The sequence below is a fragment of the Salmonella sp. 32100201201700099SM genome (assembly GCF_017572645.1).
In the GTDB taxonomy this organism is placed as follows: Bacteria; Pseudomonadota; Gammaproteobacteria; order Enterobacterales; family Enterobacteriaceae; genus Salmonella; species Salmonella enterica.
The window spans coordinates 173014-229335 of record NZ_JAGERQ010000002.1; the positions used below are offsets into that span (position 1 = coordinate 173014).

A 56322-nucleotide genomic window follows, 5' to 3' on the forward strand; every position below is an offset into this window, starting at 1 on the left:
CGCTATCTGGATGTCAGTACGCTCAAGGAACTGGCGCGCCGCTGGAAGCCGGAGATTCTGGCCGGCTTTACCAAGCAGGGCACGCACCAGGCGATGGATGATATTCGCGAGTCGGTGGCGGAGCTGGCTTACTACCGCGAGCATTTCATTAAGCTGTGAGGCGTAACATGCCGGATGGCAACGCCAGAGCGTCTCATCCGGCAGCTCTCCCGCCACTGAATTACTGCGTAAACCATTTCTCCTGCATTTGTGCATATTCCGGCGATGCTTTCACCTTGTCGAGCGCGGCATTAATTTCTTGCAATAGCGCGTCGTTGCCTTTGCGTACCGCAATGCCTAACCCTTTTCCGTAGTAGTCAGGATCGCTGGCGCGTTCATCCATGATGGCGTAATCCGGATTGTTTTTTAGCCACTTACCAATCGCGGCGACATCGCCAAACACGCCCTCAAGACGGTTGTTTTTCAGATCGGTAAAGGCGTTTAGATAGCTGTCATAGGCGACAGGCGTGATGGCTTGTTGTTTATCCTGCAAATAGCGCTGATGCGTTGTACCGTTTTCCAGACCGACTTTTTTGCCTTTCAGATCGGCAAAAGTGTGATAAGCCCCTTTACGCGTGACGACTACCGCCGATAGACCTTCGTAATAGGGTTGGCTAAAGGAGACCTGCTGCTCACGTTTGGGCGTCATATCCATACCGGCGATCACCGCATCAAACTTTTTGAAGCGTAGGCCGGGGATCAGACTATCAAAGCTCTGGTTAGTGAATGTGCACTCCGCTTGCATCTCTTTGCAGACTGCGTTGGCGACATCAATATCGAAACCAACAATTTTATTATCGGCATCGACAAACTCATAGGGCGCATAGGTGGCGGAGGTGCCAAAATGTAATGTTCTGGCGGAAACGGAAGCAGCGTGAACGGAGAGGCTGGCTAACAGCATGACAATAAGTTTTTTTTTCATCTTGATCCCTGATATCAATTGGATGTTGTGGTCACCGTGCTATTCTTTTTTTGGCGCAGGGTGCTATTCTGATTCTGTGCCTTTAGGCGTGGCGTGAAAAGTTTTTTGTTGCATAGCGCACGCTTTGCTCGTTTTTTGTCTTGTTTGGTGATTTAATCAGCATTCAAACAAAAATCGCGAAAAAATGCGTTCAGGGGCTTGCAGCTAAATGGATTTCTCGTATAATGCGCCTCCCGTAACGACGCAGAAATGCGAATTACGACAGCAACAAATTTGCGGGAATAGCTCAGTTGGTAGAGCACGACCTTGCCAAGGTCGGGGGCGCGAGTTCGAGTCTCGTTTCCCGCTCCAAAATTTGAAAGTACTTGTTAAGTACAGACCACCAATCGCAGGATTTCGAATTGCGACAAGGCGGCAACTGAATGAGTCCTCAGGAGCTTACTGAAGTAAGTGACTGAGGCGAGTGAAGGCAGCCAACGCAGTAGCGGTTCGAAAGACGAAGATTATGCGGGAATAGCTCAGTTGGTAGAGCACGACCTTGCCAAGGTCGGGGTCGCGAGTTCGAGTCTCGTTTCCCGCTCCAAAATTTGAAAGTGCTTGTTAAGCACAGACCACCAATCGCAGGATTTCGAATTGCGACAAGGCGGCAACTGAATGAGTCCTCAGGAGCTTACTGAAGTAAGTGACTCAGGCGAGTGAAGGCAGCCAACGCAGTAGCGGTTCGAAAGACGAAGATTATGCGGGAATAGCTCAGTTGGTAGAGCACGACCTTGCCAAGGTCGGGGTCGCGAGTTCGAGTCTCGTTTCCCGCTCCAATTCTTATCTACAGTAAAATTATCCACAACGAATATCGCGTTGGGGCACGTTTTGTTCCGCTTTCGTCAGATCCTTGTAAACAGACTTATCCACAGGGCGGCCCATTACTCCTGGAATGCAAAAAATTATACCTGACGCGTAGAATTTCTATAATTTACTGAAAAATATAGAAAAAATAAGATTTCAAAACGTTAGCGTTATTGACTGTTCCTTTTTTCCCTCTTGAATCGCAATGTGTTTTTATTTTTATACACAGCCTGTGAATAATTCAGGCATCGCGCACCAGCCCTTTTTCAATCACCCTGACCAGACGCTGTTTTTTCGGTAGCTGCACTTCAATGATGCAGGCGTTGCGCTTTTCAATTTGTTGCGCAATCGCCCATTCGATATGCTCATCAAGAAGTGGATGCTCACCCTTGCGGCTTTCCAACGCCGTAATGACGGCATTACTCCACGGCGCATTCCCCAGCGCGACGGCAACATTGCGCAGCCAACGTAAATGGCCAATGCGCCGAATCGCAGAACCTTCAGTGACTTTCAGAAACTGCGCTTCGCTCCAGCTAAACAACTCAAGCAAATCTGGGTTATGCAGCGCCTTGCGTGGGCTAAAATCTGCTTCGTCGGTCAACTGAGAGTAACGATTCCACGGACAGATAAGCTGGCAGTCATCGCAGCCGTAAATACGGTTACCTATCAGTGGGCGAAATGCTTCCGGAATAGCGCCTTCCAGCTCAATGGTGAGATAAGAAATACAGCGCCGCGCGTCCACCGTATACGGTTCGACGATCGCCCCGGTCGGGCAAATGGTCATACAGGCGACGCATTTACCGCAACCTTCCTCGACCGGCTGGTCGACCGGCAGCGGTAAATCAATCAGCAGTTCCCCCAGGAAAAAGAATGAGCCCGCCTCCCGATTAAGGATAAGTGAGTGTTTACCCGTCCAGCCAAGTCCTGCTTTTTCCGCTAATGGGCGTTCAAGAATAGGCGCAGAGTCGACAAACGGTCTAAAATTCAGCGAACCGCAGTACTGCTGGATCTGCTCGCCCAGTTTTTTAAGGCGGCTGCGTAATAGCTTGTGATAATCACGCCCCAGCGCATATCGGCTAACGTAGCCCAGCGTGGGATCCTTCAACGTACTGGCAAACGCGGCGTTGGCGGGCAGATAGTTCATGCGCACGCTGATGACACGTAGCGTACCGGGTAAGAGTTCATGAGGCCGGGCGCGCATCATACCGTGGCGCGCCATCCATGCCATCTCGCCGTGGTATTGTTTGTCCAGCCACGCCTGCAGCGCAGGTTCGGATGCGCGCAGATCGGTATCAGTAATACCGACCTGCTGAAAGCCCAGCTCCAGCCCCCACTGCTTAATATTTTGCGCTAACTGATTGAGATCGAGGGGCTTTGACATGATGGACCATAACATGAAGAAAAACCCTGTAAGTATACCACACTCCATTTGGCTCGCCGATGACATCAAACGGCTGGAACGCGATGCGGCGGATGCCTTCGGACTCACACTCTATGAATTGATGCTGCGCGCTGGCGACGCGGCATTTCGGGTAGCCCGTGACAGTTATCCTGACACCCGACACTGGCTGGTGTTGTGTGGTCATGGCAACAACGGCGGCGATGGTTACGTCGTGGCGCGACTAGCGCAAGCGGCGGGCATTAGCGTAACGTTGCTGGCGCAGGAGAGCGACAAACCGTTACCTGAAGAAGCGGCGCAGGCGCGCGATGCCTGGCTGAATGCCGGCGGCATTATCCATGCTGCCGATATTATCTGGCCGGAAGCGACGGATCTAATTATCGACACGCTGCTTGGCACCGGTATAGCCCAGGCGCCGCGCGACCCGGTAGCCGGTCTGATTGAACAGGCGAACGCCCATCCTGCGCCGGTTGTCGCCGTCGATATCCCGTCAGGCCTGCTGGCGCAAACGGGCGCCACGCCTGGCGCGGTGATAAGCGCCGCGCATACGGTCACGTTTATCGCCCTGAAACCGGGCCTGCTGACCGGCAAAGCACGTGACGTTACTGGCATACTGCATTATGACGCGTTGGGGCTGGAAGGCTGGCTGGCGAGCCAGACGCCGCCGCTCCGGCGCTTTGACGCGACGCAGTTGGGGCAATGGCTAACGCCGCGTCGACCGACCTCGCATAAGGGCGATCATGGTCGTCTGGCGATTATCGGCGGCGATCAGGGAACAGCGGGCGCAATTCGGATGGCTGGCGAGGCGGCGCTGCGTACGGGGGCTGGGTTGGTCAGAGTACTGACTCGCGGTGAAAACATCGCGCCGTTGCTGACGGCCCGCCCGGAACTGATAGTACATGAACTCACGCCTCAGTCGCTGGAAGAGAGCCTGACCTGGGCTGACGTTGTGGTGATCGGCCCGGGGCTTGGACAGCAGGAATGGGGCAAAAAAGCCTTACAGAAAGTAGAAAACGTCCGTAAACCTATGCTGTGGGATGCGGATGCGTTGAACCTACTGGCAATCAATCCTGATAAACGTCACAATCGCGTGATTACGCCGCATCCGGGAGAGGCTGCCCGCCTGTTAGGATGTTCTGTGGCAGAAATTGAAAGTGATCGCTTACTTTCAGCACAGCGTCTGGTAAAACGGTATGGAGGCGTGGTCGTGTTAAAAGGCGCAGGAACGATTATCGCCGCTGAACACCACCCTCTGGCTATCATTGACGCTGGTAATGCGGGGATGGCGAGCGGCGGGATGGGCGATGTCCTGTCCGGCATCATCGGCGCATTGCTCGGACAGAAGTTTACCCCGTATGATGCGGCATGTGTGGGATGTGTGGCTCACGGCGCGGCGGCGGACTTACTGGCAGCGCGTTATGGCGCTCGCGGCATGTTGGCGACCGATCTTTTTACTACGCTGCGGCGTATTGTTAACCCTGATGTGATTGACGTAAACCATGATGAATCGAGTAATTCCGCTACCTGACGAACAGGCGACGCTAGACCTGGGGCAACGGGTAGCCAACGCCTGTGATGGCGCGACCGTTATTTATCTGTATGGCGATTTAGGTGCCGGTAAAACGACGTTTAGCCGGGGATTTTTACAGGCGTTAGGCCATAACGGTAATGTAAAAAGCCCCACCTATACGCTGGTAGAGCCTTATGCGCTTGATAACATGATGGTATATCACTTCGACTTATACCGTCTTGCGGACCCGGAGGAGCTGGAGTTTATGGGCATTCGCGATTATTTCGCCAACGACGCCATTTGTCTGGTGGAGTGGCCGCAACAGGGTAAAGGCGTTCTCCCCGACCCGGACGTCGAAATCCATATTGATTACCAGACGCAGGGGCGTGAGGCTCGCGTAAGCGCGGTATCCTCATCGGGTCATTCGTTACTGGCGCGTTTAGCCGATTAGCTATAAAGGTGGCGGGATGATTTATCGCATCAAAAATGCCGTAATAGCAGCCTTAATCCTGCTGTGCGCGCACGCGGGCGCCGCCAGTCTCTCTGATATTCAGGTTTCCAACGGCGAGCAGCAGGCGCGCATTACGCTGAGTTTTATCGGCGAGCCGGAATATGCTTACTCACAGGACGGTAAACGTACCGTGGCGCTGGATATCAGGCAGACCGGCGTGATTCAGGGGCTGCCGCTTCAGTTTAGCGGTAACAATCTGGTAAAAACGATCCGTGCCGGAACGCCGAAAGATGCGCAATCTTTACGGTTGCTTGTCGATCTGACGGAAAATGGTAAAACCGAGGCGGTGAAGCGGCAAAACGGCGGCAACTATACGGTCATTTTCACCATTAATGCCGATGTTCCGCCACCGCCACCACCGCCTGTCGTCGCGAAACGGGTTGAAAGCGCGCCCCGCCCGACGGAGCCTGCCCGTAATCCGTTTAAATCTTCTGATGATCGCCTGACCGGCGTAACCAGCAGCAATACCGTTACGCGGCCTGCGGCGCGCGCGTCGGCAGGCGCTGGCGATAAAGTGGTGATTGCTATTGATGCCGGACATGGAGGCCAGGACCCCGGCGCGATAGGCCCGGGCGGTACGCGCGAGAAAAATGTCACCATCGCTATCGCGCGTAAGTTACGCACATTGCTGAATAACGATCCGATGTTTAAAGGCGTGCTGACGCGTGACGGCGACTATTTTATTTCGGTGATGGGGCGGTCTGACGTGGCGCGTAAGCAAAACGCCAACTTCCTTGTCTCTATTCATGCGGATGCCGCGCCAAATCGCGACGCCACCGGCGCCTCCGTCTGGGTATTGTCCAATCGTCGCGCGAACAGCGAAATGGCAAACTGGCTTGAGCAGCATGAGAAGCAATCCGAACTGTTAGGCGGCGCTGGCGATGTGCTGGCGAACAGTCAGTCAGACCCTTACCTGAGCCAGGCGGTACTGGATTTGCAATTCGGTCATTCGCAGCGGGTAGGGTATGATGTGGCGACGAACGTACTAAGCCAACTCGACGGCGTGGGGGCGCTGCATAAACGTCGCCCGGAACACGCGAGCCTGGGCGTGCTGCGTTCGCCGGATATCCCGTCCATTTTGGTGGAGACGGGCTTTATCAGTAATCACGGCGAAGAGCGATTGCTGGCGAGCGACCGCTATCAGCAGCAGATTGCTGACGCTATATACCGGGGGTTGCGTAAGTACTTTGCAGCGCATCCGATCCAGTCTGCGCCGCAGGGCGGCCCAGGCCAGACGGCCAGTACCAACCAGCCTGGCGCCATAACCGCCGCGAATTAAGGAGATTTCATGCCGATTCAGGTTCTGCCGCCGCAGCTTGCGAACCAAATCGCCGCTGGCGAAGTGGTGGAACGCCCTGCGTCGGTTGTTAAAGAGCTGGTAGAGAATAGTCTGGATGCAGGCGCCACCCGCGTTGATATCGACATCGAGCGTGGCGGCGCGAAGCTTATTCGTATTCGCGACAATGGCTGCGGCATTAAAAAAGAGGAGCTGGCGCTGGCGCTGGCCCGTCATGCCACCAGTAAAATCGCCTCGCTTGACGATCTGGAAGCGATTATCAGTCTGGGATTTCGCGGCGAAGCGCTGGCGAGTATCAGTTCGGTCTCGCGTTTGACGCTAACGTCGCGCACGGCGGAGCAGGCGGAAGCCTGGCAGGCGTATGCGGAAGGGCGTGACATGGACGTGACGGTAAAACCCGCCGCGCACCCGGTCGGCACCACCCTGGAAGTTCTGGATCTCTTTTATAATACGCCCGCCCGGCGCAAATTCATGCGTACCGAAAAAACGGAATTTAATCATATCGATGAGATCATCCGTCGTATTGCATTGGCCCGTTTTGACGTCACGCTTAACCTGTCGCACAACGGCAAATTGGTACGGCAGTATCGCGCTGTCGCAAAGGACGGGCAAAAAGAGCGCCGATTAGGCGCCATCTGCGGCACGCCGTTTCTCGAACAGGCACTGGCGATCGAGTGGCAGCATGGCGATCTGACCCTGCGCGGCTGGGTCGCCGATCCGAATCACACCACCACGGCGTTAACGGAGATCCAGTACTGCTATGTGAATGGCCGCATGATGCGCGACCGCTTGATCAACCATGCCATTCGCCAGGCCTGTGAAGATAAACTGGGCGCGGACCAACAGCCTGCGTTTGTGTTGTATCTGGAGATTGACCCGCATCAGGTGGATGTCAATGTTCATCCCGCCAAGCACGAAGTGCGTTTTCATCAATCCCGGCTGGTGCACGACTTCATCTATCAAGGGGTGCTGAGCGTTCTACAACAGCAGACGGAAACGACGCTGCCGCTGGAGGAGATTGCGCCAGCGCCGCGGCATGTCCCGGAAAACCGTATCGCCGCCGGGCGCAACCATTTTGCTGTACCCGCCGAGCCAACTACGGCGCGCGAGCCCGCGACACCGCGTTATTCCGGCGGCGCATCGGGCGGTAACGGCGGGCGTCAGACCGCTGGTGGTTGGCCGCACGCGCAGCCAGGTTATCAGAAGCAGCAGGGCGAGGTTTATCGCGCGCTTTTACAGACGCCGACGACGAGCCCCGCGCCGGAGGCGGTTGCGCCTGCGCTTGACGGACATAGCCAGAGTTTCGGTCGCGTACTGACGATAGTCTGCGGTGACTGCGCGTTGCTGGAACACGCGGGGACTATCCAGCTCTTGTCGCTGCCGGTTGCGGAGCGTTGGCTGCGTCAGGCGCAGCTTACACCGGGTCAAAGTCCGGTTTGCGCGCAGCCGTTGCTGATTCCGCTGCGTTTAAAAGTGAGCGCCGATGAAAAAGCCGCACTGCAAAAAGCCCAATCTTTGTTGGGAGAATTGGGTATTGAATTTCAGTCAGATGCGCAGCATGTGACCATTCGGGCGGTGCCTTTACCCTTACGACAACAAAATTTACAAATCTTGATTCCTGAACTGATAGGCTACCTGGCGCAACAGACCACATTTGCAACGGTCAATATTGCACAATGGATAGCGCGTAATGTGCAGAGCGAACATCCGCAGTGGTCGATGGCGCAGGCCATATCGCTGCTGGCGGATGTTGAGCGGCTATGTCCGCAGCTGGTAAAAGCGCCGCCGGGTGGCCTGTTACAACCTGTTGATTTACATTCGGCGATGAACGCCCTGAAGCATGAATGATGTAAGCAAGGCGAGCCTGCCTAAGGCGATATTTTTGATGGGGCCGACGGCCTCCGGCAAAACGGCGCTGGCGATAGAACTGCGTAAAGTTTTGCCAGTAGAGTTGATAAGCGTTGATTCCGCCCTCATTTATCGGGGAATGGATATTGGCACGGCTAAGCCGAATGCCGATGAGCTGAAAGCGGCGCCGCATCGACTGCTGGATATACGCGACCCGTCGCAGGCGTATTCGGCGGCGGATTTTCGCCGCGACGCGTTAGCGCAAATGGCGGAGATCACCTCTGCGGGGCGTATCCCGCTGTTAGTGGGCGGTACCATGCTGTATTTTAAGGCATTGCTGGAAGGGTTATCGCCGCTGCCTTCAGCAGATCCGGAAGTCAGATCCCGGATAGAGCAGCAAGCAGCGGAGCTTGGATGGGAGGCGTTGCATCAGCAACTTCAGGAGATAGATCCGGTTGCCGCCGCGCGAATTCATCCAAATGATCCGCAAAGACTTTCTCGGGCACTGGAAGTTTTTTTCATTTCGGGTAAAACTTTAACGGAGCTAACGCAAACGTCAGGAGACGCGCTACCGTACCAGGTGCATCAGTTCGCTATCGCCCCGGCGAGCCGTGAACTGCTCCATCAGCGCATTGAACTGCGTTTTCATCAGATGTTGGCTTCAGGTTTTGAAGCAGAAGTCCGGGCGCTTTTTGCCCGAGGAGATTTGCATACGGACTTGCCTTCCATCCGTTGTGTGGGATACCGCCAGATGTGGTCATACATTGAGGGCGAAATCTCATATGATGAAATGGTTTATAGAGGTGTTTGCGCCACAAGACAGTTGGCGAAGCGCCAGATGACCTGGTTGCGCGGTTGGGAAGGGGGGCGCTGGCTTGACAGTGAGAATCCCGATCGGGCGCGAAAAGAAGTATTACAGGTTGTTGGTGCTATCGCAGACTGAATGTGTACAATTGAGACGTATCGTGCGCAATTTTTCAGAATCGAAAGGTTCAAAGTACAAATAAGCATATAAGGAAAAGAGAATGGCTAAGGGGCAATCTTTACAAGATCCGTTCCTGAACGCATTGCGTCGGGAACGTGTTCCAGTTTCTATTTATTTGGTGAATGGTATTAAGCTGCAAGGTCAAATCGAGTCCTTTGATCAGTTCGTGATCCTGTTGAAAAACACGGTCAGCCAGATGGTTTATAAGCACGCGATTTCTACTGTTGTCCCGTCTCGCCCGGTTTCCCATCACAGCAACAATGCCGGTGGCGGCGCCAGCAATAACTACCATCACGGTAGCAACGCGCAGGGTTCTACTGCGCAACAGGACAGCGAAGAGACTGAATAAGTTCACGCGCTGTTTATCCATGTCGGGGGCGTCGGATAATCGCCCCCGCTGGTTATTAAGAGGGTTTACGCTTGTTTGACCGTTATGATGCCGGTGAGCAGGCGGTACTGGTACACATCTATTTTTCGCAAGACAAAGATATGGAAGACCTCCAGGAGTTTGAATCTCTGGTCTCTTCCGCCGGTGTCGAAGCAATGCAGGTGATTACCGGTAGCCGTAAAGCACCGCACCCGAAGTACTTTGTAGGTGAAGGTAAGGCAGTTGAAATTGCGGAAGCCGTGAAAGCGACTGGCGCAGCGGTCGTATTGTTTGATCATGCATTGAGTCCAGCCCAGGAGCGGAACCTGGAGCGTTTGTGCGAGTGCCGGGTTATCGATCGCACCGGTCTTATCTTAGATATTTTTGCCCAACGTGCGCGTACCCATGAAGGTAAGTTGCAGGTTGAGCTGGCGCAGCTACGCCATCTGGCTACGCGTCTGGTGCGTGGCTGGACCCACCTTGAACGTCAGAAAGGCGGGATTGGTTTGCGCGGTCCGGGTGAAACCCAGCTCGAAACCGACCGTCGTTTACTGCGTAATCGCATTGTGCAGATTCAGTCGCGCCTGGAGAAAGTTGAGAAGCAACGTGAGCAGGGGCGGCAGTCGCGCATCAAGGCCGACGTTCCGACGGTATCGCTGGTGGGCTATACCAACGCCGGAAAATCCACCCTTTTTAATCAGATCACTGAAGCGCGGGTCTATGCGGCAGATCAGCTATTTGCGACGCTGGACCCCACGTTACGTCGTATTGATGTAGCGGATGTCGGTGAAACCGTTCTGGCGGATACGGTAGGCTTTATCCGCCATTTACCGCACGATCTGGTGGCTGCCTTTAAAGCTACCCTGCAGGAGACGCGTCAGGCGACGCTGCTGCTGCATGTGGTCGATGCGGCGGATGTTCGTGTGCAGGAAAACATCGAGGCGGTAAACACCGTTCTCGAAGAGATTGACGCTCACGAAATCCCCACCTTAATGGTGATGAACAAAATCGATATGCTGGACGACTTTGAACCGCGTATCGACAGAGATGAAGAGAATAAACCCATCCGCGTTTGGCTTTCAGCGCAAAGCGGCGTGGGGATACCACAGCTTTTTCAGGCTTTGACGGAGCGTCTTTCCGGCGAGGTGGCGCAGCATACGCTGCGTTTGCCGCCGCAGGAAGGGCGTCTGAGAAGCCGGTTTTATCAGCTTCAGGCAATAGAAAAAGAGTGGATGGAGGAAGACGGTAGCGTCAGTCTGCAGGTACGAATGCCGATTGTCGACTGGCGTCGCCTCTGTAAACAAGAACCGGCGTTGATCGAATACGTGATCTAGACGCGAAGTCATTCAGGTCGTATTGAGGCGGTAGCTGAGAGAATCTCAGGAGCTCACAACTAAGTGACCTGGGGTAAAAAAGCCGCCACTCAAGACGCAGCCTGAAAGATGATGTCTGTAACGGCGGTTCGTCTGAAGCATGGAGTAATTTCGCTTTATCCTCTGAGGTCGAAAGACAACGGGGATCACCGCATAACAAATATGGAGCACAAACATGGCGTGGAATCAGCCCGGTAATAACGGACAGGACCGCGACCCGTGGGGAAGCAGCAAACCTGGCAGCAACTCTGGGGGAAATGGAAACAAAGGTGGCCGCGATCAGGGACCTCCCGATCTGGATGATATCTTCCGTAAGCTGAGTAAAAAACTCGGTGGTTTTGGGGGCGGTAAAGGCACCGGTTCCGGCGGCGGTAGCTCATCGCAAGGCCCGCGTCCGCAACTGGGAGGCCGTATTGTCGCCATCGCCGCGGCGGCAGTAGTCATTATCTGGGCGGCCAGCGGTTTTTATACCATTAAAGAAGCCGAGCGTGGCGTTGTGACGCGTTTTGGTAAATTCAGCCATCTGGTAGAGCCAGGTCTGAACTGGAAGCCGACATTTATTGACGACGTCACGCCGGTGAACGTCGAAGCGGTGCGCGAACTGGCGGCGTCAGGCGTGATGCTGACGTCTGATGAAAACGTCGTGCGCGTTGAAATGAACGTGCAATACCGCGTCACCGATCCGCAGAAATATCTGTTTAGCGTGACCAGCCCGGACGATAGCCTGCGTCAGGCCACCGACAGCGCGCTGCGTGGCGTCATTGGTAAATACACGATGGATCGCATCCTGACCGAAGGCCGTACCGTTATTCGTAGCGATACCCAACGCGAGCTGGAAGAGACTATCAAACCGTACAACATGGGGATTACCCTGCTGGACGTGAACTTCCAGGCTGCGCGCCCGCCGGAAGAGGTGAAAGCCGCCTTTGACGACGCGATTGCCGCACGTGAAAACGAGCAGCAGTACATTCGTGAAGCGGAAGCGTATACCAACGAAGTTCAGCCGCGCGCCAACGGTCAGGCGCAGCGTATTCTGGAAGAGGCACGCGCCTATAAAACCCAGACTATCCTGGAAGCGCAGGGTGAAGTCGCCCGGTTTGCGAAGATTTTGCCGGAATATAAAGCCGCGCCGCAGATTACGCGCGAGCGTCTGTATATTGAAACGATGGAAAAAGTGCTGAGCCATACCCGTAAAGTACTGGTTAACGACAAGAGCGGTAATTTAATGGTGCTGCCGTTAGATCAGATGCTGAAAGGCGGGAATGCGCCGGCGGCAAAGAGCGACAATAGCGCCAGCAACCTGCTGCGCCTGCCGCCGTCCACAAAGTCTAACGCCAGCGGAGCAAGCAACACGTCGTCCTCAAATCAGGGCGATATTATGGACCAACGCCGCGCGAATGCGCAGCGTAACGACTACCAGCGTCAGGGGGAATAACGATGCGTAAGTCAGTTATTGCGATTATCATCATCGTGCTGGTAGTGCTCTACATGTCCGTCTTTGTGGTCAAAGAGGGCGAGCGCGGCATTACGCTGCGTTTTGGTAAAGTTCTGCGTGACGATGAGAACAAACCGCTGGTTTACGCGCCGGGTCTGCACTTTAAGATCCCGTTTATTGAATCAGTGAAAATGCTTGATGCGCGTATCCAGACGATGGATAACCAGGCCGATCGCTTTGTGACTAAAGAGAAGAAAGACCTGATTGTCGACTCCTACATCAAATGGCGTATCAGCGACTTTAGCCGTTACTATCTGGCGACCGGCGGCGGCGATATTTCGCAAGCCGAAGTGCTGTTAAAACGTAAATTCTCGGACCGTTTGCGTTCTGAGATTGGTCGCCTGGACGTAAAAGACATCGTGACCGATTCTCGTGGTCGTCTGACTCTGGAAGTGCGCGACGCGCTGAACTCCGGTTCAGCCGGTACCGATGATGAAGTAGCGACCCCGGCGGCGGATGACGCGATTGCCGAAGCGGCGGAACGCGTCACGGCGGAAACCAAAGGTAAAGTGCCGGTCATCAACCCGAACAGTATGGCGGCGTTGGGTATCGAAGTGGTCGATGTGCGTATTAAGCAGATCAACCTGCCGACCGAGGTTTCTGAGGCGATTTACAACCGTATGCGCGCCGAGCGTGAAGCGGTCGCGCGTCGTCATCGCTCACAAGGTCAGGAAGAAGCGGAAAAACTGCGTGCGGCTGCTGACTATGAGGTGACGAAAACTCTGGCGGAAGCCGAGCGCCAGGGGCGTATCATGCGTGGTGAAGGTGATGCTGAAGCCGCGAAGCTGTTTGCCGACGCGTTCAGTCAGGACCCTGATTTCTACGCGTTCATTCGTAGTCTGCGCGCTTACGAGAAGAGCTTCGAAGGTAATCAGGACGTGATGGTACTGAGCCCGGACAGCGATTTCTTCCGCTACATGAAGACACCGAGTTCGACGACACGCTAAAATAGCGTCAGCGGTTTTAGACCAGCAAAACCACCGCATCCAAAGGATGCCGGTGGTTTTCTTTTATAAGGGCGATAAATGAATTCAACAATCTGGTTGGCGCTTGCTCTGGTATTAGTCCTCGAAGGGCTGGGACCGATGCTGTATCCCGGCGCATGGAAAAAAATGGTTTCGGCACTGGCGCAACTGCCGGAAAATGTTTTACGTCGTTTTGGCGGCGGACTTGTGGTCGCGGGAGTTGTGGTCTACTACATGTTGAGGAAAACGATTGGCTGAGCAAAAAGTGGTCGGATTTGCCGCAGATTGAGTGCAAAAAGTGCTGTATATCTGAAAAAGCGATGGTAGAATCCATTTTTAAGCAAACGGTGATTTTGAAAAATGGGTAACAACGTCGTCGTACTGGGCACCCAATGGGGTGACGAAGGTAAAGGAAAGATCGTCGATCTTCTGACTGAACGGGCTAAATATGTTGTACGCTACCAGGGCGGTCACAACGCAGGCCATACTCTCGTAATCAACGGTGAAAAAACCGTTCTCCATCTTATTCCATCAGGTATTCTTCGCGAGAATGTAACCAGCATCATCGGTAACGGTGTTGTGCTGTCTCCGAGCGCGCTGATGAAAGAGATGAAAGAACTGGAAGACCGTGGCATCCCCGTTCGTGAGCGTCTGCTGCTGTCTGAAGCCTGTCCGCTGATCCTTGATTATCACGTTGCGCTGGATAACGCGCGTGAGAAAGCGCGTGGCGCGAAAGCGATCGGCACCACCGGGCGTGGAATCGGGCCTGCTTATGAAGATAAAGTGGCACGTCGCGGTCTGCGTGTTGGTGACCTTTTCGACAAAGAAACCTTCGCTGAAAAACTGAAAGAAGTGATGGAATATCACAACTTCCAGTTGGTTAACTACTACAAAGTTGAAGCGGTTGATTACCAGAAAGTTCTGGATGATACGATGGCTGTTGCCGACATCCTGACTTCTATGGTTGTTGACGTTTCGGACCTGCTCGACCAGGCGCGTCAGCGTGGCGATTTCGTCATGTTTGAAGGTGCGCAGGGTACCCTGCTGGATATCGACCACGGTACTTATCCGTACGTAACTTCTTCTAACACCACAGCAGGTGGCGTGGCGACCGGTTCCGGCCTGGGCCCGCGTTATGTTGATTACGTTCTGGGTATCCTCAAAGCTTACTCCACTCGTGTAGGTGCAGGTCCGTTCCCGACTGAACTGTTTGATGAAACCGGCGAGTTCCTCTGCAAGCAGGGTAACGAATACGGCGCCACTACCGGCCGTCGTCGTCGTACCGGCTGGCTGGACACCGTTGCCGTTCGTCGTGCGGTACAGCTGAACTCCCTGTCTGGCTTCTGCCTGACCAAACTGGACGTGCTGGATGGCCTGAAAGAGGTGAAACTCTGCGTGGCTTATCGTATGCCGGATGGCCGCGAAGTGACTACCACTCCGCTGGCAGCTGACGACTGGAAAGGTGTAGAGCCGATTTACGAAACCATGCCGGGCTGGTCTGAATCCACCTTCGGCGTGAAAGATCGTAGCGGTCTGCCGCAGGCGGCACTGAACTACATCAAGCGTATTGAAGAACTGACCGGCGTGCCGATTGATATTATTTCTACCGGCCCCGATCGTACTGAGACGATGATTCTGCGCGACCCGTTCGACGCGTAAATCTGGTACGCCTGGCAGATATTTTGCTTGCCGGGCTAACAGTGTGATACATTGCTGTGTCGGGTAAGCCATTACGCTATCCGACACAGTGTTAAATCCTCGCTTTTTTCCTTCCCCGAACTGAAATAAATTAGCGACACAGCTTGTGGCTGGTTTATCATCAATATAAATGTATTTTTCCCGTTTTCCCTTTTCCTGAGGTTGATGTGCAGTTAACGAGTTTCACCGATTACGGCTTACGTGCGCTAATCTATATGGCGTCGTTACCAGATGGACGAATGACCAGCATTTCTGAGGTGACAGAAGTCTACGGCGTGTCCCGTAATCATATGGTCAAAATTATCAATCAGCTTAGCCGGGCGGGCTTTGTCACCGCCGTTCGGGGAAAAAATGGCGGTATCCGCCTGGGTAAACCGGCTAATACTATTTGTATTGGCGATGTGGTGCGTGAGCTGGAACCCTTATCACTGGTCAACTGTAGCAGCGAATTTTGCCACATCACCCCTGCCTGTCGTCTGAAACAGGCGCTTTCTAAGGCCGTGCAGAGTTTTCTCAAGGAGCTGGATAACTACACGCTTGCCGATTTGGTTGAAGAGAATCAACCGCTTTATAAATTATTACTGGTGGAGTGAAGTAAACTTCATTAGAGATGACAATGGAGGAACCTCAATGTCACAAGATCCTTTCCAGGAACGCGAAGCAGAAAAATACGCGAATCCTATCCCGAGCCGGGAATTTATCCTCGAACATTTAACGAAACGTGAAAAACCGGCCAGTCGCGAAGAACTGGCCGTAGAACTGAATATTGAAGGCGAAGAGCAGCTTGAAGCCTTGCGTCGCCGCCTGCGCGCGATGGAGCGCGACGGACAACTGGTCTTTACCCGCCGCCAGTGCTATGCGCTGCCGGAACGCCTCGACCTGCTGAAAGGCACCGTGATCGGTCATCGTGACGGTTACGGTTTCTTACGTGTCGAAGGCCGCAAAGACGATCTGTATCTTTCCAGCGAGCAGATGAAAACCTGTATTCATGGCGATCAGGTGCTGGCGCAGCCGCTGGGCGCCGATCGTAAAGGTCGCCGCGAAGCGCGTATCGTCCGTGTACTGGTACCGAAAACCAGTCAGATAGTCGGGCGTTATTTCACCGATGCGGGCGTCGGCTTTGTGGTGCCGGACGACAGCCGTCTCAGCTTCGACATTCTTATCCCGCCAGAAGACGTCATGGGCGCGCGGATGGGGTTCGTGGTCGTGGTTGAACTGACCCAACGTCCAACTCGCCGTACTAAAGCGGTAGGGAAAATCGTCGAAGTGCTGGGCGACAATATGGGCACCGGTATGGCGGTTGATATGGCGCTGCGTACCCATGAAATACCTTACATCTGGCCGCAGGCGGTAGAGCAGCAGGTCGCCGGGCTGAAAGAAGAGGTGCCGGAAGAGGCGAAAGTCGGTCGTGTCGATCTGCGCGATTTGCCGCTGGTCACTATTGATGGCGAAGATGCCCGTGACTTTGACGACGCGGTTTACTGTGAGAAAAAACGCGGCGGCGGCTGGCGTTTGTGGGTCGCTATTGCTGATGTGAGCTATTATGTACGGCCGCCAACGCCGCTGGATCGCGAGGCGCGCAATCGCGGCACGTCGGTTTACTTCCCGTCACAGGTTGTCCCAATGTTGCCGGAGGTGCTCTCCAACGGTCTGTGTTCGCTAAACCCGCAGGTTGACAGGCTGTGTATGGTCTGTGAAATGACCATCTCGGCGAAAGGTCGGCTGACCGGCTACAAATTCTATGAAGCGGTGATGAGCTCCCATGCGCGTCTGACCTATACCAAAGTCTGGCATATGCTGCAGGGCGATCAGGATCTGCGTGAACAATATGCGCCGCTGGTGAAGCATATTGAAGAGCTGCACAACCTCTACAAAGTGCTGGATAAAGCGCGTGAAGAGCGCGGGGGGATCTCGTTTGAGAGCGAAGAGGCGAAGTTTATCTTTAACGCCGAACGTCGCATTGAGCGTATCGAACAGACCCAGCGTAATGACGCGCATAAGCTTATCGAAGAGTGCATGATCATGGCGAATATCTCGGCGGCGCGCTTTGTCGAAAAAGCTAAAGAGCCGGCGCTATTCCGTATTCATGATAAGCCCACCACCGAAGCGATCACCTCATTCCGCTCCGTACTGGCGGAGCTGGGGTTGGAGCTGCCGGGCGGAAATAAACCGGAACCGCGCGATTATGCCGAACTGCTTGAATCGATTGCCGACAGGCCGGACGCCGAAATGCTGCAAACTATGCTGCTGCGTTCAATGAAGCAGGCGATTTACGATCCGGAAAACCGCGGGCACTTTGGCCTGGCGTTGCAGTCTTATGCGCACTTTACCTCGCCGATTCGCCGCTATCCGGATCTTTCTTTGCACCGCGCCATTAAGTACCTGCTGGCTAAAGAGCAAGGGAACAAGGGCAACACCACAGAAACGGGCGGTTATCACTACTCGATGGAAGAGATGTTGCAGCTCGGCCAGCACTGTTCGATGGCGGAACGCCGCGCTGATGAAGCGACGCGTGATGTCTCCGACTGGCTGAAATGTGACTTTATGCTGGATCAGGTAGGCAACGTCTTTAAGGGCGTGATTGCCAGCGTCACCGGTTTCGGCTTCTTTGTCCGTCTTGATGAACTGTTTATCGATGGGCTGGTACACGTTTCCTCACTGGATAATGATTACTATCGCTTCGATCAGGTAGGGCAACGTCTGATTGGCGAATCCGGCGGGCAGACATATCGCCTGGGCGACCGGGTCGAGGTACGCGTCGAAGCGGTGAATATGGACGAACGGAAAATTGACTTTAGCTTGATTTCCAGCGAGCGCGCACCGCGTAACGTCGGCAAAACGGCGCGTGAAAAAGCGAAAAAAGGTGAAAGTAAAAACGCCGGTAAACGTCGTCAGGTAGGTAAAAAAGTTAACTTCGAGCCTGATAGCGCCTTCCGCGGCGAGAAAAAAGCGAAGCCGAAAGCAGCGAAAAAAGACGCGAGAAAAGCAAAAAAGCCATCGGCTAAAACGCAGAAAATAGCCGCAGCGACCAAAGCGAAGCGTGCGGCGAAGAAAAAAGCGGCAGAGTGAGCAATACCCTCTTCAAACAGAAGAGGGTGAATTATCTGTAGGCCGGGCAAGCGTAGCGCCCCCGGCAAAACGTAAACAATGAGTACATTAATGAGCGAAATGATTTACGGCATCCACGCAGTGCAGGCCCTGCTGGAGCGCGCCCCTGAACGTTTTCAGGAAGTCTTTATTTTAAAAGGCCGTGAAGATAAACGTCTGTTGCCGCTGATTCACGCCCTTGAGTCCCAGGGCGTGGTTATCCAGCTGGCAAACCGCCAATATCTCGACGAGAAAAGCGACGGTGCCGTGCATCAGGGCATTATCGCTCGTGTGAAACCAGGCCGGCAGTATCAGGAAAACGATCTGCCGGATCTGATCGCATTACACGATCGCCCCTTTTTGTTGATCCTCGATGGCGTCACCGATCCGCATAATCTTGGCGCCTGTCTGCGCAGCGCCGATGCCGCAGGCGTACATGCGGTAATCGTGCCGAAAGACCGCTCCGCGCAACTTAACGCGACGGCGAAGAAAGTCGCCTGCGGCGCAGCAGAAAGCGTGCCATTGATCCGTGTCACCAACCTGGCGCGCACGATGCGCATGTTGCAGGAAGAGAATATCTGGATTGTCGGAACGGCGGGCGAGGCTGACCATACGCTGTATCAGAGCAAAATGCCTGGCCGCATGGCGCTGGTCATGGGCGCAGAAGGTGAAGGTATGCGTCGTCTGACCCGTGAGCACTGCGATGAGCTGATCAGCATTCCTATGGCCGGTAGCGTGTCGTCGCTGAATGTCTCTGTTGCGACCGGGATTTGTCTGTTTGAAGCCGTTCGCCAGCGAACCTGACGCTAATAGTATTTTTTAAGAAAAAACCATCCATAATCGGATGGTTTTTTTTTATCTCTGGCTGGTAATATAAAAAGAAAAACCTACCCTGTAATTTCTTTTATTTATAAAAATGAGATAGAGATAAAAATATGGCATGGACTCCACGGACGCTGGCGGATGCATTAAACAACATCGCCGAATTAGATATTGATATAGAAAATAATGAATCTTCATTAATAATAAAAATGAATGATTATGGCGATTTACCACTGGCGGTTTTATTTACCTCGCAACAAATAGTTATCGAGACTTATATCTGTCCGGTAAATACGATTAGAGATACCGCGGAATTTAATCTTTTCTTACTGAGAAATCAGAAGGTTTTACCGCTGTCTTCGGTCTGTATTACCCAGGTAAAACAGGAGGAATATTATGTCGCTTTTGGCGCGTTGTCGTTAAATTCGTCGCTTGCCGACGTGACGCTGGAAATCACCACGCTTGTAGAAAATGCGTTGGATATCGCTGAAATAACACAAGTCTATTCACAGGAATAATACAGGCGGCTTACATGGGAATTTTAAAAAGTTTGTTCACGTTAGGTAAATCATTCGTTGCTCAGGCAGAAGAGGCCATTGATGAAGCACAGGGTGTACGTATGCTGGAGCAGCATATTCGCGACGCAAAAGCCGAGCTGGATAAAGCGGGTAAATCCAGAGTGGATTTATTGGCGCGGGTGAAGCTAAGCCATGACAAGCTGAATGATTTACGTGCGCGTAAAGTCAGCCTTGAAACGCGGGCGTTGGCGGCAATGAGTAAGAATGTCGACGCCGCTTTACTCAACGAAGTGGCGGAAGAAATAGCCCGTCTGGAAAATGCCATTCTTGCCGAAGAACAGGTGCTGACTAATCTGGAAGCCTCTCGTGATGCGGTGGAGAAGGCCGTAACGGCGACAGGCCAGCGGATTGCGCAGTTTGAGCAGCAACTTGAAGTGGTTAAGGCGACAGAAGCCATGCAGCGCGCGCAGCAGGCGGTGACGACTTCGACCGTCGGAGCCGCGTCGAATGTGTCTACGGCGGCGGAGTCGCTTAAACGTTTACAAACGCGTCAGGCTGAACGCCAGGCCCGGCTGGATGCCGCCGCGCAGCTGGAAAAAGTCGCCGATGGACGCGACCTGGATGAAAAACTGGCGCAGGCGGGTATTGGCGCAACTAATAAAAGCAATGCTCAGGATGTGTTGGCGCGTTTACAGCGTCAACAAGGCGAATAATGCTCTTTACGTGGATGGTCAAAACCTGCCAGCGTCATTTGTCCAGACTGACCTGGCCCGCTTTGCTGGGCCTGTTTATCGGGCAGTATCTGCTTTGTTATCGGTAGCGCGAAAGCGCTCTACCGTGCTGAGCTTCGTCGCTTTCATACGAGACGGCACATGAATGCGCGATCTCAAATGGCATTATGCCCAACGACAATCGCATTCTGGCTGAAGAGGTCGCATGGCAAGAGATAGAGGTTCCCCTATGATGCAATTTTTTCAGCGTTTGCTCGGTAAAACAAGCGCGCCAGCGCCGATTCGCGGACCATTAGAATTACATCTTAACGCCGGTTTCACGCTGGATACGCTGGCATTTCGGCTACTGGAGTCGTCGTTGCTGGTGGCGCTACCGGGTGAAAAATACACTGTCGCGGCAGCGAGTCGCATAGATTTAGGCGGCGGCAGTCAGATTTTTCGCTACTACACCTCTGGCGATGAGTTTCTACAAATTAACACCACTGGCGGCACGGATGTTGACGACATTGATGACATCAAACTTTTTGTATATGAGGAAAGTTTCGGTATTAACGAGGAACGTCACTGGCGTTCAGCCATTGCGCCAGCGGCAATAGGGCCGATGACGCTCAACTGGCAAGAACGGCGCTGGCAGCGCTTTTTTAACCATGAAGAGCCGGGCAATATTGAACCTGTCTACATGCTGGAAAAGGTTGAAAATCAGCAGGCAGAGAAATGGGACGTTCACAATTTTACGATGGGCTTCCAGCGCCAGGTGACGGATGACGCCTGGGAGTATCTTCTATTGAACGGGGAAGAATCATTTAATGAGCGCGGTGAGCCTGAATGGGTGTTTTCACGCGCCCTCGGCGTGGATATCCCGCTCACTTCACTGACGGTTATTGGTTAAGCACATACAGGGAAATTATGCATATACTGGACGCATTACTGGCTTTCTGCGCCTATTTTTTTATTGGCGCGGCAATGGTCATTGTATTTCTTTTTATTTACTCAAAGATAACGCCGCATAATGAATGGCAGTTGATAAAAAATAACAATACTGCGGCATCGCTGGCCTTTAGTGGTACGTTGCTGGGTTATGTCATCCCCTTATCCAGCGCGGCGATAAACTCGGTCAGTATCCCGGACTATTTTGCCTGGGGCGGCATTGCGCTGGTGATTCAACTGCTGATTTATGGTTGCGTAAGGTTATACATGCCTACGCTGAGCGAAAAAATTATTCATCACAACGTGGCGGCGGGGCTATTTATGGGAACCGCAGCGCTGGCTGGCGGTATTTTTAACGCTGCCTGTATGACATGGTAACGGAAGATCATGGCAAAAAAACGAAAATCCAGAAGCACATCCGGCGTAGGCCATTCGGCAATAAGACGGATAGCCGAACCGGTCAATCCCTTTGAGCGGCAACGAAATCGCTACACGCCAAAATACCTGACGCTGGCGATTATGGGCGGAGCGGCCTTTTTTCTCCTGAAAGGGTACGGTGACGGCAGCAATAGTGACAACGACGGCGATGGGACGTTTTACGCCACGGTGAACGACTGTATTGACGATGGCAATAGCGCCAGCGTTTGCGCTGACGGCTGGAATAATGCGAAAACAGAATTTTACGCTAATGTGCCTAAGCAATTGACGCAGGAGCGCTGTCAGTCGCAGTTTGGCGATTGCTACTTTGATATCACCGAGCGGAGCTGGGTTCCGGTATTAAGCGGCTTTTTACTCAGCCGCGCGATTCGTCAGAACCGTGATGAACAATACATCTATAGCAGCGGCGGTTCATCTTACGTCTCCCGTCCCGTCTGGCGCACCACATCCGGCGACTATGCGTGGCGCAGCGGCACAGGGAAAAGCGATACCGTGACCAGCCCTGGTTATATCACACGGAAAGCGTCCACCGTCTCCCGCGGCGGCTATGGCCGTTCTTCCAGCGCCCGCGGGCACTGGGGAGGCTAACCATGCTACGACACAACGTACCGATACGTCGGGATCTGGATAAGATCGCCTGCGATCACGGTTTTGACTTTCATGTTATCGATAACGAAATTTACTGGGATGAAAGCCGGGCCTACCGTTTTACATTACGGCAAATTGAAGAACAGATCGAAAAACCGACCGCAGAGCTTCATCAGATGTGTCTGGAGATTGTCGAGCGGGCCGTCCGGGATGAGCAGATCATGCAGCAGCTGGCGATCCCGCCATTGTACTGGGATGTCATCGCCGAAAGTTGGCGCAGCCGCGATCCTTCGCTTTACGGGCGGATGGATTTCGTCTGGTGCGGCAAAGATCCGGTTAAATTGCTGGAATACAATGCGGATACGCCGACGTCGCTCTATGAGTCCTCCTACTTTCAATGGCTATGGCTGGAGGATGCCCGTCGTAGCGGCGCCATCCCGCGTGATGCCGATCAATACAACGCGATACAGGAGCGGCTGATCGCCCGCTTCAGCGAGCTGTACAGTCGGGAACCGCTCTACTTTTGCTGTTGTGAAGATACCGACGAAGATCGCACGACGGTGCTGTACTTTCAGGATTGCGCGCAGCAGGCGGGGCAGGAAACGCGATTTATCTATATTGAAGAACTGGGGCTTGGCGTAGGCGGCGTGCTGACCGATCTGGACGATAACGTGATTCGCCGCGCCTTTAAGCTCTACCCGCTGGAATGGATGATGCGCGATGACAACGGCCCGCTGTTGCGAAAACGTCGTGAGCAATGGATTGAGCCATTGTGGAAAAGTATTCTGAGTAACAAAGGGCTGTTGCCGTTATTGTGGCGCTTTTTCCCTGGCCATCCGAATCTTCTGCCGGCCTGGTTTGAGGGCGAAAAATCGCTCGCAGCGCCAGGCGAAAGCAGCGTGCGGAAGCCTATTTATTCACGTGAAGGCGGCAACGTCACGATTTTCGACGAGCGGCAAAATGTTATCGATCATGCCGACGGCGACTACGCTGACGAGCCGATGATTTACCAGGCGTTTCAGCCTTTGCCGCGCTTTGGCGATAGCTATACGCTGATTGGCAGTTGGATCATTGACGATGAAGCCTCCGGGATGGGGATTCGCGAGGACAATACGCTAATTACCAAAGACACTTCCCGTTTCGTCCCACATTATATTGCCGGTTAATCATACTTTTGTGATCTTGCTCCGGCGTCAATGGCGCAGTCATGACCATACTTGACTTCAGCGCTATTGAAGGAGGGAGACACCATGTCCTGGCAAACACATACCGTCTTTAATCAACCTGCTCCGCTCAATAACAGTAACTTATTCCTGTCTGATGGCGCGCTGTGTGAAGCGGTTTCCCGGGAAGGCGCGGGATGGGATAGCGATCTTCTCGCCAGCATTGGCCAACAACTGGGAACGGCGGAATCACTGGAGCTGGGTCGTCTGGCGAACGCGCATCCTCCTGAGTTGCTGCGTTACGATCCCCAGGGACAGCGTCTGGATGACGTTCGCTTTCATCCCGCCTGGCACCTGTTGATGCAGGGACTTTGCGCTAATCGGGTACATAACCTGGCCTGGGAGGAAGAGGCAAGGGCGGGAAGTTTTGTCGTCCGGGCGGCGCGTTTTGTATTACATGCTCAGGTAGAAGCGGGAACACTCTGTCCTGTCACGATGACCTTTGCCGCGACACCGTTGCTATTGCAGATGCTTCCCACCACTTTCCATGACTGGCTGGCGCCGCTGCGCAGCGATCGCTACGATTCGCATTTGCTGCCGGGCGGGCAAAAACGGGGCCTGCTCATCGGCATGGGAATGACGGAAAAGCAGGGCGGATCTGACGTACTCAGTAATACGACCCACGCGGAGCGGCTGGCGGCTGGGAGAAGAGGGCGAAGGGATTCGGCATATCTTAAAGATGGGCGGTATGACGCGTCTTGACTGCGCGCTCGGGAGTCATGGCTTAATGCGGCGCGCATTTTCAGTCGCCATTTACCATGCTCATCAGCGTCAGGCTTTTGGTAAGCCGCTGATCGATCAACCGTTGATGCGACAAACCTTAAGTCGTATGGCGCTATGCCTGGAGGGGCAGACGGCGCTTTTGTTTCGGCTGGCGCGCGCCTGGGAGCAACGTCGCGAGGCGAAAGAGGCATTATGGGCGCGATTATTCACGCCAGCGGCGAAATTCGCCATCTGTAAGCAGGGAATCCCTTTTGTGGCTGAGGCGATGGAGGTTCTCGGCGGGATGGGGTATTGCGAAGAGAGCGAACTCCCGCGCCTGTACCGTGAAATGCCGGTGAACAGTATCTGGGAAGGTTCCGGCAATATCATGTGTCTGGATGTACTTCGGGTGCTGACAAAACAACACGGCGTCTATGACGTATTGAGTGAGGTTTTTACGGAAGTCAAAGGCCAGGATCGCCATTACGACCGCGCGGTACGTCAGCTACAGCAACGTTTACGCAAACCGGACGAAGCAATGGGCAGAGAGATTACGCAGCAGCTTTTCTTGCTGGGATGCGGAGCGGAAATGCTGCGTCATGCCTCGCCGCCGCTGGCGCAAGCGTGGTGTCAGATGATGCTGGATACACGCGGCGAAATGCCGCTGCCTGCCCAGGTGCAAAATGATTTACTGTTAAGGGCGACCGGGGGACTGCGGTAACGTTTGGCCTGTAGTACATGCCATCCTTCAGGCCGGATAAGACGCTGGCGTCGCCATGCGGCATCAGGCATAGAGTATCGCCTGTACGCGCCAGTTATCCGACTGTTGTTCTTCATACATTTGAATAATTCTGTACCAGGACGCACCCTGTTCATCGGCTTTGAGGGCGATAATCCGCTCTACATCCTGTGGGTTTCCTGCAACATTACTGACCGAGATCAGGCCGATTTCATTCAGACCCGTTACGCAGTCAGCACTGGCGAATTCGGCAGACTGTGCCGTCGTACTCACCAGTCCGGCAGAAAGCAGCAGTGAGGATAAGGCAAGTTCTTGTTTCATCGTCAGCTCCTTATTACATACCCCGCATTTAACAGGACGCTCCATCACGGTAAACCTGTTTGTTTATTGTGCACAGGTAAACGCATAGGGACGCAAAGCAATGTAAAACTGACTAAAAATCAATCTACTGTTATTGACGATACAAAATGGCTTGTGAATACCACTGGCCGGTTACAACCGTTTCATCAACCATTAAGATAACGTAATAATCGGCTTTCGCAGCGGCGGCTTTCGCTCTGATTTCATCTATTGCATCATCCGGGGAGCCCCGAACCAGCGCGCTTACGGTCCCCATCCGCTGTAGTCCTTGCGTTTGATCGCGACGGATTTCCTGCGGGTGATCGGCGACAGGCGGCGCAGGTTGCGGCGTACCCTGCAGCACGCTACACGCGCTTAATAACAGCGCTGCTATCAATGAAGCAAACCGACGCATAACTCTATCTCGTTTCCTGATAATCATAGTGTAATGCCTTATTGATTTCCCTTTAGGGGGAATGTTCCCGAAGTGTTACCTGTCACGCGATTTTCGAATGAAAACGTTGCGAAAGCGTAACCCAGTTCTCAAACATTATGAATTATTGCGCTATCCATAAACTTGCGTTAAGTATTTCTCCGTGGCATACCGGATAAAAAGGAGAGAATAATGATAGCGATTGAAACACGACAATTAGCCGGAGGCGTCGTACTACATGCCTTCCCGGAAGGGAAACGCGCCGTGCCGCTTCCCTGTGTGGTGTTCTATCATGGCTTCACCTCCTCCAGCCTGGTTTATAGTTATTTTGCCGTTGCCCTGGCACAGGCAGGATTCCGGGTAGTCATGCCGGATGCGCCGGAGCATGGCGCTCGCTTCGGCGGCGACTCACAGGGACGAATACACCGATTCTGGCAGATTCTGCACCAAAACATGCAGGAATTTACGACGTTACGTGCGGCGATTCAGGCGGAAAACTGGCTACTTGACGGGCGGTTGGCGGTGGGAGGCGCATCCATGGGCGGTATGACGGCGCTGGGCATTATGACGCGTCACCGAGGGGTAAAATGCGGGGCCAGTTTAATGGGGTCGGGCTATTTTACCGGGCTCGCCCGGACGCTTTTCCCGCCGTTATCCCCGCAGAACCCGGCACAGCAGGCGGAATTCGACAATATCATTGCGCCGCTACGTGAATGGGAAGTCACACACCAGTTAGAGCGACTGGCCGACAGGCCGCTTCTGTTGTGGCATGGTCAGGAGGATGACGTGGTGCCTGCTATCGAAACCTTCCGGCTCCAGCAGGCACTCGCCGGGGCGAAGCTGGATAAGCATGTGACCTGTTTATGGGCCGCAGGCGTGCGGCATCGCATTACGCCAGAAGCGTTGTCGGCGACGGTAGCGTTTTTCCGACAGCATCTTTAAACGCGGAGTATGCTTACACCCTGGGCTTCAAGCTGTTGCAAAACCTGCGGATTGGCATTTTTGCCGGTAATCAGCATAGCGATCTGATCGGCGCGGCTGAACAGCATTCCCGCGCGCTCGCCAATTTTACTGCTATCGACCAGCGCGACCAGTTTCCCGACGACGCTGAGCATTTTTTGTTCCGCCATGGCGGTTAGCATATCGGTTTTGTACAGGCCATCCGCAGTTAAGCCCTTTCCGCTGGTAAACATCCAGTGGCCAGCATAGAGACTGTTTTCACTTCCCTGCGGGCTTAGGGTAATCGACTGGCTTTTGTTGTACTGACCCCCCATGATAATCACGCTGTCATGCTCTTGATCGATCAGATAATTCGCCAGCGGCAGATAGTTGGTAATGATCTGTACCGGCTTCCCGCACATTTCGCGCCCCAGCAGGAAAGCGGTGGAGCCGCAGTTAATCACTACGCTCTCACCCGGGTTTACCAGCTGCGACGCCGCTTTCGCGATGCGTACTTTTTCATCGTGGTTTTGCGCCTGGTGCAGATTCATCGGCGTCCAGCGGGGCCGCTGTTGGGTAATGGCCTCTGCGCCGTTGCGCACTTTTTTAAGTTTTCCGCTTTCGTCGAGCTTGTTGATGTCGCGGCGCGCCGTCGCCGGGGAGATTCCCAGACGCTCAATCACGTTTTCGACGGTAACAAAGCCCAACTGTGCCAGCATATCCAGCAGTATTTGATGTCTTTGTGCTTCAGTCATGAGCTATTCCGATACAAATTGATTTGAAAAGATGATATTTGAAATAGCCTGGAAATACTAAAGTAAATGGAAAAAATGCCGGGTAATCCCGGCATGATATCGACTCACAGGAAGGATTTGAATGGTAGATCGGGTTCAATGGTAAAGCAATCGTCAAAACCACGCGGATAGTGGTATTCGAAATTGTCTTTATCCAACGGCCAGGTAAACTTGCCGCCAACCTGCCAGATAAACGGTTTAAAACCATACTTCAGGCGATCTTTCTTCATTTCCCATAACACGCGGATCTCCTGTGGATCGGCCTGGAAGTTCGACCAGATATCGTGATGGAACGGGATCACCACTTTGGTGTTCAGCGACTCCGCCATGCGTAGAATATCCGCGCTGGTCATTTTGTCCGTAATACCGCGCGGGTTTTCGCCATAGGAACCAAGCGCGACATCAATTTGATGTTCGTTGCCGTGTTTCGCGTAATAGTTGGAATAGTGAGAATCGCCGCTGTGATAGAGATTGCCGCCCGGCGTTTTAAACAGATAGTTAACCGCGCGTACATCCATGCCGTCCGGCAGTACGCCAGCGGCTTTCTGATCGGCGGGCAGGGTGATTAATGCGGTGCGGTCAAAGGCATCAAGCGCGTGAATTTCAATATCTTTCACTTTTACGACATCGCCCGGTTTTACCACGATGCAGCGTTCTTTCGGCACGCCCCAGCCAACCCATAAATCCACGCAGGTCTGCGGGCCGATAAACGGAACATCATCGGCGCAATTCTGCATTACGGCAGCCGCGACATTGACGTCAATGTGATCGTTATGGTCGTGGGTCGCCAGGACGGCGTCAATCTGACGGATAGCGAAAGGATCGAGAACAAACGGCGTGGTGCGCAGGTTAGGCTGTAATTTTTTGACGCCAGCCATACGCTGCATCTGGTGGCCGGTTTTCATCAACGGATTACCGTGGCTCTGTTTACCGGTACCGCACCAGAAATCGACGCATACGTTAGTGCCGCCTTCAGATTTTAGCCAGATCCCGGTACAGCCCAGCCACCACATAGCGAACGTACCCGGCGCGACCTGCTCTTGTTCAATCTCTTCGTTCAGCCAGCTTCCCCACTCCGGAAACGTGCTCAGAATCCATGATTCACGCGTGATGCTTTGTACTTTACTCATCGCATTTACCTTCATGTTTGTTCAAAATGGTTCAAAACGTGATTTGTTTTGATTAATCCTGACACTATTTTCTCAAGAAGGCAATGGGCTATTTTTTGACTTTTTGGCAGGAGAGAACGCAGTCAGGAGAAGATTTAATCTTGTCTGGCGTCATGTGAATGTTGGCATCTTTATGATTTTACTTATTTTAATGAAAAAATGAGTTACCTATAAGTAAACCATGTATTAAGTGTGCTAATTATTTGCGCGCTACGTCACATTTAATCAAATTTAATCCTGTTATGATTACTTTTGAAAATTAAAGTGAAGGGACATTATCCTGAGCGCCTGTGACTCAGCAACCTTATCTGCCGGAGATCGTTATGGAGATCCTCTACAACATCTTTACCATTTTCTTTAATCAGGTAATGACCAATGCCCCGCTATTACTGGGTATTGTGACCTGCCTGGGCTATATCCTGTTGCGCAAAAGCGTCAGCGTGATCATCAAAGGGACGATCAAAACCATCATTGGCTTTATGCTGCTACAGGCCGGGTCCGGCATTCTGACCAGCACCTTTAAACCGGTGGTGGCGAAAATGTCTGAGGTTTACGGTATCAACGGCGCGATTTCCGATACCTATGCTTCGATGATGGCAACGATCGAACGGATGGGCGATGCGTATAGTTGGGTAGGCTACGCGGTGTTGCTCGCGCTGGCGCTGAATATTTGTTACGTCTTATTGCGACGCATTACCGGTATTCGCACCATCATGTTGACCGGGCACATCATGTTCCAGCAGGCGGGGCTGATTGCGGTCTCTTTCTATATCTTCGGCTATTCCATGTGGACCACCATTATCTGCACGGCGATACTGGTTTCCCTGTACTGGGGCATCACTTCCAACATGATGTATAAGCCCACCCAGGAAGTGACGGACGGCTGCGGTTTCTCCATCGGTCACCAGCAGCAGTTTGCTTCCTGGATTGCCTATAAAGTCGCGCCGTTCCTCGGCAAAAAAGAGGAAAGCGTTGAAGACCTCAAATTGCCGGGCTGGCTGAATATTTTCCACGACAACATCGTCTCTACGGCGATTGTAATGACCATCTTCTTTGGTGCCATTCTGCTCTCCTTCGGTATCGACACCGTGCAGGCGATGGCGGGCAAAGTGCACTGGACGGTCTACATCCTGCAAACCGGTTTCTCCTTTGCGGTGGCGATCTTCATCATCACTCAGGGCGTGCGCATGTTTGTGGCGGAACTCTCTGAAGCGTTTAACGGTATCTCCCAGCGCCTGATCCCAGGTGCGGTTCTGGCGATTGACTGTGCGGCTATCTATAGCTTCGCGCCGAACGCCGTAGTCTGGGGCTTTATGTGGGGCACTATCGGTCAGCTGATTGCGGTTGGCGTCCTGGTTGCCTGCGGCTCCTCGATCCTGATTATTCCTGGCTTTATCCCGATGTTCTTCTCTAACGCCACTATCGGCGTGTTCGCTAACCACTTCGGCGGCTGGCGTGCGGCGCTGAAAATTTGTCTGGTGATGGGGATGATTGAAATCTTTGGTTGCGTCTGGGCGGTGAAACTCACCGGTATGAGTGCCTGGATGGGTATGGCGGACTGGTCGATTCTGGCGCCGCCGATGATGCAGGGCTTCTTCTCCATCGGTATCGCCTTTATGGCCGTCATCATTGTAATTGCACTGGCTTATATGTTCTTCGCTGGCCGCGCACTGCGCGCAGAAGAAGATGCAGAAAAACAACTGGCAGAACAGTCTGCTTAATAAGGAGTTTTGATTATGACCGTACGTATTCTGGCTGTGTGTGGCAACGGACAGGGCAGTTCCATGATCATGAAAATGAAAGTGGACCAGTTTTTAACCCAATCAAACATTGACCACACGGTAAACAGCTGCGCGGTTGGCGAGTACAAAAGCGAGTTGAGCGGCGCGGATATCATCATCGCTTCTACCCATATTGCAGGCGAAATCACCGTGACGGGCAACAAATATGTGGTTGGCGTGCGCAACATGCTATCGCCCGCAGACTTCGGCCCGAAATTGCTGGAAGTGATCAAAGCGCATTTTCCACAGGACGTGAAGTAAGGACGCAACATGAAATTACGTGATTCGCTGGCGGAGAATAATTCTATCCGCTTGCAGGCTGAAGCTAATACCTGGCAGGAAGCCGTAAAAATTGGTGTGGATTTGCTGGTGGCGGCGGACGTTGTCGAGCCGCGTTACTACCAGGCGATTCTCGATGGCGTGGAACAGTTCGGCCCTTATTTCGTTATCGCTCCGGGGCTGGCAATGCCGCACGGGCGTCCGGAAGAGGGCGTGAAGAAAACCGGTTTCTCACTGGTGACGCTGAAAAAGCCGCTGGAGTTCAACCACGAAGATAACGATCCGGTCGATATTCTGATCACCATGGCGGCGGTCGATGCCAACACTAACCAGGAAGTGGGCATCATGCAGATCGTCAACCTGTTTGAAGACGAAGCTAATTTTGACCGTTTACGCGCCTGCCGCACCGCGCAGGAAGTCCTGGATCTCATTGACCGCACCAACGCGGCAGCTTAAGAAGGAATTGAACATGTCATTACCAATGTTGCAGGTCGCGCTGGACAACCAGACTATGGATAGCGCCTATGAAACCACCCGCCTGATTGCCGAAGAGGTGGATATTATTGAAGTGGGCACCATTCTGTGCGTTGGCGAAGGCGTGCGCGCCGTTCGCGACCTGAAAGCGCTTTACCCGCACAAAATCGTGCTGGCGGACGCCAAAATTGCCGATGCCGGTAAAATCCTCTCCCGTATGTGTTTCGAAGCCAACGCGGACTGGGTGACCGTGATTTGCTGTGCGGATATCAACACCGCAAAAGGCGCGCTGGATGTGGCGAAAGAGTTCAACGGCGACGTGCAGATCGAGCTGACCGGTTACTGGACCTGGGAACAGGCGCAGCAGTGGCGTGATGCGGGTATTCAGCAAGTGGTTTATCACCGCAGCCGTGACGCGCAGGCGGCAGGCGTGGCGTGGGGCGAGGCGGATATTACCGCGATTAAGCGGCTCTCCGATATGGGCTTTAAAGTGACCGTGACCGGCGGACTGGCGCTGGAAGACCTGCCGCTGTTCAAAGGCATTCCGATCCATGTCTTTATCGCGGGGCGCAGCATTCGCGATGCCGAATCGCCGGTAGAAGCCGCACGGCAGTTCAAACGCTCCATTGCCCAACTGTGGGGCTAAGGAGCGGCTATGCTGTCGAAACAAATTCCGCTCGGCATCTATGAAAAAGCGCTCCCTGCCGGGGAGTGCTGGCTGGAGCGCCTGCGGCTGGCGAAAACGCTGGGTTTTGACTTCGTTGAAATGTCGGTGGACGAGACCGACGCCCGACTGGCGCGGCTCGACTGGAGTCGCGAGCAGCGCCTGGCGCTGGTGAGCGCGGTTGCTGAAACCGGCGTGCGTGTGCCGTCCATGTGTCTGAGCGCGCATCGTCGTTTTCCGCTCGGTAGCGAAGATGACGCGGTACGGGCGCAGGGGCTGGAGATTATGCGTAAAGCGATTCAGTTTGCGCAGGACGTCGGGATTCGCGTCATTCAACTGGCGGGGTACGACGTTTACTATCAGCAGGCCAACGACGAAACGCGTTGCCGCTTCCGCGATGGGTTAAAAGAGAGCGTTGATATGGCCAGCCGCGCCCAGGTGACGCTGGCGATGGAGATCATGGACTACCCGCTGATGAATTCCATCAGTAAAGCGCTGGGCTATGCTCACTACCTCAATAACCCGTGGTTCCAGCTCTATCCGGATATCGGCAATCTGTCTGCCTGGGATAACGACGTACAGATGGAGCTACAGGCGGGAAGCGGGCATATCGTCGCGGTACACGTCAAAGATACTAAACCCGGCGTGTTCAAAAATGTGCCGTTTGGCGAAGGCGTTGTCGATTTCGAACGCTGCTTCGAAACGCTCAAACAGAGTGGCTATTGCGGGCCCTATCTGATTGAGATGTGGAGCGAAACAGCAGAGAACCCGGCGGCAGAGGTAGCGAAAGCGCGTGACTGGGTGAAAGCGCGCATGGCCAAAGCAGGCATGGTGGAGGCGGCATAATGCAAAAGCTCAAGCAGCAGGTATTTGACGCTAACATGGATTTGCCCCGTTATGGACTGGTGACGTTTACTTGGGGCAACGTCAGCGCTATCGATCGCGAACGCGGGCTGGTGGTGATTAAGCCAAGCGGTGTCGCCTATGAAACCATGAAGGTAGATGACATGGTGGTGGTGGATATGGATGGCAAAGTGGTGGAGGGACGTTATCGTCCTTCTTCCGATACCGCTACCCATCTGGCGCTGTATCAACGCTATCCGTCGCTTGGCGGCGTCGTTCATACCCATTCAACCCACGCCACGGCATGGGCGCAGGCGGGGATGGCTATTCCGGCGCTCGGTACCACGCACGCGGACTATTTCTTTGGCGATATTCCTTGTACCAGGGCGTTAAGCGAAGAAGAAGTGCAGGGCGAGTACGAGCTGAACACTGGTAAGGTGATCATCGAAACGCTGGGCGAGGTGGAACCGCTGCATACGCCAGGCATTGTCGTGTATCAACACGGGCCGTTCGCCTGGGGGAAAGATGCGCACGATGCGGTACATAACGCGGTGGTCATGGAGGAAGTGGCGCGAATGGCGTGGATTGCGCGCGGTATTAACCCTGGCCTCAACCCCATCGACGATTATCTGATGAACAAGCACTTCATGCGTAAGCATGGCCCGAATGCGTATTACGGGCAGAAGTGAAGTATGAGCTCCGGAATGTGAATATTATCGGGATGTCACAGGTCTAATTCCGGAGCCATCTTTCCGCGAAAAAAGCCCCCTGTTCAGGGGGCAAATCAACTATGGCTTTTTCGTTGGTTTTCCTGATGCTAGCGATAAATATTCGCGCTGGCGTGTATATTGCCATTGCTACCCGGTTCCCGGATAAGTATGACGTGATAATACATTGCGTTTCGCACGTCGGCCTCTTCATTCAGCGCCAGATTGGCTTCACTTTCCGTGGCGAAGTTATGGTTGATGTAGATCACGCCTAAGCTGCGCACATCATCCATATTTCTGACCTGGTGATTATTTAACTCGATGGCTGCCGTTGCCGTTATGCCAGGCAAAAGCGCAGCCAGAAATAACATTATCCGGGCTCGCATAGAGTACCTCCTCAGCAGCGCGGTCTGGTTGGCGATATCCCCCTTTAGTGAATCGCTTCTGGTTTAATTTTAACCATAACCTGCCGCAGAGATGGCGACCTTTTCTGATGCTGTTGTTCAAAAAATTATCGCATTATCGTTTTTTACCTGATTAACAACCCGTTGATGTATGCCGCCATGTTTAAGAAATTCTGTGTGGCAAAAAAGTGCGCTGACCACAGTGCCAATTTCTCTGTCGGAACAGGCCGTTTATAGTGGCATGCGATATGAAGTTAATATCTCAGCAGCAAAATGCGACGGGACAGGCGTTACGTTCGGCACGATAAATAATTGTACAATCACCTTGAGTTTGCCCGCAGGCGCCAGTATTATAACGCGTCATTTTTCAGCCGACCTTTAACACGTTCCTTGCCTCCATGGGCCGCGGCTGACCCAGACAGGAGGCTGAATAATCCGTAAGGAGCAATTCGATGCGTCATTACGAAATCGTTTTTATGGTCCATCCTGACCAGAGCGAACAGGTTCCGGGCATGATCGAGCGTTACTCTGCCGCCATCACTGGCGCAGAAGGCAAGATCCACCGTCTGGAAGACTGGGGCCGCCGTCAGCTGGCTTACCCGATCAACAAACTGCACAAAGCGCACTACGTTCTGATGAACGTTGAAGCGCCGCAGGAAGTGATCGATGAGCTGGAAACTACCTTCCGCTTCAACGATGCCGTTATCCGCAGCATGGTTATGCGTACTAAGCACGCTGTTACCGAAGCATCTCCGATGGTTAAAGCGAAAGACGAGCGCCGTGAGCGTCGCGATGATTTCGCTAACGAAACCGCAGATGATGCTGAAGCTGGGGATTCTGAAGAGTAATTTCTGATGACCAACCGTCTGGCGTTGTCCGGCACCGTGTGCAGGGCCCCCCTTCGAAAGGTCAGTCCATCAGGAATTCCGCATTGCCAGTTCGTGCTTGAGCATCGTTCTGTGCAAGAGGAAGCCGGCTTTCACCGGCAGGCGTGGTGCCAAATGCCCGTTATTGTTAGCGGACACGAAAACCAGGCCATTACTCACAGTATAACGGTCGGCAGCCGCATAACCGTTCAGGGGTTTATCTCTTGCCACAAGGCAAAGAACGGTCTGAGCAAAATGGTTCTGCATGCCGAGCAGATTGAATTGATAGATTCTGGAGACTAGCCATATGGCACGTTATTTCCGTCGTCGCAAGTTCTGCCGTTTCACCGCGGAAGGCGTTCAAGAGATCGACTATAAAGATATCGCTACGCTGAAAAACTACATCACCGAAAGCGGTAAGATTGTCCCAAGCCGTATCACCGGTACCCGTGCAAAATACCAGCGTCAGCTGGCTCGCGCTATCAAACGCGCTCGCTACCTGTCTCTGCTGCCGTACACTGATCGCCATCAGTAATCGGTCACGGTCCATTAATACGACTTTGAGAGGATAAGGTAATGCAAGTTATTCTGCTTGATAAAGTAGCAAACCTGGGTAGCCTGGGTGATCAGGTTAACGTTAAAGCGGGCTATGCTCGTAACTTCTTGGTACCACAGGGTAAAGCTGTTCCGGCTACCAAGAAAAACGTTGAATACTTCGAAGCACGTCGCGCTGAACTGGAAGCTAAACTGGCTGACGTTCTGGCTGCTGCAAATGCACGCGCAGAGAAAATCAACGCCCTGGAAACCGTTACTATCGCGTCTAAAGCAGGCGACGAAGGTAAACTGTTCGGTTCCATCGGTACTCGCGACATCGCTGACGCTGTGACTGCAGCTGGCGTTGACGTGGCTAAGAGCGAAGTTCGTCTGCCGAACGGCGTTCTGCGTACCACTGGCGAACACGAAGTGAACTTCCAGGTTCACAGCGAAGTATTCGCAAAAGTTATCATCAACGTGGTTGCTGAGTAATCAGTCATTCTCGTTTTTGCTAGCAACAAAACGTCGGCCCAGCGCCGGCGTTTTGCTTTTTTAACTCCATCGCTTTTCGACTGGCTATCTCCCCCTCTTTTCGCGATAATCAAAAATAAAACATTATTTTAATTTCTTGGTGAAAGAATGGATACCCAACGCCAGGCCTCCCCGTTTGCCCGCAAAAACGTCGTTTATGTGTGTGCCGCATTTTGTTGCCTGCTATGGGGCAGCGCTTATCCAGCCATCAAAAGCGGTTATGACCTCTTTCAGATAGCCACCGACGATATCCCTTCTAAAATTGTTTTTGCTGGTTATCGTTTTTTGTTTGCGGGTGGGTTGCTACTACTGTTCGCGCTGCTTCAGCGTAAACCGATTGGTCGGTTTCGTCCGCGCCAGTTTGCTCAGTTAACGTTACTGGGTCTGACCCAGACGTCGCTGCAATATCTCTTTTTCTATATCGGCCTTGCGTTCACCTCCGGCGTGAAAGGCTCAATCATGAACGCGACAGGCACATTCTTCAGCGTATTGCTGGCGCACTTTATTTATCAGAACGACCGATTGAACTACAACAAAACGCTCGGCTGTATTCTGGGCTTTGCGGGCGTCATGGTGGTGAACGTCAGCAACGGCCTGGATTTCAGCTTTAATCTGCCGGGAGAAGGCTCCGTGGTGCTGGCGGCGTTTATTCTTTCTGCGGCCACATTGTATGGCAAACGTCTCTCGCAGACGGTGGATCCGATGGTCATGACTGGCTATCAATTGGGGATTGGCGGTCTGGTACTGGTCATTGGCGGTTACGTTTTTGGCGGTACGCTGACGATACATGGCTTCTCGTCGGTGGCGATTTTAGTCTACCTGACGCTGCTCTCGTCGGTCGCTTTTGCGCTATGGAGCATTTTACTCAAATATAATCGCGTGGGGATGATTGCGCCGTTTAACTTTCTGATCCCGGTTTCTGGCGCGGCTCTTTCGGCTATTTTTCTCGGCGAGAATATATTGGAGTGGAAATACATGATTGCGCTGGTGCTGGTGTGTTCGGGGATTTGGTGGGTGAATAAGGTGAAGCGGTAATGCTTCACCTGAACGAATAGGGTATAGACGGGGTAAGGCGCAGCCGGCGTTACTGTGCGCGAATAAAACTGCCGTCAGGCTGACGCGTAAACAGCACCTGTTGACCGTTATCGCCATCTATCGTTAAACCTGTCACCACCCCGCTGGCATTCTGGCGAATTTTAATCATTTGACCATTTTTGAGATTACTCAGCGGCTTGCCAGCGCCTTCTACCTGCGCCATTGCATAAACGTCTGTCGGGGGCAGTCTGTGGTCACGGAATAGTTGCGCCAGAGTTTTACCAGGCTCTACCCGGTACGAGCGCCATTGTTGACCGATGCCGCTATCCTGCTGGAAAGGCTGCGTCTGCGGCTGGTTTTGTTCTTCCGGCTGGCCTTCCTGGATAGGTTCCGGCGCAACGGGCGCCACCTGATCCGGATCGTTTTGCGGCGCGACCAGTTGCGCCTGAAGCTGGGCCTCCGTCGGCGGCTGTGATTGCGATTGCAGATCCAATTGCGCTTCCCGCGTGACGACAGGCGAGTCGCTGGTCTCGCTGGCGGGCAGCAGGAAGCCGATCACCAGCACGATAGCGGCAATGATAATGCCACGACGATGCATAGGCGGCAGCGGCTCCATGATGCGAAAATTATCCGGCGCGTGCCAGATTTTCGCCAGGGTTGGTTTTAATTCAAAGCGCCCGGGCATGGTTTACCTCCTGCTCCGCATCTCGTTCCTTAATCATAGAGTATAGATGGCTAACGCTATGATACTGGTAGTGCTATCCGCTTTCGTGACATCAATACGGATAATCTATTGTTTCTTTTTCCCTGCGATTTGTCATCCTCCCTGAGACAAAGTTTTACCAGAAGAAGCGTGGCTGTTATGCTGCCCGCTACTTTTTTGATATCCGATGAAGGAAAAATAATGGCCACCCCGACTTTTGACACTATTGAAGCGCAAGCGAGCTACGGCATTGGTTTGCAGGTAGGGCAGCAGCTCAGCGAATCCGGTCTTGAAGGGCTGTTGCCTGAAGCGCTGGTTGCAGGCATTGCTGATGCGCTGGAAGGTAAACACCCGGCGGTTCCTGTTGATGTGGTGCATCGTGCGCTGCGTGAAATTCATGAGCGTGCGGACGCGGTGCGTCGTGAGCGTTTCAAAGCAATGGCGGCCGAAGGCGTGAAATACCTGGAAGAAAACCGCGAAAAAGACGGTGTGAACAGTACTGAATCTGGTTTACAGTTCCGCGTTCTGACGCAGGGCGAAGGCGCGATTCCGGCGCGTACCGACCGCGTACGCGTGCATTACACCGGTAAGCTTATTGATGGCACCGTATTTGACAGCTCCGTCGCGCGCGGCGAACCGGCTGAATTCCCGGTAAATGGCGTGATCGCCGGCTGGATTGAAGCGCTGACTCTGATGCCGGTAGGTTCCAAATGGGAACTGACTATCCCACAGGAGCTGGCCTATGGCGAGCGTGGGGCCGGGGCATCTATTCCGCCATTCAGCACCCTGGTGTTTGAGGTGGAACTGCTGGAAATTCTGTAAGCGCCCCGGGTTTGCCGGATGATGGCGTAAACGCCTTATCCGGCAACCCTGACTTCAGCAGATGCCAATATTTTATTTTGCAAATGGCGTCGTTACGTGTATTTTTGTGAGCTAATTCGCATTATCAAAGTGATATAACACTCATTTTAAACATAAAATTAACATTGTATTTGAATCTTAGTATTCATCCCGCCGATTCTTACCTAATATCGATGAGTTCTGATAACAGGATCGTCGTATCATAGACCAAAGGCCGTAGAGCCCGCACAACACAGACAGGTACAGGAAGAAAAACATGGTAGATCAGGTAAAAGTCGCAGCCGACGAACAGGCTCCGGCTGAACAGTCGCTACGGCGCAATCTTACAAACCGTCATATACAGCTTATCGCTATTGGCGGCGCTATTGGTACCGGTCTGTTTATGGGATCGGGTAAAACGATCAGTCTCGCCGGACCGTCGATCATTTTTGTGTATATGATCATCGGTTTTATGCTTTTTTTCGTGATGCGCGCCATGGGGGAATTGCTGCTCTCGAATCTGGAATATAAATCGTTTAGCGATTTTGCTTCCGACCTGCTTGGCCCCTGGGCGGGATATTTCACCGGCTGGACGTACTGGTTTTGCTGGGTAGTGACCGGTATGGCTGACGTGGTGGCGATTACCGCCTACGCGCAGTTCTGGTTTCCCGGCCTTTCCGATTGGGTCGCCTCGCTGGCGGTAGTGGTCCTGCTGCTAAGCCTCAACCTCGCCACCGTTAAAATGTTTGGTGAAATGGAATTTTGGTTTGCTATGGTCAAAATCGTCGCCATCGTGGCGTTGATTGTGGTCGGGTTGGTGATGATTGCGATGCACTTTAAATCGCCGACCGGCGTTGAAGCGTCTTTCGCGCATCTGTGGAATGACGGCGGCTGGTTCCCGAAAGGTATTAGCGGGTTCTTTGCCGGTTTCCAGATTGCGGTGTTCGCCTTCGTGGGCATTGAGCTGGTCGGTACTACCGCCGCAGAAACTAAAGATCCGGAAAAATCGCTGCCGCGCGCGATCAACTCAATACCGATCCGTATCATCATGTTCTACGTCTTTGCGCTGATTGTCATTATGTCGGTAACGCCGTGGAGTTCAGTCGTACCGGATAAGAGCCCGTTTGTTGAGCTGTTTGTACTGGTGGGTCTGCCTGCCGCCGCGAGCGTGATCAACTTTGTTGTGCTGACCTCGGCGGCGTCTTCCGCCAACAGCGGCGTCTTCTCGACCAGCCGTATGCTGTTTGGCCTGGCGCAAGAAGGCGTGGCGCCAAAAGCGTTCGCTAAGCTATCGAAACGCGCGGTACCGGCGAAAGGCCTGACCTTCTCCTGTATCTGCCTGCTGGGCGGCGTGGTTATGCTGATGGTCAACCCGAGCGTGATTGGCGCATTCACCATGATCACTACGGTTTCGGCCATCCTGTTTATGTTTGTCTGGACCATCATTCTGTGTTCATACCTGGTGTACCGCAAAAAGCGTCCCCACCTGCATGAAAAATCCATCTATAAGATGCCGCTCGGTAAGCTGATGTGCTGGGTCTGCATGGCGTTCTTTGCGTTCGTGCTGGTATTGCTGACGCTGGAAGATGATACGCGCCAGGCGCTGATCGTGACGCCGCTGTGGTTTATCGCGTTGGGTCTGGGCTGGCTGTTCCTGCGTAAGAACAAACTGGCTAAATGACGGATTTATCCCTCTCGCTTAGGCGAGGGGGTATGCGCATAACGTACCCGCCGGGGCGCTTTCTTCATTTTTACGCCCCATTTTGTCGCTTCCCGCTCCTTAACGAGCTATTTTTCTCGCCACATTTGATAGCGTATGGAGATGAAAAGCTCAGGAAATGGGTGTTTGTCCGCTGATGCAATGACGCGAAAAACGTTTCTTCAGGAAGGGCAGCTGTAAATTGCAGGCTGACGGTAAGTGCCGCCTTGATGAATTCCTATAATGGCGGCTCGCGCTGGATAATACGTTGAAAAAGTGGTTTAAGTAACAAATTAATCTCCTATTTCAAACTGTAATTATGACCATTCGACGCTGGATTTTAAGCGCTACGCTTTTGCTGCTGCCCGTTCCCGCGTTCGCAGATTTTCAGTATCAGCAGGATAAGGACGGCGTTTTTTATACCGCCGACGACGAACCGCAAATTCTCTCCCGACTGCCTGACGTTAGCTATTCGCATTTACGGCGTATTGCCGATTTATCTCACCCGCAAGACCCTCGCCCGTTAATAGAAATCAATCCCGACAGCCATAACTGCGACGACAATCATATTTGTCAGCACGCTTATCTCAGCGATGGGCACTTTATCCTGTGGGCAGGCAAAATCGTCCAGAATACCGGGGATGAGCCTGCCGTTGATGTTGCCAGCTTTCAGTCTTTTGGCGCCTTTGCCGCCGATAAACACGGTCTCTATTTTGATGGTAAACGTCGTGATAGCAATGCGGGTGAAAAACGTGTGGATATGGCAACTCTGGCAGAGACGAAAATCTGGAATCTGCTGCGGGATAAAAATAATCTCTATTATGAAGGCCGCTGGCTGGGGCGGGCCGATGGGTTTCGCGTGTTGAGGCTGGATTCCACTTCGGCAAGGGAGTTTATTGTGACGACGGCGCAACGGGTGATTGTGAACGGCATACCCATTACCGCTGATGCTAATACGTTTCAAATCATTCGCTGGATGCCTGGCGAGGTACTAATTTATCGTGATAAAACCGGTAAGCATGACTATGAGATTGATAATTCCAGTCGGTACTGCGGCTATTTTAATATTGGCCTGCGTGAGGTGACATGGCTGAAGCATGAGGCAACCAACGCCGGGAGCAGTTGTAAAGTGGAAACCCTGCCGGGTGTCGATCCGGAGCATTTTTTTCGTCTGAACGGGAACACCGGTTGGTATAAGGATCGTATTTATCAGGTGAGCACGAATGCGTTGGGCGAGGGGGTACTGCGCATTTTTACGTCGCAGGAAAAACTTCCGGCGCTGAAAATAGATAGAGTTACCTATAATTACTACCATCTGGCTTTGTCCGCGGATGGGCAATTATATCGCCAGATCTCACGTGATCAATGGCAGCGCTATAACCCGATATTAACAGAGTGGACGACGGTATCACCAGCGCCCACTGACGTTATCTCTTTGCTTCCCTCTGATTACCACTAGCGCAGGATGGCGCAATGTTGAGAATAAAACAGTTCTGTTTATCGATTTTATTAATGCTGGCACCAGTGTTAGCTCTGGCCTGTTCCGACATTCCATATGCTTTGTTTCACTATCAGCCGTGGGGGCAGGGAACGAAATATGTAGTTGAAGAAGATTATGATTATGGTATTAATTTTAAAGATATTGAAATTCGAGAGGTAAAATTTAGTCAACTACGGCACGTTCCTGACCGCATTGTTAATGAATATAATGACCGTGGAAAAATGAGTAATGATTTTGTTCATGTCGCCGCTTTTTCATCGCTAATAAAAAATGATTTCTGGCAGTTTTATTGGCTAACCGACGGCCAGCATATTTTATGGGCTGGGAAAATCGTACAAAATCCACCGGGTAAGCCGCCAGTGGATGCAGCGACTTTTCGGGCGTATGGACGCTTTGCCGCTGATAAAGATAGTCTTTACTTCGACGGCGAGCGCACAGATGATAATCATGGTGAAAAAAGGGTCGATATAGATTCGTTGCAGCAGGTTGGTGGCAACATCAAATTAAACGACTCCGGCGATGTGCTTAAAGACAGGCGCAACCTCTACTTTCAGGGACGCTGGCTGGCTAGTGCGCAGGGATATTCCATCCTGGGCGTTAAATCCTGGGAGCAGCGTAATATTCTGTTTTCGCCGACCAGCTGCGATACTACATCTAATCCTGGCCCGTGGGACACTATTCTACGTACCGCCACGCAGGTTTTTGTTAATGGTGTGGCAATTGATGCCGATCCGAACTCTTTTCATGTTGTGCGCTGGGTCGCTGGCGTGCAGTTACTCTATCGCGACAAAGCAGGCGTAAAACGCTATTACTTCGGCAAAGACTGTCTCAATACGTTTAATGTACAGCGGGATAAGGTGACATGGATGACGCGAGAGGCATCGCGCCGAGGCGATGACTGCCGAATAGCGACTATTCCCAATGTTGATCCAGAATATTTCCATCCCATTCATTACAATTGGACGGTAGCACAGTACAAAGATCTATTGTACTAGGTGAAGTATGTCTCTCCGGTCGACAGGGTATTAACCATCACCCGCTTGCCTGATCCGCAGGTACAGCTGAAAGCTGGCGCTAATTTGGTGGGTAAACAGATCTATTTTATCGGCGATGGGGGCGTGCAGATTATCGACCCTATTGGACCATTGGTGTGGTTTAAAAATCCCGATGGTTCATTTTCTGATGTTTTTGCTCATGACGATCGTTATCTCTATTTCTTCGGTGATACGCTGGTGGATAGCGGGCAACGGCGTAACGTGACGCGGACGCTGGATACTGCGCATATCGACAAGAGCGGTTATTATCTGGTCACTGAGGAGGGGAAATATGAGGTTATTAATAATGCATTCACCTCTCGCTAAAAAGCGTTAGTCGATTCAGAATAAACGATCCTGTCTATACGTTCAGGATCGTTTATTGGCGGTGGATTATTCCCCGGCCAGCGCGCGTGGGAACAGCACGTTATTCTCCAGGCTGATGTGCTCCATCAGATCATCAATCATCTCATTAATGCCGTTATACATCGCTTTCCAAGTGGTGCAGGCTTCTGGCGGCGGCGTTACATTTTGGGTGACGTGTTTGATGACGTCTACCAGCTCTCCCGCCTCGTCATGCTCGCTTTCCATTACGCTTATCGGGCCCGTTGCCTGGCGACCCATACCCTGTTTGATCATGGGGAACAGGATCTGTTCTTCTTTCATCATATGGCTGGAAAGCTCTTCATGCAGCGCGGTGAGATATTTTGTCAGGCCGCGTGGGACGTTTGGCTTATCCGCGTGAACGCGTTCCACTTTGGTTGCCTGCAGGATAAGCTCCGGCAGTTGTTCGCGGTGTCGGTCATGATAGCGCACAACGATATGGTCAATAATGTCCGCCAGCGGAACGGCGCGCCAGTCTTTTTCGATGGGCTGTTCAGCCAACTGCGCGAGTTGCGCTTCAATAATGTCAATATCGACGTCGTGACGAGCGGCGGCGCGCGCCAGCGTCTGTTTTCCGCCGCAGCAGTAATCCATATCGTACTGGCGAAACAGCGCCGATGCGCGGGGAATAGAGAGCGCCAGTTCGCCTAAAGGTTGATCGCGATAAGCCATAGCCGTTACCTCATTTGCAATAATATAAGTTGTATTTTAAATGCATCTTTAAGGCGAGGCTATAACTCTTTCGGGGTGCGTATAATTTAAGTCAGGATGAGATTAGCGTTCCGTGACCGGAACGACGGTCGCTTTTTCCGGTTTCGCTCTCACGGCAATAACCACGCCCGCCACCAGGAGCGCAATGCCGCTTAACGTCAGGAATGGCGGGATTTCCTGGCGCAGAATGAAGGTATAGAGCAGTCCTGCCAACGTTTCAAAAACAATCAGCGGCCCTAAAATCACGGTTGGCAATTTTTGGCTGGCGATATTCCAGCACAACGCGCCCACCCAGGAACACAGCACCGCGATGGCGATCATCAGACCGATAAACAGCGCGGGATGCGGGCCAAAGGGCAGGGTAAACATCGGGTTCTGGATACTCAGCCACAGACAGGTTGCCGCATAGCCGATTAACGAGACCGGCAGCGTAACCAGCGCCTGCGCCGTTGCCCACATCATGGGATGTTTGTCGGGATTTTCCCGCAGCCAGCGGGCGTTGCGCAGCGCATACCATGCCCAGCACGCTACGGAAATCAGCGCCAGCACAATGCCTGAACCATAGCGCCAGCCGCTAACATCGGACAATCCCTGGCTAAGTTCAGCAATATTGACGCACAGCAGGCCAAAACCGATAAGCGCCAGCGCGGGCGCTAAACGTAGCCAGGATAATCTGCCGTCTCGTTGGCTATAGAGAACGTTAGCGAAAAGCGGAATGACGACCGGCAATGTCCCGATGATCATCGTCGAAACCGGCGCGCCGGTTCGCTGAATGGCGCTGGCGAGGCAGGCGTAATAGATTACATTGCCCATCAGGGTCAGCGACAGGGCGGTGGACCAGTCTTTGCGCGTCAACTGGCGTAACCGCGTGCGGCCTAACCAGGCAATCGGCAGGGCAATCAGCCCCAGCGCCAGATAGCGTCCCATTGACTGTAAGAGGGCCGGGTAATCCGGCACGATTAACGGGCCGACGAAAATCAATCCCCACATTAGCCCTGCCAGCAGGGCGTATAGCACGCCGCTAATCATCAGATTCTCCTCATAAACCGTTCCGTCATTATCAGAGAAGGTCTATGAGGATGCCATATAAATTAACTAAATTTTAACACTTACAGTACGGAGCGAAGGCTTTCTGTGAGCGCCGTCGTCGGGCGACCGATGAGTTTACGCAGCGTATGGCTGTCATCAAACAGACCGCCTTTCGCCGCGCCAGCGTCAGAATTGGCCAACATATCCGCCAGTCCGTCAGGCAGGCCTGCGCCTTTCAGCGCGGCGGCAAAATCGACTTCGCTCAGGTTCTGGTAGACGATTTTTTTTTCGCTCTGATGAGTAAGTTCATCCGCCAACTGGCTTAATGTCCAGGCGTTATCACCCGCCAGCTCGTAGACATTCCCGGCGTGACCCTCTTCACGGATGACGCGCGCGGCGGCGGCGGCATAGTCAGCGCGCATTGCGGAGGCGATTTTCCCTTCTCCCGCCGCGCCAATAAAGACGCCATGCTTCAGCGCGGCAGGGACGCTCGCCAGGTAGTTTTCCGTATACCAGCCGTTACGTAATAGCGTGTGAGGAATACCTGACTCAGCCAGCATCTTTTCCGTTTCAATATGTTCATCGGCGAGCGCCAGCGGCGATTTATCCGCATGTAGCAGGCTGGTATAGGCGATGAATTTCACCTTCGCGGCAATGGCGGCCTGAATGACGTTGCGGTGCTGCGCGGTGCGTTGTCCCACTTCGCTGGATGAAATGAGCAGCAGTTTATCAACGCCCTGTAAGGCGGTGGTCAGCGCAGCTTCGTTAGCGTAATCCGCCTGGCGAACGGCAATCCCGCGCTGACTGAGCGGGGCGGCTTTTTTCGGGTTACGGACGATCGCGACAAGGTGACTGGCGGGCGTCGTTTTTAGCAGGTTTTCAATAACGTGTTGGCCCAGTTGGCCTGTTGCGCCAGTGATAGCAATCATGGTGAACTCCTCAGTGTTGGTCTTGTGTTTTATTACGCTACCACCTAAACTTACTTTTAGTAAGTACGTACAAAAAGGTAAGTATCAATGCGCGCTCATACTCTTTCCCGGCAGTTGCGTGAAGGTAATCTCTTTGCTGAACAGTGCCCGTCCCGTGAGGTGTTAAAACATGTCACCAGTCGCTGGGGCGTACTGATTCTGGTCGCGTTACGCGACGGTACACACCGTTTTAGCGACCTGCGCCGCAAGATGGGAGGCGTGAGTGAAAAGATGCTGGCGCAGTCGTTACAGGCGCTTGAACAGGACGGATTTCTTAACCGGGTGTCATATCCAGTTGTTCCGCCGCATGTGGAGTACAGCCTGACGCCGCTTGGCGAGCAGGTGAGTGATAAAGTCGCCGCGCTGGCGGACTGGATAGAACTGAATTTGCCCCAGGTATTGGCGCAGCGGGAGCGTTTATCAGATGGCGGCTAGCGCTTTATTCGGCCTGCCAGTCAGGCCGAATAAACGCAGCGCCATACGGGACTCACGTTACTTGCTCAAATCCACCTGATAAATGGCAAAACCGATATCATCGACACCAACCTTTTTCATCGGATACTGCCCTTTCTCTTTAATGAAGGCCGCGGCTTTATCGCCTGGCGATGTTTCAAAGCGGATATCCAGCGCCGTATCGCTGTGGATTGGCGCCAGACGCCAGTTATTATCCGCCGCCGGATGGATTTCGCCCGCGCGTTTTGACTCTGCGCCAATCCATGCCGCCAGCACGGCGCGATTTTCATCCGGAGACGCAAAGGCGATATGGCTGTCGCCCGTGCCGGCAAACTTGCCGCCGTAAGCGCGATAGTTATTCGTGGCGACCAGGAACGTAGCGTTCGGGTCGACAGGCTTACCGTTAAAGGTCAGGTTTTTAATACGTTCCGCCTGCGGATTCACCATCTGGCATTCGCCATCATAGCGGGCGGGCTGTGACACATCGATTTGATAATTCACACCGTCAATGACATCGAAATTATAGGTGCGAAAGCCATCCCAATTGATCAACGATTGCGGTTTGTTGCTGTGAATATCAATCTGATTAAACTGTCCGGCAGAACATTCCAGCCACTCTTTTACCTCCTTGCCGCTGGCTTTCACCACTACCAGCGTATTCGGATAGAGATAAAGATCCGCGGCGTTACGGAAGGTCAGCTGGCCTTTTTCCACCTCGACAAAGCTGGCAGGATCGTTCTTACGCCCGCCAACTTTAAACGGCGCGGCGGCGGACAGCACCGGCAGTTTCGCCAGATCCGGATCGCCCTGAATAAAGTGTTCCACATACGCTTTTTGCGCGTTATTCACCACCTGTACGGTAGGATCGTCCTGCACCAGAGCAAGATAACTGTACATATTATCGGCGGATTTACCGATGGGCTTGCTGACAAACTCGCGGGTGGCATTGTGATCGGCTTTCAGAATACCGACCAGCTTACTGTCTTCCGCCGCCAGCGACTTTTTAGCGGCGGCGTCGTAAATAGGCCGCGCTTCCGCTTTCGCCTGCGTAACCTGCCATTTGCCGCTGTCGTTATTGAGCACCAGATCGACCACTCCCAGATGGTCGCCCCACATGCCTGGCATTACCGCAGGAATGCCGTTAAGCGTACCTTTGGCGATATCCGCGCCTTTGATGTCGGCAAAATCTTTACCGGGGAAGACGGCGTGGGCGTGACCAAACATAATCGCGTCGACGCCGGGAACTTCGCTGAGGTAATAAACCGAGTTTTCCGCCATGCTGTGGTACGGATCGGCAGAAAGGCCTGAGTGAGCAATGACTACCACGATATCAGCGCCTTTCTCGCGCATTTCGGGCACATATTTCCGGGCGGTTTCCGTAATGTCATTGACGGTAACTTTGCCGCTCAGATTCGCTTTATCCCAAATCATGATTTGCGGCGGAACAAAGCCGATATAGCCGATTTTCAGAGTGTGCGGGTGGCCGTCTTTATCAATAACGCTCGTCTCTTTAATCAGATAAGGCGTAAAGAGCGGCTTTTGGGTTTTAACGTCGATAATATTGGCGTTAACATAAGGGAATTTCGCGCCGGCCAGCGCGTTATGCAGATAGTCCAGACCATAATTAAACTCATGGTTGCCGAGGTTTCCAACCGCGTAATCCAGAGTATTGAGCGCTTTATAGACCGGGTGAACATCACCGTCTTTGAGCCCTTTTGCCGCCATATAATCGCCCAGAGGGCTCCCCTGAATCAGGTCGCCGTTATCCACCAGCACGCTGTTTTTGACTTCATTTCGGGCGGCATGAATCAAACTTGCGGTACGTACCAATCCGAATTTTTCGGTTGCGGTATCCTTGTAATAATCGAAATCCATCATGTTGCTATGTAAATCAGTAGTTTCCATGATACGGAGATCGACGGTGGCCGCATTCACGCTGGCGGCGATCAGCGTAGCCAGAAGCGTTGCACTAAACTTAATCATCAGAGGCACCTTTTAAGAACGCAATAGAAAAGCCGGATAGTGAAAAATAGCGATGATAAACAGTGAAACCGGTATCGTTCCGACCGTCGCCAGAAGAAGGCGAAACCGTCCCATCCGGCCGATTTTTTGCGAGTGTTCACAGAAAGGTGAATCATGCCATGAAAGCTATTATCAAAACCGCTGACGGTATCACAGTTGGCGGAACCCTTAACGATCGGGTATAAGTAAAACAACGAGTTAACGCCCCCGTCATAAAGAGGTGGAGAATGTTAGAACAAGTATGCCAGCTTGCACGGAACGCGGGCGATGCCATTATGCAGGTTTATGATGGAGCCAAACCGATGGAGTACGCCCGCAAGCAGGACGATTCTCCAGTCACTGCGGCGGATATCGCCGCACATACCGTGATTCTCGAAGGGTTACGCACGCTCACGCCGGATATTCCGGTGCTTTCAGAAGAAGATCCGCCCGCCTGGGAAGTGCGCCAGCACTGGCAGCGTTACTGGCTGGTCGATCCGCTCGACGGCACCAAAGAATTCATCAAGCGCAATGGAGAATTCACGGTCAATATCGCGCTGATTGAGCAGGGCAAGCCGGTGTTGGGCGTTGTCTATGCGCCGGTGCTGAAAGTGATGTACTACGCGGCGGAAGGTAAGGCCTGGAAAGAGGAGTGCGGGGTGCGTAAGCAGATTCAGGTGCGGGATGCCCGCCCGCCGCTGGTGGTGATTAGCCGTTCGCATACGGATGATGAACTCACCGAATATCTCCAACAGCTTGGCGAACATCAGACCACCTCTATTGGTTCCTCGCTGAAATTCTGTCTTGTGGCGGAAGGACAGGCGCAGCTTTACCCCAGATTTGGGCCGACCAGCGTCTGGGATACTGCCGCAGGTCATGCCATTGCCGTTGCAGCCGGGGCGCACGTTCACGACTGGCAGGGAAAAACGCTGGACTATACCCCTCGTGAATCGTTCCTTAACCCCGGCTTCCGGGTGACTATTTACTGAGGAGCTTATGCAGCAGGTCGACCACCTGCTGTACCTCTTGCTGGGTTAACGCGCCATCTTTCACCCATTGAACCCGACCGTCTTTGTCAAGCACGATGACGGCGGACCCCTCTTCTTTTAATTGCCAGGCGTTACGCGCCACGCCATTGCTGTCGACAATAAATTGCGACCACGGGTAGAGCTTTTTATTACTTTCTATACTGCTACGCACGAACATACCGGAGCCTGGGATTGCATCATCGGTGTTCACAATTGTGGTCGTCTGGTATCTGTCATGCGGGAGCTTGGCTGATTTAATCGCTTCAATCAGCGTGGCGTTTTTTTCCTTCGCTGACGTTCGACCCGCAATGTGCAGCAGGACGCGCACTTTTCCCGCCAGCTGCGCGCTATTCCAGTTTTTATAACTAAACTCATCTTTATTCAACGTCAGTTCGCCACGATCGGCAATGCCTACCGGCGGCACCCGTTGGTTATCTTCAAGGTTATGCGCACAAGCCATTATGGGGAGTAGCAGACACGACATCGCCAGAATTTTACGTAGGGTCATGGTCATTCCTTCTTTATTTTTTTGCAGGTGATCCGACCACTTTGGGCCGACAGTTAATCATATGTGCGATTGATGCTTTTTCCCACAAAGGGGATGCCAGTTTGTGGGCGGGTGCACACTTCCTGTGAAAAATGAAGGCATATACTGAGAAAAATGAGCTGATGTTTAGATAATTCTGAATAACTGTAATCAAAAGGTAAATATACTTATGCACACTGGAAACGACGTAGATATGGTCTATAGTCATATGGCATTAAAATTTGCGCCTTAAAACTGTTGGGCCGATTGTGGCACCGCAAGGGCGTAATACTCTGCAGGAGACAACAATGAAAATTTTCCAACGCTACAACCCGCTACAGGTGGCGAAGTACGTGAAGATCCTGTTCCGTGGACGGTTATATATCAAGGATGTTGGCGCTTTTGAGTTCGATAAGGGTAAGATTCTTATCCCAAAAGTGAGAGACAAGCAGCACTTGTCTGTGATGTCTGAAGTTAACCGTCAGGTTATGCGTCTGCAAACTGAGATGGCGTAACCAAAAGTGCTATGCAGTAGGTTAAAAAAGTAAAATAAATATCCTCCGGCATAGCCGGAGGTTTTTCAGATGCGCCTGTAAGGCTCTCTTACCAGCCGCGCCCTAACAGGCGCATACGATCTGACATTTGCATCAAACTTCGTTACTTACGGCCCGTAAACGGGCTGCCCGGATAAGGGATCGATAATTGCTCACCCATTTTATCCTCTTCAAGCTGGTGCTTTATGTAGTCCTGTATCTTCGCCGTGTTCTTACCCACCGTATCGACATAGTACCCTCTGCACCAGAACTCCCTGTTCCTGTATTTGAATTTTAGATCCCCAAACTGCTCGTAAAGCATCAGACTACTTTTACCCTTCAGATATCCCATGAAACTCGACACACTCATCTTCGGCGGGATCTCCAGAAGCATGTGAATATGATCTGCACAACATTCTGCTTCCAGAATTCGTACGTTTTTCCATTCACACAATTTTCTTAATATGCTGCCTACTGCCCTACGCTTCTCTCCATAGAACGCTTGTCTTCGGTATTTGGTCGCGAAAACTATGTGATATTTACAGTTCCATCGGGTGTGCGCTAAGCTCTTTTCGTCCCCCATTGGGACCCCCTTTTGATTTCTTGTTGAACTTTTGCAGTTGCCAGACCGCAAGATGTTTTAACAAATCAAAAGGGGTTTTAATAACTGGCTTAAAGCTGAAAGCTTTCCGGAACCCCCAGCCTAGCTGGGGGTTTTCCATAGACAACAAAAAAACGGCTCCTGAATCAGGAGCCGTTGATGTTTCTGGCAAACGGATTTCAGGCCGCGCTGTCTTCTTTACCTTGCGCATCGGGCAGTTTCGGCGCCGGTACGTTGCTTTTATTGTCGAGACGCGTCACCAGCAACTGATCGATACGGTAGTTGTCGATATCCACCACTTCAAATTTGTAGCCGGAAAACTTCACCGAATCAGTACGTTTTGGGATCTTGCGCAGCATAAACATCATAAAGCCGCCAATGGTTTCATAGTTGCCGGATTGCGGAAACTCATCGATATCCAGCACGCGCATGACGTCGTCAATCGGCGTGCCGCCGTCAACCAGCCAGGAATTTTCATCGCGCGCCACAATTTGCTCTTCCAGTCCCTGGCCGACCAGGTCACCCATTAGCGTGGTCATCACATCGTTCAGCGTAATGATACCGACGACCAGCGCGTATTCATTCATAATGACCGCGAAATCTTCGCCCGCCGTTTTGAAACTTTCCAGCGCCTCAGAAAGGGTCAGCGTATCCGGCACAATCAAGGTATTGCGAATTTGCACGCCGCTATTCAGCGCCATACTTTGGTTCGCCAGCACGCGGTTCAGCAGATCTTTGGAATCTACATAGCCGATGATGTGGTCGATATCTTCATTACACACCAAAAATTTTGAGTGCGGATGTTCGGCTACCTTTTTCTTCAGGCTTTGTTCGTCTTCGTGTAGATCAAACCAGATGATACTTTCGCGCGACGTCATAGAAGACGGTACGGTGCGGGATTCAAGTTCAAACACATTTTCAATCAGTTCGTGCTCTTGCTTGCGCAAGACGCCCGCCAGCGCGCCGGCTTCCACCACCGCGTAAATATCATCAGAAGTAATGTCGTCTTTCCGCACCATTGGAATTTTGAACAGGCGGAAGATGTTGTTTGCCATGCCGTTAAACAGCCACACCAGCGGGCGAAAAACGAACAGGCAGAAGCGCATCGGGTTGATGATACGCAAAGCCACAGCTTCTGGCGCAATCATACCGATGCGTTTCGGGGTTAAATCCGCGAACAGGATAAACAGCCCCGTCACCAGCGAGAAAGAGAGAATAAAGCTCAACTGCTCGGAGAGTTCTGGCGACATATAGTGCGAGAAAAGGGCGGAAAAGGCGGGCGAAAATGCCGCATCGCCGACGATACCGCCAAGAATAGCGACGGCGTTCAGGCCAATTTGCACAACGGTGAAAAACATGCCGGGATTTTCCTGCATTTTCAATACGCGTTGTGCGTTGATACTGCCTTCATCAGCTAATAACTTAAGTTTAATCTTACGTGATGCGGCAAGCGAGATCTCGGAGATGGAGAAGAACGCACTTACAGCGATCAGGCAGAATATAATGAATATACTGTTTAACATATCTTATCCGGCGAAACGCCAGATCCTCGGAAGGGAAGTTTATAAATCCGTGTGGTAACGTTTAATGAAAACCGGCTCGTAGCAGTGAGCCGATAAGTTCAGGGCTAGTATAGCGTAAGCTACTGTAAAGTCGCCAGAGGGTTCATTTTCAACTCCGACAAGTTCCCCCTACGCCTGCGTCGTCACGCGTCACGCGTCAGGCGGCAGGCAAACGCCGATCCCGCCAATCCCGCAGTAACCGTATGGATTTTTGTGCAGATACTGTTGGTGTTCATCCTCGGCGTAGTAAAACGGCGTCGCATGGGCGATTTCCGTGGTAATAGGGCGATGGTCTCCGGCGGCGGCCATTGCCGACTGAAAGCGCTCGCGACTGGCGTGAGCGGCGGCATTCTGTTCCGGCGTTAAGGGATAAATCGCAGAACGGTATTGCGTACCGTGATCGTTACCCTGTTGCATCCCCTGCGTCGGATCGTGATTTTCCCAGAAGGTCTGTAAAAGCTGCTCATAACGGATAACGGCAGGATCGTACACTATCCGTACCGCTTCGGCATGACCGGTCTGCCCGGAGCAGACTTCCCGGTAGGTTGGATTAGGCGTGTAACCGCCCGCATACCCTGCTGCGGTGCTATATACGCCGGGCAATTGCCAGAATAAACGTTCTACGCCCCAGAAACAGCCCATCGCGAAGTAGGCGATCTCCATCCCGGCAGGGACATTGGTCATAGAGTGTTCATTTACCGCATGCAGAGTGGCGATCGGCATCGGGGTGTTGCGTCCTGGTAACGCATCTGCTTGAGTAACCAGATGTTTTTTATCAAATAAACTCATGAACTATTCTCCCGAAAGCGTTAATTGGCGTTAAGGTTGTAACGAGACGCATCTTTGCACACAATAACAACATTAATGTATCTGGATTTAACCATAAGAAATATTTGGGCAGTCGTCTGCTTTTCAATCGAAATTGTTGATTTTATGTTAAGCCGCGGAGCGGTAGTGTGATTTTTTCCAGGGGTGGGAATAGGGGATATTCAGGAGAAAATGTGCCACATATCCGTCAGTTATGTTGGGTTAGCTTACTGTGCCTGAGCAGTTCTGCGGTAGCCGCAAATGTTCGTCTGAAAGTCGAAGGGCTATCCGGAGAGCTGGAAAAAAACGTTCGCGCACAGCTCTCTACGATTCAGAGCGATGAGGTGACGCCGGATCGGCGCTTTCGCGCCCGAGTTGATGATGCGATTCGCGAAGGGCTTAAAGCGTTAGGCTATTACGAACCCACTATCAAATTCGACTTGCTTCCACCGCCTGCGAAAGGACGGCAGGTATTAATCGCCAGGGTTACGCCCGGCCAGCCGGTGTTGATTGGCGGTACAGAAGTCATTTTACGCGGCGGCGCGCGTACGGACAAAGATTATCTGGCCTTACTGAAAACGCGTCCGGCAATCGGCACGGTGCTCAACCAGGGGGACTATGACAATTTTAAAAAGTCGTTAACCAGCGTGTCGCTACGCAAAGGCTATTTCGACAGCGAATTCATTAAAAGTCAGTTGGGAATTGCTCTGGGCCGTCATCAGGCGTTTTGGGATATTGATTATGATAGCGGTGAGCGCTATCGCTTCGGGCCTGTCACCTTCGAAGGTTCGCAGATTCGTGATGAATATTTACAAAATCTGTTGCCGTTTAAAGAGGGTGATGAGTACGAATCGAAAGATTTGGCGGAACTAAACCGCCGGCTTTCCGCTACCGGATGGTTTAATTCTGTTGTGGTGGCGCCGGAATTGGAGAAATCGCGTAAAACAAAAATTCTGCCGTTAAAAGGCGTGGTATCACCGCGAACCGAAAACACGATTGAAACCGGGGTGGGGTACTCCACCGACGTCGGGCCGCGCGTGAAAGCGTCGTGGAAAAAACCGTGGATGAACTCCTACGGTCATAGCCTGACCACCAGCACCAGTATTTCTGCGCCGGAACAGGTGCTGGATTTTAGTTATAAAATGCCGCTGCTGAAAAACCCGCTGGAGCAATACTATCTGGTACAGGGCGGTTTTAAACGTACCGATTTGAATGATACGGAGCAGGACTCGACCACGCTTGCCGTGTCGCGTTACTGGGACCTTTCCAGCGGTTGGCAGCGGGCGATTAACCTGCGCTGGAGTTTCGACCACTTTACCCAGGGGAACGTCACCAATACCACCATGCTGTTCTACCCGGGCGTGATGATCAGCCGAACCCGCTCGCGAGGGGGACTGATGCCAACCTGGGGCGATTCGCAGCGCTACTCGGTAGACTATTCGAATACGGCCTGGGGCTCCGACGTGGATTTCTCCGTACTGCAGGCGCAAAACGTCTGGATTCGGACTTTGTACGATCGCCACCGTTTTGTGATGCGCGCCAATTTGGGCTGGATAGAAACCGGTGATTTCGACAAAGTTCCGCCGGATTTACGTTTCTTCGCCGGGGGCGACCGCAGTATTCGCGGCTATAAATACAAATCTATTTCGCCTAAAGATAGCGACGGCAATCTTAAAGGCGCCTCAAAACTGGCAACCGGATCGCTGGAGTACCAGTATAACGTCACCGGCAAATGGTGGGGGGCGGTGTTTGTCGATAGCGGCGAGGCGGTTAGTGATATTCGCCGTAGCGATTTCAAAACCGGGACCGGGGTCGGCGTGCGCTGGGCGTCGCCGGTTGGGCCTGTCAAACTCGATTTTGCCGTACCGGTCGGCGACAAAGACGAACACGGTTTACAGTTTTATATCGGTCTGGGGCCTGAATTATGAGTTTATGGAAGAAAATAAGCCTCGGCGTGTTGATTTTCATTGTGGTGTTACTGGCGAGCGTTGCGTTTCTGGTCGGGACGACGACGGGGCTGCATCTGGTATTCAGTGCGGCGAACCGCTGGGTGCCGGGGCTGGAGATTGGGCAGGTCACCGGCGGCTGGCGGGACTTATCGTTAAAAAATATCCGCTATGAGCAGCCGGGCGTTGCGGTGAATGCGGGCGAAATTCATCTGGCCGTCGGGCTTGATTGCCTGTGGCGCAGTAGCCTGTGCGTCAATGATCTGGCGCTAAAAGACATCAATGTCGCTATCGACAGCAAAAAAATGCCGCCTTCCGAACCGGCGCAAGAAGAGGAAGAAAGCGGACCGCTGAACCTCTCCACCCCATGGCCCATCACGCTGTCGCGCGTGGCGTTGAATAACATCAATATCAAGATTGATGACACTACCGTTTCGGTGTTGGATTTTACCTCCGGGCTGGCATGGCAGGAGAAAAACCTGACCCTGAAACCGACGCGGCTTCAGGGACTGCTGATCGCGCTGCCGAAGGTCGCTGAGGTGGCGCAGGAAGAGGTGGTTGAACCCAAAATCGAGAAACCTCAACCGGATGAAAAGCCGCTTGGCGAAACGCTAAAAGATCTGTTTGCAAAACCGGTAATGCCGGAGATGACCGATGTTCACCTGCCGCTCAATCTGAATATCGAGTCATTTCGCGGCGAGCAGCTACGCATCACCGGCGATACCGATCTGACGGTGCGCACGATGCTGCTTAAAGTCAGCAGTATCGACGGTAATATGAAGCTGGATACTCTGGATATCGACGCCAACCAGGGCACGGTGAAAGCCTCCGGTACGGCGCAGCTCGCCAATAACTGGCCGGTTGATATTACGCTCAACAGTACGCTGAATATCGATCCGCTAAAGGGTGAAAAGATAAAACTCAAGGTCGGCGGCGCGTTACGCGAACAACTGGAGGTCGGGGTGAACCTTTCCGGGCCGATGGATGTCGCGCTTCGCGCCCAGACGCGGCTGGCGGAGGCCGGTTTACCGCTCAATCTTGAAGTCGTCAGCCAACGCATTGCCTGGCCATTGACGGGTGATACCCAGTTCCAGGCTGACGATCTGAAGCTCAAACTGAGCGGTAAGATGACCGACTATACGTTGTCGATGCGAACCGCCGTGAAAGGACAAGATAT

At 52.8% G+C, this 56322-nt stretch carries 59 protein-coding genes, 3 tRNA genes and 3 pseudogenes (2 of these 65 cut by a window edge); 48 read left to right on the top strand and 17 right to left on the bottom strand.

The annotated features are described in order from the left end of the window. Nucleotides 1–159, top strand: the final stretch of a protein-coding gene (gene orn, locus J4685_RS04160; RefSeq protein WP_001271546.1) for an oligoribonuclease. 387 nt of this gene lie to the left of the window's left edge; the window shows 159 of its 546 coding nt (coding positions 388–546); its start codon lies beyond the left edge, outside the window; the stop codon is at nt 157–159. Between the two features lie 61 nt (nt 160–220). On the opposite strand, the gene J4685_RS04165 is transcribed toward orn, so the two are convergent. Continuing rightward, the gene (locus J4685_RS04165) at nt 221–961 is read right to left on the bottom strand and encodes an arginine ABC transporter substrate-binding protein (protein WP_000727899.1); all 741 of its coding nucleotides are present in this window, start codon (nt 959–961) and stop codon (nt 221–223) included. A gap of 275 nt (nt 962–1236) precedes the next feature. Here J4685_RS04165 and J4685_RS04170 point away from each other — a divergent pair. From J4685_RS04170 to J4685_RS04180, 3 genes are all read left to right on the top strand, one after another. Further along, nucleotides 1237–1312 (top strand) — tRNA-Gly (locus tag J4685_RS04170). 156 nt (nt 1313–1468) lie between these two features. Next, nucleotides 1469–1544 (top strand) — tRNA-Gly (locus J4685_RS04175). A gap of 156 nt (nt 1545–1700) precedes the next feature. Next, nucleotides 1701–1776: transfer RNA gene (locus J4685_RS04180), tRNA-Gly, on the top strand. A gap of 269 nt (nt 1777–2045) precedes the next feature. Here J4685_RS04180 and queG read toward each other — a convergent pair. Further along, the gene (gene queG, locus J4685_RS04185) at nt 2046–3185 is read right to left on the bottom strand and encodes a tRNA epoxyqueuosine(34) reductase QueG (RefSeq protein ID WP_001670426.1); all 1140 of its coding nucleotides are present in this window, start codon (nt 3183–3185) and stop codon (nt 2046–2048) included. On the opposite strand from queG, the gene nnr reads away from it, so the two are divergent. The 22 genes and pseudogenes from nnr (at nt 3184) to J4685_RS04290 (ending at nt 25009) form a co-directional block, all read left to right on the top strand. Continuing rightward, complete coding sequence (nnr, locus tag J4685_RS04190) at nt 3184–4731, top strand: bifunctional ADP-dependent NAD(P)H-hydrate dehydratase/NAD(P)H-hydrate epimerase (RefSeq protein WP_000968665.1); 1548 nt, start codon at nt 3184–3186, stop codon at nt 4729–4731. The two genes, queG and nnr, sit on opposite strands and share 2 nt — an antisense overlap. Beyond that, on the top strand, nt 4703–5164 hold the full coding sequence (gene tsaE, locus J4685_RS04195; RefSeq protein WP_000981986.1) for a tRNA (adenosine(37)-N6)-threonylcarbamoyltransferase complex ATPase subunit type 1 TsaE: 462 nt from the start codon (nt 4703–4705) through the stop codon (nt 5162–5164). The genes nnr and tsaE overlap by 29 nt, the downstream gene beginning before the upstream one ends. 16 nt (nt 5165–5180) lie before the next feature. Then, nucleotides 5181–6503, top strand: coding sequence for an N-acetylmuramoyl-L-alanine amidase AmiB (amiB, locus tag J4685_RS04200; protein WP_000640347.1), 1323 nt, complete (start codon nt 5181–5183; stop codon nt 6501–6503). A gap of 9 nt (nt 6504–6512) precedes the next feature. Then, complete coding sequence (gene mutL / locus J4685_RS04205) at nt 6513–8369, top strand: DNA mismatch repair endonuclease MutL (RefSeq protein ID WP_001122565.1); 1857 nt, start codon at nt 6513–6515, stop codon at nt 8367–8369. Beyond that, nucleotides 8362–9312 (top strand): tRNA (adenosine(37)-N6)-dimethylallyltransferase MiaA, encoded by a 951-nt coding sequence (gene miaA / locus J4685_RS04210; protein WP_001000735.1) that lies wholly within the window; start codon nt 8362–8364, stop codon nt 9310–9312. Before mutL ends, miaA begins: the two co-directional genes overlap by 8 nt. Nucleotides 9313–9394: 82 nt before the next feature. After that, complete coding sequence (hfq, locus tag J4685_RS04215) at nt 9395–9703, top strand: RNA chaperone Hfq (RefSeq protein ID WP_001051875.1); 309 nt, start codon at nt 9395–9397, stop codon at nt 9701–9703. Nucleotides 9704–9774: 71 nt separating this feature from the next. Then, nucleotides 9775–11055, top strand: a complete 1281-nt coding sequence (gene hflX / locus J4685_RS04220; protein ID WP_000460338.1) for a ribosome rescue GTPase HflX — start codon at nt 9775–9777, stop codon at nt 11053–11055. A gap of 214 nt (nt 11056–11269) precedes the next feature. Then, the gene (gene hflK, locus J4685_RS04225) at nt 11270–12529 is read left to right on the top strand and encodes an FtsH protease activity modulator HflK (RefSeq protein WP_000312505.1); all 1260 of its coding nucleotides are present in this window, start codon (nt 11270–11272) and stop codon (nt 12527–12529) included. A gap of 2 nt (nt 12530–12531) precedes the next feature. Beyond that, entirely contained in the window at nt 12532–13536 is a 1005-nt protein-coding gene (gene hflC, locus J4685_RS04230) for a protease modulator HflC (RefSeq protein ID WP_001232417.1), read from the top strand. Between the two features lie 78 nt (nt 13537–13614). Then, nucleotides 13615–13812 (top strand): DUF2065 domain-containing protein, encoded by a 198-nt coding sequence (locus J4685_RS04235; protein WP_001089290.1) that lies wholly within the window; start codon nt 13615–13617, stop codon nt 13810–13812. Between the two features lie 102 nt (nt 13813–13914). Next, nucleotides 13915–15213: an adenylosuccinate synthase gene (gene purA, locus J4685_RS04240; protein WP_000527976.1), complete on the top strand. Its 1299-nt coding sequence runs from the start codon at nt 13915–13917 to the stop codon at nt 15211–15213. Nucleotides 15214–15419: 206 nt separating this feature from the next. Then, nucleotides 15420–15845, top strand: a complete 426-nt coding sequence (gene nsrR, locus J4685_RS04245; RefSeq protein WP_001177632.1) for a nitric oxide-sensing transcriptional repressor NsrR — start codon at nt 15420–15422, stop codon at nt 15843–15845. Between the two features lie 37 nt (nt 15846–15882). Further along, the gene (gene rnr, locus J4685_RS04250; protein ID WP_000076357.1) at nt 15883–18321 is read left to right on the top strand and encodes a ribonuclease R; all 2439 of its coding nucleotides are present in this window, start codon (nt 15883–15885) and stop codon (nt 18319–18321) included. Nucleotides 18322–18411: 90 nt separating this feature from the next. Then, a complete protein-coding gene (gene rlmB, locus J4685_RS04255; RefSeq protein WP_001293274.1) occupies nt 18412–19143 on the top strand; it encodes a 23S rRNA (guanosine(2251)-2'-O)-methyltransferase RlmB in 732 nt (243 codons plus the stop codon). A gap of 131 nt (nt 19144–19274) precedes the next feature. After that, a complete protein-coding gene (locus J4685_RS04260; RefSeq protein WP_000312602.1) occupies nt 19275–19679 on the top strand; it encodes a YjfI family protein in 405 nt (134 codons plus the stop codon). A gap of 14 nt (nt 19680–19693) precedes the next feature. After that, nucleotides 19694–20392 (top strand): PspA/IM30 family protein, encoded by a 699-nt coding sequence (locus J4685_RS04265; RefSeq protein WP_000511979.1) that lies wholly within the window; start codon nt 19694–19696, stop codon nt 20390–20392. Continuing rightward, nucleotides 20392–20493, top strand: a pseudogene (locus tag J4685_RS22455) (hypothetical protein); the annotation flags it as partial. The gene J4685_RS04265 and the pseudogene J4685_RS22455, both read left to right, overlap by 1 nt. Nucleotides 20494–20615: 122 nt before the next feature. Continuing rightward, the gene (locus J4685_RS04270) at nt 20616–21299 is read left to right on the top strand and encodes a YjfK family protein (protein WP_000090284.1); all 684 of its coding nucleotides are present in this window, start codon (nt 20616–20618) and stop codon (nt 21297–21299) included. 17 nt (nt 21300–21316) lie between these two features. Next, the gene (locus tag J4685_RS04275) at nt 21317–21715 is read left to right on the top strand and encodes a DUF350 domain-containing protein (RefSeq protein WP_000547737.1); all 399 of its coding nucleotides are present in this window, start codon (nt 21317–21319) and stop codon (nt 21713–21715) included. A gap of 9 nt (nt 21716–21724) precedes the next feature. Continuing rightward, nucleotides 21725–22363 carry a DUF1190 domain-containing protein gene (locus J4685_RS04280; protein ID WP_001085606.1) on the top strand — a complete coding sequence of 213 codons (639 nt, stop codon included), beginning with the start codon at nt 21725–21727 and terminating at the stop codon, nt 22361–22363. Nucleotides 22364–22365: 2 nt separating this feature from the next. Then, the gene (locus J4685_RS04285; RefSeq protein WP_000943929.1) at nt 22366–23529 is read left to right on the top strand and encodes a glutathionylspermidine synthase family protein; all 1164 of its coding nucleotides are present in this window, start codon (nt 22366–22368) and stop codon (nt 23527–23529) included. 84 nt (nt 23530–23613) lie between these two features. Continuing rightward, a pseudogene (locus tag J4685_RS04290) lies at nt 23614–25009 on the top strand (acyl-CoA dehydrogenase family protein). Between the two features lie 63 nt (nt 25010–25072). Here J4685_RS04290 and yjfN read toward each other — a convergent pair. Continuing rightward, nucleotides 25073–25348 (bottom strand): DUF1471 family protease activator YjfN, encoded by a 276-nt coding sequence (gene yjfN, locus J4685_RS04295; RefSeq protein ID WP_001518964.1) that lies wholly within the window; start codon nt 25346–25348, stop codon nt 25073–25075. 130 nt (nt 25349–25478) lie between these two features. After that, nucleotides 25479–25808 (bottom strand): biofilm peroxide resistance protein BsmA, encoded by a 330-nt coding sequence (bsmA, locus tag J4685_RS04300; RefSeq protein ID WP_000586835.1) that lies wholly within the window; start codon nt 25806–25808, stop codon nt 25479–25481. Nucleotides 25809–25991: 183 nt separating this feature from the next. Between bsmA and yjfP the strand changes: the two genes are divergently transcribed. Further along, entirely contained in the window at nt 25992–26741 is a 750-nt protein-coding gene (gene yjfP / locus J4685_RS04305) for an esterase (protein ID WP_000560305.1), read from the top strand. Here the strand turns inward: yjfP and ulaR are convergent. After that, nucleotides 26738–27493 (bottom strand): HTH-type transcriptional regulator UlaR, encoded by a 756-nt coding sequence (ulaR, locus tag J4685_RS04310; protein WP_000133618.1) that lies wholly within the window; start codon nt 27491–27493, stop codon nt 26738–26740. The genes yjfP and ulaR overlap by 4 nt on opposite strands. Before the next feature lie 104 nt (nt 27494–27597). Next, nucleotides 27598–28662 carry an L-ascorbate 6-phosphate lactonase gene (gene ulaG / locus J4685_RS04315; RefSeq protein WP_000049161.1) on the bottom strand — a complete coding sequence of 355 codons (1065 nt, stop codon included), beginning with the start codon at nt 28660–28662 and terminating at the stop codon, nt 27598–27600. A 362-nt stretch (nt 28663–29024) separates the two neighbouring features. Here ulaG and ulaA point away from each other — a divergent pair, with 362 nt between their 5' ends. From ulaA to J4685_RS04345, 6 genes are read left to right on the top strand one after another with little or no spacing between them, the layout of a single operon-like run. Next, on the top strand, nt 29025–30422 hold the full coding sequence (gene ulaA / locus J4685_RS04320) for a PTS ascorbate transporter subunit IIC (RefSeq protein ID WP_000404877.1): 1398 nt from the start codon (nt 29025–29027) through the stop codon (nt 30420–30422). Nucleotides 30423–30437: 15 nt separating this feature from the next. Beyond that, nucleotides 30438–30743 carry a PTS ascorbate transporter subunit IIB gene (gene ulaB / locus J4685_RS04325; RefSeq protein WP_000218360.1) on the top strand — a complete coding sequence of 102 codons (306 nt, stop codon included), beginning with the start codon at nt 30438–30440 and terminating at the stop codon, nt 30741–30743. A 9-nt stretch (nt 30744–30752) separates the two neighbouring features. Further along, nucleotides 30753–31217 (top strand): PTS ascorbate transporter subunit IIA, encoded by a 465-nt coding sequence (gene ulaC, locus J4685_RS04330; RefSeq protein ID WP_000776534.1) that lies wholly within the window; start codon nt 30753–30755, stop codon nt 31215–31217. Between the two features lie 13 nt (nt 31218–31230). Further along, nucleotides 31231–31881 carry a 3-keto-L-gulonate-6-phosphate decarboxylase UlaD gene (ulaD, locus tag J4685_RS04335; protein ID WP_000056761.1) on the top strand — a complete coding sequence of 217 codons (651 nt, stop codon included), beginning with the start codon at nt 31231–31233 and terminating at the stop codon, nt 31879–31881. A gap of 9 nt (nt 31882–31890) precedes the next feature. Continuing rightward, nucleotides 31891–32745 (top strand): L-ribulose-5-phosphate 3-epimerase UlaE, encoded by an 855-nt coding sequence (ulaE, locus tag J4685_RS04340; protein ID WP_000949532.1) that lies wholly within the window; start codon nt 31891–31893, stop codon nt 32743–32745. Then, nucleotides 32745–33431 (top strand): L-ribulose-5-phosphate 4-epimerase, encoded by a 687-nt coding sequence (locus J4685_RS04345; RefSeq protein ID WP_001170772.1) that lies wholly within the window; start codon nt 32745–32747, stop codon nt 33429–33431. The genes ulaE and J4685_RS04345 overlap by 1 nt, the downstream gene beginning before the upstream one ends. A 128-nt stretch (nt 33432–33559) precedes the next feature. Here J4685_RS04345 and yjfY read toward each other — a convergent pair whose 3' ends face one another. Continuing rightward, nucleotides 33560–33835 (bottom strand): DUF1471 family protein YjfY, encoded by a 276-nt coding sequence (gene yjfY / locus J4685_RS04350; RefSeq protein WP_011233247.1) that lies wholly within the window; start codon nt 33833–33835, stop codon nt 33560–33562. A gap of 193 nt (nt 33836–34028) precedes the next feature. Between yjfY and J4685_RS04355 the strand changes: the two genes are divergently transcribed. The 6 genes from J4685_RS04355 to J4685_RS04380 all read left to right on the top strand — a co-directional run bounded on the left by J4685_RS04355 (nt 34029) and on the right by J4685_RS04380 (nt 36819). Next, complete coding sequence (locus J4685_RS04355; RefSeq protein ID WP_011233248.1) at nt 34029–34235, top strand: hypothetical protein; 207 nt, start codon at nt 34029–34031, stop codon at nt 34233–34235. Nucleotides 34236–34305: 70 nt separating this feature from the next. Next, the gene (gene rpsF, locus J4685_RS04360; protein WP_001216673.1) at nt 34306–34701 is read left to right on the top strand and encodes a 30S ribosomal protein S6; all 396 of its coding nucleotides are present in this window, start codon (nt 34306–34308) and stop codon (nt 34699–34701) included. A gap of 6 nt (nt 34702–34707) precedes the next feature. Then, the gene (gene priB, locus J4685_RS04365; RefSeq protein ID WP_001519453.1) at nt 34708–35022 is read left to right on the top strand and encodes a primosomal replication protein N; all 315 of its coding nucleotides are present in this window, start codon (nt 34708–34710) and stop codon (nt 35020–35022) included. Nucleotides 35023–35026: 4 nt separating this feature from the next. Further along, a complete protein-coding gene (rpsR, locus tag J4685_RS04370) occupies nt 35027–35254 on the top strand; it encodes a 30S ribosomal protein S18 (protein ID WP_000135199.1) in 228 nt (75 codons plus the stop codon). 41 nt (nt 35255–35295) lie between these two features. After that, nucleotides 35296–35745 carry a 50S ribosomal protein L9 gene (rplI, locus tag J4685_RS04375; protein WP_001196065.1) on the top strand — a complete coding sequence of 150 codons (450 nt, stop codon included), beginning with the start codon at nt 35296–35298 and terminating at the stop codon, nt 35743–35745. A gap of 147 nt (nt 35746–35892) precedes the next feature. After that, entirely contained in the window at nt 35893–36819 is a 927-nt protein-coding gene (locus J4685_RS04380; RefSeq protein WP_000381065.1) for a DMT family transporter, read from the top strand. Between the two features lie 49 nt (nt 36820–36868). Here J4685_RS04380 and J4685_RS04385 read toward each other — a convergent pair whose 3' ends face one another. Further along, nucleotides 36869–37504 (bottom strand): LysM-like peptidoglycan-binding domain-containing protein, encoded by a 636-nt coding sequence (locus J4685_RS04385; protein WP_001119447.1) that lies wholly within the window; start codon nt 37502–37504, stop codon nt 36869–36871. Nucleotides 37505–37723: 219 nt separating this feature from the next. Here J4685_RS04385 and fklB point away from each other — a divergent pair, with 219 nt between their 5' ends. From fklB to J4685_RS04405, 4 genes and pseudogenes are all read left to right on the top strand, one after another. After that, nucleotides 37724–38344, top strand: coding sequence for an FKBP-type peptidyl-prolyl cis-trans isomerase (fklB, locus tag J4685_RS04390; protein WP_000235161.1), 621 nt, complete (start codon nt 37724–37726; stop codon nt 38342–38344). Between the two features lie 295 nt (nt 38345–38639). Beyond that, a complete protein-coding gene (cycA, locus tag J4685_RS04395) occupies nt 38640–40043 on the top strand; it encodes a D-serine/D-alanine/glycine transporter (RefSeq protein ID WP_000228328.1) in 1404 nt (467 codons plus the stop codon). Between the two features lie 337 nt (nt 40044–40380). After that, on the top strand, nt 40381–41520 hold the full coding sequence (locus J4685_RS04400; RefSeq protein ID WP_000155541.1) for a DKNYY domain-containing protein: 1140 nt from the start codon (nt 40381–40383) through the stop codon (nt 41518–41520). Nucleotides 41521–41534: 14 nt separating this feature from the next. After that, nucleotides 41535–42923: pseudogene (locus J4685_RS04405) on the top strand (hypothetical protein). A gap of 66 nt (nt 42924–42989) precedes the next feature. Here the strand turns inward: J4685_RS04405 and ytfE are convergent. From ytfE to J4685_RS04420, 3 genes are all read right to left on the bottom strand, one after another. Then, entirely contained in the window at nt 42990–43652 is a 663-nt protein-coding gene (ytfE, locus tag J4685_RS04410; RefSeq protein WP_000331471.1) for an iron-sulfur cluster repair protein YtfE, read from the bottom strand. A gap of 102 nt (nt 43653–43754) precedes the next feature. Next, complete coding sequence (locus J4685_RS04415) at nt 43755–44720, bottom strand: DMT family transporter (RefSeq protein WP_000623287.1); 966 nt, start codon at nt 44718–44720, stop codon at nt 43755–43757. Between the two features lie 80 nt (nt 44721–44800). Then, nucleotides 44801–45649 (bottom strand): SDR family oxidoreductase, encoded by an 849-nt coding sequence (locus tag J4685_RS04420; RefSeq protein ID WP_000560617.1) that lies wholly within the window; start codon nt 45647–45649, stop codon nt 44801–44803. Nucleotides 45650–45736: 87 nt separating this feature from the next. Between J4685_RS04420 and J4685_RS04425 the strand changes: the two genes are divergently transcribed. Beyond that, nucleotides 45737–46123 carry a winged helix-turn-helix transcriptional regulator gene (locus tag J4685_RS04425; protein ID WP_001201297.1) on the top strand — a complete coding sequence of 129 codons (387 nt, stop codon included), beginning with the start codon at nt 45737–45739 and terminating at the stop codon, nt 46121–46123. Between the two features lie 57 nt (nt 46124–46180). Here J4685_RS04425 and J4685_RS04430 read toward each other — a convergent pair whose 3' ends face one another. Beyond that, the gene (locus J4685_RS04430; RefSeq protein WP_000589382.1) at nt 46181–48124 is read right to left on the bottom strand and encodes a bifunctional 2',3'-cyclic-nucleotide 2'-phosphodiesterase/3'-nucleotidase; all 1944 of its coding nucleotides are present in this window, start codon (nt 48122–48124) and stop codon (nt 46181–46183) included. A gap of 266 nt (nt 48125–48390) precedes the next feature. On the opposite strand from J4685_RS04430, the gene cysQ reads away from it, so the two are divergent. Next, complete coding sequence (cysQ, locus tag J4685_RS04435; RefSeq protein ID WP_000893398.1) at nt 48391–49131, top strand: 3'(2'),5'-bisphosphate nucleotidase CysQ; 741 nt, start codon at nt 48391–48393, stop codon at nt 49129–49131. On the opposite strand, the gene J4685_RS04440 is transcribed toward cysQ, so the two are convergent. Beyond that, on the bottom strand, nt 49121–49678 hold the full coding sequence (locus J4685_RS04440) for a YtfJ family protein (RefSeq protein ID WP_000175301.1): 558 nt from the start codon (nt 49676–49678) through the stop codon (nt 49121–49123). The genes cysQ and J4685_RS04440 overlap by 11 nt on opposite strands. 326 nt (nt 49679–50004) lie before the next feature. Here J4685_RS04440 and J4685_RS04445 point away from each other — a divergent pair, with 326 nt between their 5' ends. Next, a complete protein-coding gene (locus tag J4685_RS04445) occupies nt 50005–50211 on the top strand; it encodes a DUF1107 domain-containing protein (protein WP_000689229.1) in 207 nt (68 codons plus the stop codon). A 142-nt stretch (nt 50212–50353) separates the two neighbouring features. Here J4685_RS04445 and tnpA read toward each other — a convergent pair whose 3' ends face one another. From tnpA to msrA, 4 genes are all read right to left on the bottom strand, one after another. After that, nucleotides 50354–50812 (bottom strand): IS200/IS605-like element IS200F family transposase, encoded by a 459-nt coding sequence (tnpA, locus tag J4685_RS04450; protein ID WP_000502127.1) that lies wholly within the window; start codon nt 50810–50812, stop codon nt 50354–50356. Then, complete coding sequence (locus J4685_RS04455; RefSeq protein ID WP_138082281.1) at nt 50769–51041, bottom strand: hypothetical protein; 273 nt, start codon at nt 51039–51041, stop codon at nt 50769–50771. The genes tnpA and J4685_RS04455 overlap by 44 nt, the downstream gene beginning before the upstream one ends. Beyond that, nucleotides 51010–52353 (bottom strand): hemolysin family protein, encoded by a 1344-nt coding sequence (locus J4685_RS04460; protein ID WP_000934974.1) that lies wholly within the window; start codon nt 52351–52353, stop codon nt 51010–51012. Before J4685_RS04460 ends, J4685_RS04455 begins: the two co-directional genes overlap by 32 nt. Before the next feature lie 189 nt (nt 52354–52542). Then, a complete protein-coding gene (gene msrA, locus J4685_RS04465) occupies nt 52543–53181 on the bottom strand; it encodes a peptide-methionine (S)-S-oxide reductase MsrA (RefSeq protein ID WP_000051467.1) in 639 nt (212 codons plus the stop codon). A gap of 212 nt (nt 53182–53393) precedes the next feature. On the opposite strand from msrA, the gene tamA reads away from it, so the two are divergent. Together tamA and tamB are read left to right on the top strand one after the other, a co-directional pair. After that, nucleotides 53394–55127: an autotransporter assembly complex protein TamA gene (tamA, locus tag J4685_RS04470; RefSeq protein ID WP_001120232.1), complete on the top strand. Its 1734-nt coding sequence runs from the start codon at nt 53394–53396 to the stop codon at nt 55125–55127. After that, nucleotides 55124–56322, top strand: partial view of an autotransporter assembly complex protein TamB gene (gene tamB, locus J4685_RS04475; protein WP_000060832.1) — the 5' end (the start) only. The gene runs 2581 nt beyond the window's last position; 1199 of the gene's 3780 nt are visible here — the first part of the coding sequence; the start codon lies at nt 55124–55126; its stop codon lies beyond the right edge, outside the window. The genes tamA and tamB overlap by 4 nt, the downstream gene beginning before the upstream one ends.

Excerpts from the sequence above, each read along its gene's own strand:
- hfq (WP_001051875.1), top strand. The coding sequence starts at position 9,395 with ATGGCTAAGGGGCAATCTTTACAAGATCCGTTCCTGAACGCATTGCGT.
- J4685_RS04345 (WP_001170772.1), top strand. The coding sequence starts at position 32,745 with ATGCAAAAGCTCAAGCAGCAGGTATTTGACGCTAACATGGATTTGCCC.
- nnr (WP_000968665.1), top strand. The coding sequence starts at position 3,184 with ATGATGGACCATAACATGAAGAAAAACCCTGTAAGTATACCACACTCC.
- J4685_RS04420 (WP_000560617.1), bottom strand. The coding sequence starts at position 45,649 with ATGATTGCTATCACTGGCGCAACAGGCCAACTGGGCCAACACGTTATT.
- miaA (WP_001000735.1), top strand. The coding sequence starts at position 8,362 with ATGAATGATGTAAGCAAGGCGAGCCTGCCTAAGGCGATATTTTTGATG.
- cycA (WP_000228328.1), top strand. The coding sequence starts at position 38,640 with ATGGTAGATCAGGTAAAAGTCGCAGCCGACGAACAGGCTCCGGCTGAA.
- mutL (WP_001122565.1), top strand. The coding sequence starts at position 6,513 with ATGCCGATTCAGGTTCTGCCGCCGCAGCTTGCGAACCAAATCGCCGCT.
- J4685_RS04265 (WP_000511979.1), top strand. The coding sequence starts at position 19,694 with ATGGGAATTTTAAAAAGTTTGTTCACGTTAGGTAAATCATTCGTTGCT.
- yjfP (WP_000560305.1), top strand. The coding sequence starts at position 25,992 with ATGATAGCGATTGAAACACGACAATTAGCCGGAGGCGTCGTACTACAT.
- J4685_RS04165 (WP_000727899.1), bottom strand. The coding sequence starts at position 961 with ATGAAAAAAAAACTTATTGTCATGCTGTTAGCCAGCCTCTCCGTTCAC.
- ulaB (WP_000218360.1), top strand. The coding sequence starts at position 30,438 with ATGACCGTACGTATTCTGGCTGTGTGTGGCAACGGACAGGGCAGTTCC.
- yjfN (WP_001518964.1), bottom strand. The coding sequence starts at position 25,348 with ATGAAACAAGAACTTGCCTTATCCTCACTGCTGCTTTCTGCCGGACTG.
- J4685_RS04430 (WP_000589382.1), bottom strand. The coding sequence starts at position 48,124 with ATGATTAAGTTTAGTGCAACGCTTCTGGCTACGCTGATCGCCGCCAGC.
- cysQ (WP_000893398.1), top strand. The coding sequence starts at position 48,391 with ATGTTAGAACAAGTATGCCAGCTTGCACGGAACGCGGGCGATGCCATT.
- J4685_RS04270 (WP_000090284.1), top strand. The coding sequence starts at position 20,616 with ATGGCAAGAGATAGAGGTTCCCCTATGATGCAATTTTTTCAGCGTTTG.
- J4685_RS04280 (WP_001085606.1), top strand. The coding sequence starts at position 21,725 with ATGGCAAAAAAACGAAAATCCAGAAGCACATCCGGCGTAGGCCATTCG.
- hflC (WP_001232417.1), top strand. The coding sequence starts at position 12,532 with ATGCGTAAGTCAGTTATTGCGATTATCATCATCGTGCTGGTAGTGCTC.
- rlmB (WP_001293274.1), top strand. The coding sequence starts at position 18,412 with ATGAGCGAAATGATTTACGGCATCCACGCAGTGCAGGCCCTGCTGGAG.
- J4685_RS04235 (WP_001089290.1), top strand. The coding sequence starts at position 13,615 with ATGAATTCAACAATCTGGTTGGCGCTTGCTCTGGTATTAGTCCTCGAA.
- bsmA (WP_000586835.1), bottom strand. The coding sequence starts at position 25,808 with ATGATTATCAGGAAACGAGATAGAGTTATGCGTCGGTTTGCTTCATTG.
- ulaG (WP_000049161.1), bottom strand. The coding sequence starts at position 28,662 with ATGAGTAAAGTACAAAGCATCACGCGTGAATCATGGATTCTGAGCACG.
- ulaA (WP_000404877.1), top strand. The coding sequence starts at position 29,025 with ATGGAGATCCTCTACAACATCTTTACCATTTTCTTTAATCAGGTAATG.
- ulaR (WP_000133618.1), bottom strand. The coding sequence starts at position 27,493 with ATGACTGAAGCACAAAGACATCAAATACTGCTGGATATGCTGGCACAG.
- purA (WP_000527976.1), top strand. The coding sequence starts at position 13,915 with ATGGGTAACAACGTCGTCGTACTGGGCACCCAATGGGGTGACGAAGGT.
- J4685_RS04260 (WP_000312602.1), top strand. The coding sequence starts at position 19,275 with ATGGCATGGACTCCACGGACGCTGGCGGATGCATTAAACAACATCGCC.
- J4685_RS04445 (WP_000689229.1), top strand. The coding sequence starts at position 50,005 with ATGAAAATTTTCCAACGCTACAACCCGCTACAGGTGGCGAAGTACGTG.
- queG (WP_001670426.1), bottom strand. The coding sequence starts at position 3,185 with ATGTCAAAGCCCCTCGATCTCAATCAGTTAGCGCAAAATATTAAGCAG.
- rplI (WP_001196065.1), top strand. The coding sequence starts at position 35,296 with ATGCAAGTTATTCTGCTTGATAAAGTAGCAAACCTGGGTAGCCTGGGT.
- J4685_RS04455 (WP_138082281.1), bottom strand. The coding sequence starts at position 51,041 with ATGCGCAAGGTAAAGAAGACAGCGCGGCCTGAAATCCGTTTGCCAGAA.
- msrA (WP_000051467.1), bottom strand. The coding sequence starts at position 53,181 with ATGAGTTTATTTGATAAAAAACATCTGGTTACTCAAGCAGATGCGTTA.
- ulaE (WP_000949532.1), top strand. The coding sequence starts at position 31,891 with ATGCTGTCGAAACAAATTCCGCTCGGCATCTATGAAAAAGCGCTCCCT.
- tsaE (WP_000981986.1), top strand. The coding sequence starts at position 4,703 with ATGATGAATCGAGTAATTCCGCTACCTGACGAACAGGCGACGCTAGAC.
- hflK (WP_000312505.1), top strand. The coding sequence starts at position 11,270 with ATGGCGTGGAATCAGCCCGGTAATAACGGACAGGACCGCGACCCGTGG.
- J4685_RS04460 (WP_000934974.1), bottom strand. The coding sequence starts at position 52,353 with ATGTTAAACAGTATATTCATTATATTCTGCCTGATCGCTGTAAGTGCG.
- J4685_RS04380 (WP_000381065.1), top strand. The coding sequence starts at position 35,893 with ATGGATACCCAACGCCAGGCCTCCCCGTTTGCCCGCAAAAACGTCGTT.
- J4685_RS04415 (WP_000623287.1), bottom strand. The coding sequence starts at position 44,720 with ATGATTAGCGGCGTGCTATACGCCCTGCTGGCAGGGCTAATGTGGGGA.
- priB (WP_001519453.1), top strand. The coding sequence starts at position 34,708 with ATGACCAACCGTCTGGCGTTGTCCGGCACCGTGTGCAGGGCCCCCCTT.
- rpsF (WP_001216673.1), top strand. The coding sequence starts at position 34,306 with ATGCGTCATTACGAAATCGTTTTTATGGTCCATCCTGACCAGAGCGAA.
- J4685_RS04425 (WP_001201297.1), top strand. The coding sequence starts at position 45,737 with ATGCGCGCTCATACTCTTTCCCGGCAGTTGCGTGAAGGTAATCTCTTT.
- yjfY (WP_011233247.1), bottom strand. The coding sequence starts at position 33,835 with ATGCGAGCCCGGATAATGTTATTTCTGGCTGCGCTTTTGCCTGGCATA.
- rpsR (WP_000135199.1), top strand. The coding sequence starts at position 35,027 with ATGGCACGTTATTTCCGTCGTCGCAAGTTCTGCCGTTTCACCGCGGAA.
- tnpA (WP_000502127.1), bottom strand. The coding sequence starts at position 50,812 with ATGGGGGACGAAAAGAGCTTAGCGCACACCCGATGGAACTGTAAATAT.
- rnr (WP_000076357.1), top strand. The coding sequence starts at position 15,883 with ATGTCACAAGATCCTTTCCAGGAACGCGAAGCAGAAAAATACGCGAAT.
- J4685_RS04285 (WP_000943929.1), top strand. The coding sequence starts at position 22,366 with ATGCTACGACACAACGTACCGATACGTCGGGATCTGGATAAGATCGCC.
- J4685_RS04400 (WP_000155541.1), top strand. The coding sequence starts at position 40,381 with ATGACCATTCGACGCTGGATTTTAAGCGCTACGCTTTTGCTGCTGCCC.
- ulaD (WP_000056761.1), top strand. The coding sequence starts at position 31,231 with ATGTCATTACCAATGTTGCAGGTCGCGCTGGACAACCAGACTATGGAT.
- amiB (WP_000640347.1), top strand. The coding sequence starts at position 5,181 with ATGATTTATCGCATCAAAAATGCCGTAATAGCAGCCTTAATCCTGCTG.
- J4685_RS04275 (WP_000547737.1), top strand. The coding sequence starts at position 21,317 with ATGCATATACTGGACGCATTACTGGCTTTCTGCGCCTATTTTTTTATT.
- ytfE (WP_000331471.1), bottom strand. The coding sequence starts at position 43,652 with ATGGCTTATCGCGATCAACCTTTAGGCGAACTGGCGCTCTCTATTCCC.
- ulaC (WP_000776534.1), top strand. The coding sequence starts at position 30,753 with ATGAAATTACGTGATTCGCTGGCGGAGAATAATTCTATCCGCTTGCAG.
- J4685_RS04440 (WP_000175301.1), bottom strand. The coding sequence starts at position 49,678 with ATGACCCTACGTAAAATTCTGGCGATGTCGTGTCTGCTACTCCCCATA.
- fklB (WP_000235161.1), top strand. The coding sequence starts at position 37,724 with ATGGCCACCCCGACTTTTGACACTATTGAAGCGCAAGCGAGCTACGGC.
- J4685_RS04385 (WP_001119447.1), bottom strand. The coding sequence starts at position 37,504 with ATGCCCGGGCGCTTTGAATTAAAACCAACCCTGGCGAAAATCTGGCAC.